The sequence below is a fragment of the Rheinheimera faecalis genome (assembly GCF_021290965.1).
GTDB classification, from domain to species: domain Bacteria; phylum Pseudomonadota; class Gammaproteobacteria; order Enterobacterales; family Alteromonadaceae; genus Pararheinheimera; species Pararheinheimera faecalis.
This window is the reverse complement of record NZ_JAJOYT010000003.1, coordinates 115,344-173,014: the sequence shown is the minus strand read 5'-3', so window position 1 is coordinate 173,014 and position 57,671 is coordinate 115,344. Positions and strand designations below refer to the sequence as shown.

53 protein-coding genes (2 of these 53 cut by a window edge) are annotated in these 57,671 nt (G+C 45.9%); 28 read left to right on the top strand and 25 right to left on the bottom strand.

Features of this window, described 5'->3' with window-relative positions; genetic code table 11:
- The 3 genes in view from LSG34_RS07100 to LSG34_RS07090 are tightly spaced (at most 42 nt apart) and all read left to right on the top strand, a layout consistent with a single transcriptional unit that may run on beyond the window.
- A protein-coding gene (locus LSG34_RS07100) for an efflux RND transporter permease subunit (RefSeq protein ID WP_233008130.1) crosses the window boundary here: on the top strand, positions 1-1,430 show its end. Its footprint begins 1,702 nt before the window's first position; 1,430 of the gene's 3,132 nt are visible here — the last part of the coding sequence; its start codon lies off the left edge, out of view; its stop codon occupies positions 1,428-1,430.
- Positions 1,427-2,842, top strand: a complete 1,416-nt coding sequence (locus LSG34_RS07095; protein WP_233008129.1) for an efflux transporter outer membrane subunit — start codon at positions 1,427-1,429, stop codon at positions 2,840-2,842. The genes LSG34_RS07100 and LSG34_RS07095 overlap by 4 nt, the downstream gene beginning before the upstream one ends.
- A 42-nt stretch (positions 2,843-2,884) precedes the next feature.
- Positions 2,885-3,505, top strand: a complete 621-nt coding sequence (locus tag LSG34_RS07090; protein ID WP_233008128.1) for a TetR/AcrR family transcriptional regulator — start codon at positions 2,885-2,887, stop codon at positions 3,503-3,505.
- A gap of 28 nt (positions 3,506-3,533) precedes the next feature.
- Here LSG34_RS07090 and LSG34_RS07085 read toward each other — a convergent pair whose 3' ends face one another.
- Complete coding sequence (locus LSG34_RS07085) at positions 3,534-3,986, bottom strand: hypothetical protein (RefSeq protein ID WP_233008127.1); 453 nt, start codon at positions 3,984-3,986, stop codon at positions 3,534-3,536.
- Positions 3,987-4,143: 157 nt separating this feature from the next.
- Here LSG34_RS07085 and LSG34_RS07080 point away from each other — a divergent pair, with 157 nt between their 5' ends.
- Both LSG34_RS07080 and LSG34_RS07075 read left to right on the top strand, forming a co-directional pair.
- Positions 4,144-4,965: an ion transporter gene (locus tag LSG34_RS07080; RefSeq protein WP_233008126.1), complete on the top strand. Its 822-nt coding sequence runs from the start codon at positions 4,144-4,146 to the stop codon at positions 4,963-4,965.
- 353 nt (positions 4,966-5,318) lie between these two features.
- Positions 5,319-5,852 carry a hypothetical protein gene (locus tag LSG34_RS07075; RefSeq protein WP_233008125.1) on the top strand — a complete coding sequence of 178 codons (534 nt, stop codon included), beginning with the start codon at positions 5,319-5,321 and terminating at the stop codon, positions 5,850-5,852.
- Positions 5,853-5,963: 111 nt separating this feature from the next.
- Here the strand turns inward: LSG34_RS07075 and LSG34_RS07070 are convergent, their stop codons facing one another.
- From LSG34_RS07070 to LSG34_RS07060, 3 genes are all read right to left on the bottom strand, one after another.
- Positions 5,964-7,040 (bottom strand): Ca2+-dependent phosphoinositide-specific phospholipase C, encoded by a 1,077-nt coding sequence (locus LSG34_RS07070; protein WP_233008124.1) that lies wholly within the window; start codon positions 7,038-7,040, stop codon positions 5,964-5,966.
- A 134-nt stretch (positions 7,041-7,174) separates the two neighbouring features.
- Positions 7,175-7,534, bottom strand: a complete 360-nt coding sequence (locus tag LSG34_RS07065; RefSeq protein WP_233008123.1) for a DUF4189 domain-containing protein — start codon at positions 7,532-7,534, stop codon at positions 7,175-7,177.
- Between the two features lie 143 nt (positions 7,535-7,677).
- Complete coding sequence (locus LSG34_RS07060) at positions 7,678-8,463, bottom strand: hypothetical protein (protein ID WP_233008122.1); 786 nt, start codon at positions 8,461-8,463, stop codon at positions 7,678-7,680.
- 282 nt (positions 8,464-8,745) lie between these two features.
- Between LSG34_RS07060 and LSG34_RS07055 the strand changes: the two genes are divergently transcribed.
- Positions 8,746-9,156, top strand: coding sequence for a DUF3429 domain-containing protein (locus LSG34_RS07055; RefSeq protein WP_233008121.1), 411 nt, complete (start codon positions 8,746-8,748; stop codon positions 9,154-9,156).
- Here the strand turns inward: LSG34_RS07055 and LSG34_RS07050 are convergent.
- Positions 9,153-9,545, bottom strand: a complete 393-nt coding sequence (locus LSG34_RS07050; RefSeq protein WP_233008120.1) for a rhodanese-like domain-containing protein — start codon at positions 9,543-9,545, stop codon at positions 9,153-9,155. The genes LSG34_RS07055 and LSG34_RS07050 overlap by 4 nt on opposite strands.
- Positions 9,546-9,697: 152 nt before the next feature.
- On the opposite strand from LSG34_RS07050, the gene LSG34_RS07045 reads away from it, so the two are divergent.
- Together LSG34_RS07045 and LSG34_RS07040 are read left to right on the top strand one after the other, a co-directional pair.
- Positions 9,698-10,645: a helix-turn-helix domain-containing protein gene (locus LSG34_RS07045; RefSeq protein ID WP_233008119.1), complete on the top strand. Its 948-nt coding sequence runs from the start codon at positions 9,698-9,700 to the stop codon at positions 10,643-10,645.
- A 186-nt stretch (positions 10,646-10,831) separates the two neighbouring features.
- Positions 10,832-11,290, top strand: coding sequence for a hypothetical protein (locus tag LSG34_RS07040; protein ID WP_233008118.1), 459 nt, complete (start codon positions 10,832-10,834; stop codon positions 11,288-11,290).
- On the opposite strand, the gene LSG34_RS07035 is transcribed toward LSG34_RS07040, so the two are convergent.
- Positions 11,287-12,024, bottom strand: coding sequence for a substrate-binding periplasmic protein (locus LSG34_RS07035; protein ID WP_233008117.1), 738 nt, complete (start codon positions 12,022-12,024; stop codon positions 11,287-11,289). The two genes, LSG34_RS07040 and LSG34_RS07035, sit on opposite strands and share 4 nt — an antisense overlap.
- 14 nt (positions 12,025-12,038) lie before the next feature.
- On the bottom strand, positions 12,039-14,315 hold the full coding sequence (locus LSG34_RS07030; RefSeq protein ID WP_233008116.1) for a patatin-like phospholipase family protein: 2,277 nt from the start codon (positions 14,313-14,315) through the stop codon (positions 12,039-12,041).
- Between the two features lie 362 nt (positions 14,316-14,677).
- Here LSG34_RS07030 and LSG34_RS07025 point away from each other — a divergent pair, with 362 nt between their 5' ends.
- The 4 genes from LSG34_RS07025 to LSG34_RS07010 are packed head-to-tail and all read left to right on the top strand — an operon-like array spanning position 14,678 to position 19,195.
- Positions 14,678-17,005 (top strand): bifunctional diguanylate cyclase/phosphodiesterase, encoded by a 2,328-nt coding sequence (locus LSG34_RS07025; protein ID WP_233008115.1) that lies wholly within the window; start codon positions 14,678-14,680, stop codon positions 17,003-17,005.
- Positions 17,005-17,832, top strand: a complete 828-nt coding sequence (locus tag LSG34_RS07020) for a DUF3034 family protein (RefSeq protein ID WP_233008114.1) — start codon at positions 17,005-17,007, stop codon at positions 17,830-17,832. Before LSG34_RS07025 ends, LSG34_RS07020 begins: the two co-directional genes overlap by 1 nt.
- Positions 17,826-18,242, top strand: a complete 417-nt coding sequence (locus tag LSG34_RS07015) for a group I truncated hemoglobin (RefSeq protein WP_233008113.1) — start codon at positions 17,826-17,828, stop codon at positions 18,240-18,242. The genes LSG34_RS07020 and LSG34_RS07015 overlap by 7 nt, the downstream gene beginning before the upstream one ends.
- Positions 18,242-19,195: a D-2-hydroxyacid dehydrogenase gene (locus LSG34_RS07010; RefSeq protein WP_233008112.1), complete on the top strand. Its 954-nt coding sequence runs from the start codon at positions 18,242-18,244 to the stop codon at positions 19,193-19,195. Before LSG34_RS07015 ends, LSG34_RS07010 begins: the two co-directional genes overlap by 1 nt.
- On the opposite strand, the gene LSG34_RS07005 is transcribed toward LSG34_RS07010, so the two are convergent.
- Complete coding sequence (locus LSG34_RS07005; RefSeq protein WP_233008111.1) at positions 19,179-20,027, bottom strand: kinase; 849 nt, start codon at positions 20,025-20,027, stop codon at positions 19,179-19,181. The genes LSG34_RS07010 and LSG34_RS07005 overlap by 17 nt on opposite strands.
- 79 nt (positions 20,028-20,106) lie before the next feature.
- On the opposite strand from LSG34_RS07005, the gene LSG34_RS07000 reads away from it, so the two are divergent.
- Complete coding sequence (locus tag LSG34_RS07000) at positions 20,107-22,086, top strand: tetratricopeptide repeat protein (RefSeq protein ID WP_233008110.1); 1,980 nt, start codon at positions 20,107-20,109, stop codon at positions 22,084-22,086.
- Here the strand turns inward: LSG34_RS07000 and LSG34_RS06995 are convergent.
- Positions 22,077-22,916 carry an RluA family pseudouridine synthase gene (locus LSG34_RS06995; RefSeq protein WP_233008109.1) on the bottom strand — a complete coding sequence of 280 codons (840 nt, stop codon included), beginning with the start codon at positions 22,914-22,916 and terminating at the stop codon, positions 22,077-22,079. The genes LSG34_RS07000 and LSG34_RS06995 overlap by 10 nt on opposite strands.
- 84 nt (positions 22,917-23,000) lie before the next feature.
- Between LSG34_RS06995 and LSG34_RS06990 the strand changes: the two genes are divergently transcribed.
- A complete protein-coding gene (locus LSG34_RS06990) occupies positions 23,001-23,669 on the top strand; it encodes a choice-of-anchor H family protein (protein ID WP_233008108.1) in 669 nt (222 codons plus the stop codon).
- Positions 23,670-23,709: 40 nt separating this feature from the next.
- Here the strand turns inward: LSG34_RS06990 and LSG34_RS06985 are convergent, their stop codons facing one another.
- On the bottom strand, positions 23,710-25,101 hold the full coding sequence (locus LSG34_RS06985) for a PhoH family protein (RefSeq protein WP_233008107.1): 1,392 nt from the start codon (positions 25,099-25,101) through the stop codon (positions 23,710-23,712).
- A gap of 278 nt (positions 25,102-25,379) precedes the next feature.
- Here LSG34_RS06985 and rapA point away from each other — a divergent pair, with 278 nt between their 5' ends.
- From rapA to LSG34_RS06960, 5 genes are all read left to right on the top strand, one after another.
- The gene (gene rapA / locus LSG34_RS06980) at positions 25,380-28,295 is read left to right on the top strand and encodes an RNA polymerase-associated protein RapA (protein ID WP_233008106.1); all 2,916 of its coding nucleotides are present in this window, start codon (positions 25,380-25,382) and stop codon (positions 28,293-28,295) included.
- 11 nt (positions 28,296-28,306) lie between these two features.
- Positions 28,307-28,960: a pseudouridine synthase gene (locus LSG34_RS06975; protein ID WP_233008105.1), complete on the top strand. Its 654-nt coding sequence runs from the start codon at positions 28,307-28,309 to the stop codon at positions 28,958-28,960.
- Between the two features lie 185 nt (positions 28,961-29,145).
- Positions 29,146-30,213 (top strand): OmpA family protein, encoded by a 1,068-nt coding sequence (locus LSG34_RS06970; RefSeq protein ID WP_233008104.1) that lies wholly within the window; start codon positions 29,146-29,148, stop codon positions 30,211-30,213.
- 134 nt (positions 30,214-30,347) lie between these two features.
- Positions 30,348-31,115, top strand: coding sequence for a DUF3530 family protein (locus LSG34_RS06965; RefSeq protein ID WP_233008103.1), 768 nt, complete (start codon positions 30,348-30,350; stop codon positions 31,113-31,115).
- 81 nt (positions 31,116-31,196) lie between these two features.
- A complete protein-coding gene (locus tag LSG34_RS06960) occupies positions 31,197-31,541 on the top strand; it encodes a DMT family protein (protein WP_233008102.1) in 345 nt (114 codons plus the stop codon).
- Here the strand turns inward: LSG34_RS06960 and djlA are convergent.
- From djlA to LSG34_RS06945, 3 genes are read right to left on the bottom strand one after another with little or no spacing between them, the layout of a single operon-like run.
- Positions 31,538-32,338 (bottom strand): co-chaperone DjlA, encoded by an 801-nt coding sequence (gene djlA / locus LSG34_RS06955; RefSeq protein ID WP_233008101.1) that lies wholly within the window; start codon positions 32,336-32,338, stop codon positions 31,538-31,540. The genes LSG34_RS06960 and djlA overlap by 4 nt on opposite strands.
- Positions 32,328-33,011 carry an N-acetylmuramate alpha-1-phosphate uridylyltransferase MurU gene (murU, locus tag LSG34_RS06950; RefSeq protein ID WP_233008100.1) on the bottom strand — a complete coding sequence of 228 codons (684 nt, stop codon included), beginning with the start codon at positions 33,009-33,011 and terminating at the stop codon, positions 32,328-32,330. Before murU ends, djlA begins: the two co-directional genes overlap by 11 nt.
- A 1-nt stretch (position 33,012) precedes the next feature.
- Positions 33,013-34,002, bottom strand: coding sequence for an aminoglycoside phosphotransferase family protein (locus tag LSG34_RS06945; protein ID WP_233008099.1), 990 nt, complete (start codon positions 34,000-34,002; stop codon positions 33,013-33,015).
- Between the two features lie 141 nt (positions 34,003-34,143).
- Between LSG34_RS06945 and LSG34_RS06940 the strand changes: the two genes are divergently transcribed.
- The 7 genes from LSG34_RS06940 to LSG34_RS06910 all read left to right on the top strand — a co-directional run bounded on the left by LSG34_RS06940 (position 34,144) and on the right by LSG34_RS06910 (position 42,819).
- Positions 34,144-36,417 (top strand): LPS-assembly protein LptD, encoded by a 2,274-nt coding sequence (locus LSG34_RS06940; protein WP_233008098.1) that lies wholly within the window; start codon positions 34,144-34,146, stop codon positions 36,415-36,417.
- A gap of 11 nt (positions 36,418-36,428) precedes the next feature.
- A complete protein-coding gene (gene surA, locus LSG34_RS06935) occupies positions 36,429-37,721 on the top strand; it encodes a peptidylprolyl isomerase SurA (RefSeq protein ID WP_233008097.1) in 1,293 nt (430 codons plus the stop codon).
- A complete protein-coding gene (gene pdxA, locus LSG34_RS06930; protein WP_233008096.1) occupies positions 37,718-38,716 on the top strand; it encodes a 4-hydroxythreonine-4-phosphate dehydrogenase PdxA in 999 nt (332 codons plus the stop codon). The genes surA and pdxA overlap by 4 nt, the downstream gene beginning before the upstream one ends.
- Positions 38,706-39,521, top strand: a complete 816-nt coding sequence (gene rsmA, locus LSG34_RS06925) for a 16S rRNA (adenine(1518)-N(6)/adenine(1519)-N(6))-dimethyltransferase RsmA (protein ID WP_233008095.1) — start codon at positions 38,706-38,708, stop codon at positions 39,519-39,521. Before pdxA ends, rsmA begins: the two co-directional genes overlap by 11 nt.
- Entirely contained in the window at positions 39,518-39,895 is a 378-nt protein-coding gene (apaG, locus tag LSG34_RS06920; protein ID WP_233008094.1) for a Co2+/Mg2+ efflux protein ApaG, read from the top strand. Before rsmA ends, apaG begins: the two co-directional genes overlap by 4 nt.
- 4 nt (positions 39,896-39,899) lie before the next feature.
- Positions 39,900-40,697, top strand: a complete 798-nt coding sequence (locus LSG34_RS06915) for a symmetrical bis(5'-nucleosyl)-tetraphosphatase (RefSeq protein WP_233008093.1) — start codon at positions 39,900-39,902, stop codon at positions 40,695-40,697.
- Between the two features lie 109 nt (positions 40,698-40,806).
- Positions 40,807-42,819: a HAMP domain-containing methyl-accepting chemotaxis protein gene (locus LSG34_RS06910; RefSeq protein WP_233008092.1), complete on the top strand. Its 2,013-nt coding sequence runs from the start codon at positions 40,807-40,809 to the stop codon at positions 42,817-42,819.
- Between the two features lie 65 nt (positions 42,820-42,884).
- On the opposite strand, the gene LSG34_RS06905 is transcribed toward LSG34_RS06910, so the two are convergent.
- From LSG34_RS06905 to rplU, 5 genes are all read right to left on the bottom strand, one after another.
- The gene (locus tag LSG34_RS06905) at positions 42,885-43,265 is read right to left on the bottom strand and encodes a DUF3718 domain-containing protein (protein ID WP_233008091.1); all 381 of its coding nucleotides are present in this window, start codon (positions 43,263-43,265) and stop codon (positions 42,885-42,887) included.
- A 77-nt stretch (positions 43,266-43,342) separates the two neighbouring features.
- Positions 43,343-43,831 carry a type 3 dihydrofolate reductase gene (folA, locus tag LSG34_RS06900; RefSeq protein WP_233008090.1) on the bottom strand — a complete coding sequence of 163 codons (489 nt, stop codon included), beginning with the start codon at positions 43,829-43,831 and terminating at the stop codon, positions 43,343-43,345.
- A 7-nt stretch (positions 43,832-43,838) separates the two neighbouring features.
- Complete coding sequence (gene cgtA, locus LSG34_RS06895; RefSeq protein ID WP_233008089.1) at positions 43,839-44,999, bottom strand: Obg family GTPase CgtA; 1,161 nt, start codon at positions 44,997-44,999, stop codon at positions 43,839-43,841.
- Between the two features lie 191 nt (positions 45,000-45,190).
- The gene (gene rpmA / locus LSG34_RS06890; protein ID WP_008899665.1) at positions 45,191-45,448 is read right to left on the bottom strand and encodes a 50S ribosomal protein L27; all 258 of its coding nucleotides are present in this window, start codon (positions 45,446-45,448) and stop codon (positions 45,191-45,193) included.
- A gap of 18 nt (positions 45,449-45,466) precedes the next feature.
- Positions 45,467-45,775 carry a 50S ribosomal protein L21 gene (gene rplU, locus LSG34_RS06885; protein WP_008899666.1) on the bottom strand — a complete coding sequence of 103 codons (309 nt, stop codon included), beginning with the start codon at positions 45,773-45,775 and terminating at the stop codon, positions 45,467-45,469.
- A gap of 207 nt (positions 45,776-45,982) precedes the next feature.
- Here rplU and ispB point away from each other — a divergent pair, with 207 nt between their 5' ends.
- Positions 45,983-46,954: an octaprenyl diphosphate synthase gene (gene ispB, locus LSG34_RS06880; RefSeq protein WP_233008088.1), complete on the top strand. Its 972-nt coding sequence runs from the start codon at positions 45,983-45,985 to the stop codon at positions 46,952-46,954.
- 115 nt (positions 46,955-47,069) lie between these two features.
- On the opposite strand, the gene mdh is transcribed toward ispB, so the two are convergent.
- Positions 47,070-48,011 (bottom strand): malate dehydrogenase, encoded by a 942-nt coding sequence (gene mdh, locus LSG34_RS06875; protein ID WP_233008087.1) that lies wholly within the window; start codon positions 48,009-48,011, stop codon positions 47,070-47,072.
- 185 nt (positions 48,012-48,196) lie between these two features.
- On the opposite strand from mdh, the gene argR reads away from it, so the two are divergent.
- A complete protein-coding gene (gene argR / locus LSG34_RS06870; RefSeq protein WP_008899669.1) occupies positions 48,197-48,667 on the top strand; it encodes a transcriptional regulator ArgR in 471 nt (156 codons plus the stop codon).
- Here argR and LSG34_RS06865 read toward each other — a convergent pair.
- From LSG34_RS06865 to LSG34_RS06840, 6 genes are all read right to left on the bottom strand, one after another.
- Positions 48,650-49,573: a Dyp-type peroxidase gene (locus LSG34_RS06865; protein WP_233008086.1), complete on the bottom strand. Its 924-nt coding sequence runs from the start codon at positions 49,571-49,573 to the stop codon at positions 48,650-48,652. The two genes, argR and LSG34_RS06865, sit on opposite strands and share 18 nt — an antisense overlap.
- Before the next feature lie 1,031 nt (positions 49,574-50,604).
- The gene (locus tag LSG34_RS06860) at positions 50,605-51,876 is read right to left on the bottom strand and encodes an ammonium transporter (protein ID WP_233008085.1); all 1,272 of its coding nucleotides are present in this window, start codon (positions 51,874-51,876) and stop codon (positions 50,605-50,607) included.
- Positions 51,877-51,887: 11 nt separating this feature from the next.
- On the bottom strand, positions 51,888-52,226 hold the full coding sequence (gene glnK, locus LSG34_RS06855; protein WP_008899672.1) for a P-II family nitrogen regulator: 339 nt from the start codon (positions 52,224-52,226) through the stop codon (positions 51,888-51,890).
- Between the two features lie 181 nt (positions 52,227-52,407).
- A complete protein-coding gene (locus LSG34_RS06850; protein WP_233008084.1) occupies positions 52,408-52,782 on the bottom strand; it encodes a YacL family protein in 375 nt (124 codons plus the stop codon).
- A gap of 64 nt (positions 52,783-52,846) precedes the next feature.
- Positions 52,847-55,444: a bifunctional aconitate hydratase 2/2-methylisocitrate dehydratase gene (gene acnB / locus LSG34_RS06845; RefSeq protein WP_233008083.1), complete on the bottom strand. Its 2,598-nt coding sequence runs from the start codon at positions 55,442-55,444 to the stop codon at positions 52,847-52,849.
- Positions 55,445-55,690: 246 nt separating this feature from the next.
- Positions 55,691-57,671: the 3' portion of a M13 family metallopeptidase gene (locus LSG34_RS06840; protein WP_233008082.1), read on the bottom strand. 110 nt of this gene lie beyond the right edge of the window; only the last 1,981 of its 2,091 coding nucleotides appear in the window; the start codon falls outside the window, past its right edge; the stop codon is at positions 55,691-55,693.

Genomic DNA, 57,671 nt, shown 5'->3' with positions numbered 1-57,671 from the left:
ATCAGGGTATTTTGTTTAACCAGGTGGTGCTGCCAGCAGGTTCAACCACAGAACAAACCCTGAAAGTTGTAGAGAAAATGGAACACCATTTCCTGCAAGAACAAGGTGAAGCCGTGAAATCTATTTTCACCGTCACTGGCTTTAGTTTTGCAGGTTCAGGCCAAAATGCAGCTTTAGGTTTTGTAAACTTAAAACACTGGGATGAGCGTCAGCGTGACGACTTATCTGTAGGAGCAGTAGCAGGCAAAGCCATGGGCTATTTCTCCACCATCAAAGAAGCTTTTGTGTTCGCCTTCCCGCCACCAGCAGTGGTAGAGCTGGGTACGGCCAACGGCTTTAACCTGCATTTACAGGACAGAGCTGGCTTAGGTCACGACCAGTTACTGGCTGCCCGTAACCAATTATTGGGGATGGCCGCTCAAAGCCCGGTACTAGCTGGTGTGCGTCCAAATGGTCAGGAAGATATGCCTGAGCTGAAACTGGACATCGACTTAGCCAAAGCTGAAGCTTTAAGCGTCAGCCAGGCCGATATCAACAGTACGCTGGCTACAGCCTGGGGTAGCAGTTACGTTAATGATTTTATTGACCGCGGCCGGGTGAAAAAAGTTTATCTGCAAGGTACTCCGGACAGCCGTATGGTGCCAGAGGACTTAACCAAATGGTATGTGCGCAATAGTCAGGGTGAGATGGTGCCATTCTCAGCCTTTGCCAGCTCACACTGGACCTACGGCTCTCCTCGCCTGGAGCGTTACAACGGCTTCTCCTCTATGGAAATTCAGGGCGCTGCAGCGCCTGGTTACAGTACTGGTCAGGCTATGGATGAAATGGAAAAACTGGCCAAACAGTTACCACCGGGTTTTGCTTATGAGTGGACAGGTATCTCTTACGAGGAGCGTTTAAGTGGTGGTCAGGCACCTTTACTCTACGCCTTATCTCTGCTGGTGGTGTTCCTGTGTTTAGCAGCCTTGTACGAAAGCTGGTCTGTACCTGCAGCTGTCATGATGATAGTACCACTGGGTGTATTTGGTGCTGCCCTGGCTGCTCTTGTTGCCAACCTGTCAAACGACATCTATCTGCAGGTGGGTTTATTAACCACCATAGGTTTAGCCTCTAAAAACGCCATTTTGATCGTGGAGTTTGCTATCCATCGCATGGAACAGGGCTTAGGTTTAGTGGAAGCAGCCATTGAAGCAGTGCGTTTGCGTCTGCGCCCTATCTTAATGACGTCCATGGCCTTTATTTGTGGCGTATTGCCGCTGGCTATAGCCTCCAGTGCAGGTTCAGGAGCTCAGAATGCTCTGGGCATTTCAGTGATAGGCGGTACTTTAGCTTCGTCTATTCTGGCCGTGATCTTTGTGCCGATGTTTTTTGTGCTGGTTCGCCGTGTATTCCCTGGCAAACATATAGCAGCACAGGAGAAAGCAGAATGAAATTAAAAACATTAAGTTTAAGCACTCTGGCCGTTTTGGTATTAAGTGCCTGTCAACTGGCGCCAGAACAACAAGCTATTGAACTGCCTGTACCTGATGCTTACGCATCAGCTGCACAAGGTTCTGGCACCAAAGCGGCAGAGCTGCATTGGCAACAGTTTTTCAGTAACCCTAAGCTGCAACAGCTGATAGAGCTCAGCCTTGCGAACAACAAAGACTTACAAATCGCTGCACTGAATGTGCAGCGGGTCCGAGCTTTGTATCAGATTGAAGACTCGGCCTTGTATCCGTCTTTGGATTTAAATGCGTCAGGCACACGCCAGCGTTTACCGGCCGACTTAACCGGCACTGGCAATGCGCAAATCAATCAGCAGTACAGCGCGACTGTGGGTATCACCTCGTACGAGCTGGATTTCTGGGGCAAAGTGCGCAATCAGTCAGAACAAGCCTTGCAGCAGCTGTATTCAACAGAGCAGGCGCAATTAAGCAGCCAGATAAGTCTGGTGGCCGAGCTCGCCAATGCCTGGCTCACTTATGCGGCCGATCAGCAGTTGCTGGAACTGGCAGCTCATACCTTGCACAGCCAGCAAAAAACGCTGGAACTGACCGAGCAGAGCTACAACTTAGGTGCTGCTTCAGCTTTAACACTGCAGCAAGTTAAAAGTACTGTAGCGACAGCCAAAGTGGATATAGCCCGCTATCAGCGTCTGCTGCAACGGGATAAAAATGCCTTGGATCTGTTAACTGGATCACAAGTATCAGACGATCTACTGCCAGATCAACCGCTAAGCAAACTGCTGCAGTTACCTGAATTACCAGCGGGTTTACCTTCTGATTTATTGCAACAACGACCAGATTTAAAAGCGGCAGAACATGACTTATTGGCCGCCAACGCCAATATAGGCATAGCCAAAGCGGCTTTTTTCCCCAGCATCAGCTTAACGGCCAATGCGGGCTCAGCCTCGGCTGAACTGGATAATCTGTTTAAAGGTGGCTCAGGCAGCTGGAGTTTTATTCCATCCATCAACCTGCCTATCTTTAATATGGGTCGTACTCAAGCCAATTTAGAGGTGGCCGAAGCACAGCAGCAAGTCGCACTGGTGACTTATCAGCAAAAAATCCAGCAAGCCTTTCGCGAAGTGTCTGATGGCTTAGCGGATCGTGAAGGTTATGCGGCGCAGTTGCAGGCTAAGCAGGATCTGGCTAACAGTAATCAGCAAAGCTTTCTGTTATCCGAAGCACGCTTTAAACAAGGTGCTGACAGTTATCTGCAGGTACTGGACGCTCAGCGTTCCTGGTACAGCGCACAACAACAATTAATCAGCGGTCAGCAAGCTTTACTTGCCAGCCAGATTAGTTTGTATAAAGTGCTCGGCGGTGGCTGGCAGAACAGTAACACGTCAGCCGATTAATGCGTGATCACCGGGTCGAAAGACCCGGTGTTGGAGTTCCCCATGACAGAAAAAACAGCAAAAAGACATACAGATCCGGCGTTAGCAGAAGCGCGGAGAAATCAGGTACTGACAGCGGCAGCGGATTGTTTCCGCCGCAAAGGTTACCATGGTGCTGGTATGGCTGAGATCTCAAAAACTGCAGGGATGAGCGCAGGCCATATTTACAACTATTTCGACAGCAAAGAAGCCATTATCGAAGCTATTATTCAGCGGGATATGGAGGAAATGTTTTCTATATTTCAGCAATTTGAAGACGATCCGGGCGATCTGCTGACTATTATGCTGGACGGTGCCGAACATGGTGTTGAACGTCACACTGACAAAGAAAAAAATGCATTAGAGCTGGAAATGCTGGCAGAAGCGGCCCGCAATCAGAAAATGGCATTTTTGATGCAACAATCCGATACCCATGCCAGAGCGCGGATGCGGCGCCTGTTAACAGGCGAGCGAAGTCTGGTGAAGGATTCAACAGACAAAGAACTGGATGCCCGTATCAATGTTATTTTTGCCATGATAGGAGGTTTGGCGATACGCCGGACTTTGTATCCTGAACTGCAAAAAGATACGATATTACTGGCGTTACGCCCTGCTCTGCGCACTTTATTGTCACCCTTTGAGTAACAATTTTGATAAGGCAGTATCCACTGCCTTATGCTGCTTTACCCTGAAATTGATTCATAGTTGCCATCGCATTGGCCCAAAACTGCACTGAGCTTTTATCATTGCGCTGCGCAGCACTCTTTATCGCGTCCTGAGCTTTTTCCATAAAATTGATAGCCGTTGTGTCTGAGTTGGCTTCGTCACCAGAACTTTCTGTTTTGCCTGAATACAACAAGACCCGAAACGCCTGCTCCTGATCTGCCGGAATTTTACCGCTTTCCAGCCCCTTAGTCAGCCAGTCGGATAATTGCTTGCGGCTCATAGTATCAAAGGTCAAGGTCTTGCCGTCGCCCACTTGCCCTGTGCCATTGTCCACAGGTTTATCTGCAGGATCAGTCACAGATGGAGATTCCTTCTTCGCAGCAGCCGCATATATAGCCGAATACTGACCAGAGCGGATTTGGCTTAATGTTTCAAAAAGATTGCTGTTATCCAGTTTCATAAAATGCGTCCTTTAGTCCTTGCCAACAGCAAAGCAAGATATAAGCCAGTAGTAGGGACATTATTTTGACAACACAGATCTTGGCCTGAACACCCGCTATCAAAGTCACAAAGCGGCAGATACAATGCGGCATATTTTTGAATATTCAGAGGGAAAAATGAAACAACAGCTGCAACACAAAGTGCAACAACTGGTAGAGAAAAACTGGTTTAGCAACGGCATCTTAGTGCTTATTTTAATCAACGCCATTCTGCTAGGGCTGGAAACCTCAGCCACGCTGATGCAAGACTTTGGTGTTGTGATCCTGCTTGCCGACAAGATATTACTGTCGGTTTTTGTGCTGGAACTGCTGCTGCGGATTTTTGCCTATCGTGTCAGCTTTTTTAAAGATCCATGGAGTTTGTTTGATTTTGCGGTTGTTGGTATAGCTCTAATGCCAGCCACAGGACAGTTTTCGGTGCTACGGGCTTTACGGGTACTGCGGGTGTTGCGTTTATTGTCGATCGTGCCTTCAATGCGCCGGGTGGTTTCAGCACTGCTGGGATCTTTACCTGGTTTAGGCTCTATCGCTATGGTGTTGCTGCTGATTTATTACGTTTTTGCTGTGATCGCTACTAAGTTGTTCGGCAGTGCTTTTCCTGAATGGTTTGGTTCTATTGGCGCCTCGTTTTATACCTTGTTTCAGGTGATGACGCTGGAAAGCTGGTCTATGGGCATTTCCCGCCCTGTGATGGAACAGTTCCCTTTTGCCTGGGCCTTTTTTGTGCCTTTTATCCTGATTGCCACTTTTACCATGCTGAACCTTTTTATCGCCATTATCGTCAACACCATGCAAACCTTTACCGATCAGGAGCATGCTGCAGAACGTGCTGAAGATAAAAAAGCAGAGCAGGCAGAACAGCAGCTAATGCATCAGCAACTGGCCGATATCAAGCAGGAACTGCAAGCTTTAAGAGCGCAACTGCACCAGCAGAAATAATAACAAGCACTGCTTTTATGCTACGAATAACGGCCTGAATCTCTCATTCAGGCCGTGCTCGTCTGCTCGCTCAATCTCAATATACAGCTTGCCTATTTACCCATTCATTTGAAACCCCGCCTGATGCCGCCCATCGTCTTCACTGCCCCGGCAAGACAGACTCTACTTTGATACAGATGTATCAACATCTCAGTACAAAAACATCAAAAAAAAAGACTAACCACTTGTTTTTCAACTCATTAAAAACATAATTGATGTTACTTATTTGAAACTTAATGTTACAAATATCAACTACACTGCCTCAGTTCTCTTGCTATTATCAGCTTAATTTAAATCAATGGATGGACTGAAAGATGAAAACATTACTGATCTCAATGCTCTTCGCAGCATTAGTGGTACCTGCTGTATCTGCAGCTGAAGAAGGGAAAAAAACCAGAATACGCTCCTACCTGTATTCGACAGATTATGACAACCTGATGCTTAAAATCCGGACCCAGCGTTTTGAAGAAGCGTTACCTGAGCTAAAGCGTTTTGCCTACTATGGTGAAAAACATCCTCAATACCTGCTAGGTATGATGATGATCTCTGGTGAAGGCGGACTTCCGGTGAATGTGGAAGAAGGTTTGTCATGGATGCGCTTGTCACTGGAACAGCGTAATAAAGACTGGGAAAAATCTTATAAGCAGGTCACTTCAAATCTGACCGAAGCGCAATTGGCCTCACTAGAGCCTATCTATCAGGAGCTGAAAAGTAAGTACGGCGTAGATGTTCAGAATATGCATTGCGGTATAGAGCGGATGAGAAGCTCCAACCTTAAAATCCATATCTGTCGTAAAAACATCCTGCAACAGGAATATTACGAAGTCACTGAGTACACTCAAGAATAGAAAGCCATCCGCTTTGAGGCTATCTTTGCACCAATCAGCAAAGATAGCCCTGTCCGCAGCAGCACTGAAAAACACATCAACCACACTTTTGCTTACCAGACTGCAGATCCGTTATTCTGAAATCACACAGTTGGCATAACTTAATTGGGGATGACAACGCCAAAGGCTGTGATCCGGAAATTGCACCGCTTTGCCATCAGGTGTTTGTTGTGGTGCCTGTGGATAAAAGTCAGTGGAGATAATCTGAGCAGCACTTTGTAAAGCCTTGTCACGTCGCGAAATGGAATAGGCTGTTGGATGAAATTCATCACTGCGGGTGCGCACTATGTAACCCAATTGCACCAGTTTAGCTATGGTATCAAACTGCTGCTCTGGCTGATTTTGCAGCACCATGGCAGCTTCTTCGCTGGCTGGTGGGTAATTACCAAACATCACCCGCCCTGCTAAAGATGGATGTTGCTTGCGATACAGCTCCAATTGTTCTGGCTGGCCATCAAACAAGAATACAAAACGACCGCGGGACGAAGCGACACTTGGCCAACCTTGGGTGACTATTGTTTGCTGTAAGCTAAAGCCAGGTTTTCGGACAAAATCAGGTGTCAGTAATTTATCTTCCGGTAATACAGCACGAATTTCCTGATCCAAGCGGGCATAATCTTCCACCGTCAGAATTCGGGGCTGAATCCCACCTACTACGCCGCTTTCTTTGACATTCAGTAAAATGATCACAGGTAAATGATTTTTGTGTTGTTTTGACCATGTAAGTAATTGGCGCAGACAATCCTGAAATAATGGGCAATGGGAGGCGAAATCCAAATCCGGTATATGAAAGGCTTTAAAGCCGGGTTGCCGTAACTTGGTTTTGTATTCCTCTGATAACAAGGACTTGCCCAACCATTGTTCGGCTGCTGGTTGGAGATACATACCTCCTTCAGGATCCGCCAGGACATCCAGCTCCAGATGACGTAAACCCAACTCCAACTGCTGCTGCAAAGGCAAATGCTGATACTGCAATGACGAAGTATCCTGGCCTTGTTGCTGCATATAGCTGCTAGCTCCATCAGGCAAGGCCTGCTTATAGCTGTTGTGTGAGCCTATCCACTGCAATTGATTTAATTTCAAAGGTGATGCGGCTTGTGCATCGCAACACAACCACAACACAGATAATAAGCAAACTCTGACAAGCATGTTTTGAACCTTTTTAAGCAAAACATCACTATAGAGTGGCAAGATGAATAAATAGAGACACTAAAACTAAATTCTTTAAATTACGCCAAACAGTAACAAGACCTGTCATGTCTGGCGCTAGTCCAGCCCATCATTTACTGAGAATTGCAGCCCCAGCTGCGCACCATACACTGACTGCCGCCATAACTTGAACAGTACTGCAACGCCTGAGATTGAGCATCGCCACCGTCACTGCTGGTTGCCCAACCATAAATGGTACTGCCTGCGGTCTGGTCAGCAGCATAAGCCGCACAACCCGATTCAAATACCTGCACTACACTGCAATTTCCACCACACTCTGATAAAGCTCTCTCTGAGGCTTCTGAAATTGAAGCATAGTCATAGGCAAAACCATATTGATCGCCCTGATTTTCATCAATAGCTAAAGCACCCGCGGCTTGGGCCAACGAGCTAAACATCATCACTACAAAAACAACCAACAGATTTTTATACATAGTCAGATTTCCCCTTAGTAGTTATACCTAGTAGCCCCACAACCCAATAACAGACACAGCGTATTGATTTAAAGCAAATTTAACCGGACCTTTGCTCTGCTGAACACTGTAGTTGCTTAGTTGGGATATCACCACTAAAGCTGTTATTTCTCTAACAGCACCTCTTGCTCCAAAAAGCAGCCTTTTTGCTGCAACGCATCCAACAAACCATAAAAGTGGTGCTTCTCTGCTAGTTCCAGAGCTTTTGCCAACTGATTAGGGTGTTTGGGTTTGTTGTTGAACAACGCCTGCCAGGGACTGAAATCTGCCGGTGTAACAAACTTGAGTTTGTCACCCAAGCGCTGCTTTAATAAATCAAACAGCTCCAACGCTGCCGCATCGAAATCAAAAGCGCAATAAATGTGCTGGTATTGCTGGTAAAAAGGCATCAGCAAAGCTGAACTGGCTTTACTACCCGAAGCGAAACCAATGTCAGTGTTGTGCAAAGAAAAATCCAGCGCCAGCATCTGACCACAGACTGGCAAGAGCTCCGGATAACGGAAAAAACATTCTTCATTTTCAATCAGCAACAAGGTAGGTTTCGCCTGATAACTCTGGAATTTATCGGTGCCATCCAACACCACGACTTCAGGTTGCCGGTTCTGGCATAACTCGTGATACACCAGTTGGTAACCAAAAGAGGTATTGACCTGATGCGAATCACCAATCTGAGCCGCCTCTTTGCGTGAGGCTGGCTGCAGCGCCTGCTGCTCAAGCTGGCTAAACAAAACTTCAGATAAAATACTGACCTGCCAGCGGCCCGAGCCCAACTGCCGCACTTTAAACATCTCGGACTTTTTCTGATAAAACAGCGGCGGCAACAACTCCAGCATACGACCGTAATGCACAGGCTTACCCTGACGGATTTGCTGCAGGTATTTTTTTAACATCCTTTGCTCCCAAAGTGACCCGATTCCTGCCAACCCACAGTCAACCTCAAAGCAACAGGCTTGGCAAGTGTCTCGAAAGCTTTATCAACTTGTCATAAATATGCCACGCAACGACCGGATAATGAGCATCAGTTAAGTGCGAACCCTGTCAATGTGTTGCTTTAACTCTCTGGATTGTCCTGGATTTTTATGAGGGAAACCCTTGTGGTTCTCCCTCTTTTTTTTCATCCATAATCTCATCCGCTACGTATAGTCTGTCATTACTCCTGATGATGTCATGTTATGCGCCTGATCCAGCTTTTAGGTTATGCCGGTTTACTACCTTTTATTGGCCTGACTATTTTACAACTATGGCCAGAGCTTCTCACTTTCACCCCACCATACTCGGCATTTCAAAGCTACAGCCAGATTATTCTGGCGTTTATGGCAGGAGTACTCTGGCCTGTTTTATATCAGCAGTCTGAACGTTTTCTCCCTGTATGGGTGGTGAGTTTTGCATTGATAGGCTGGTTTAGTAGCTTGCTTGTACCGCCGCAGCAACTTCTGGTTCTTGCTGCAGCTTTTGTTGCCCTGAGGTTGTTTGAAATCAGGCAAGGGAGTCGGTTAACTTACTCCCCCGCCTACAGCAGATTAAGAAATCACCTGACTACAGTGGTTGTGATCTGCCATTTGTTGTACTGGTCCTCACTTTAGCGCACTAACTCAAAACCTTCATCCAGCCAACCTGTCACTCCACCTATCATCTTCTTCACAGGCCTTTGTAACTGAGCCAGTTTCAGTGCCGCTTTATCAGCTCCGTTACAATGAGGCCCGGCGCAATACACCACAAATAAGGTATCAAGCGGATAAAGCGCCAGACTCTCTGCTGAAATTCTGCTGTGAGGAAAAAGTATCGCTTCAGGCAAATGGCCTTTTGCATAAGCAGCCTCTCCCCGCACATCCAGTAGCACAAAATCCTGCCGTTTATTGCTGATAGCATGATGCAGATCCCAGCAATCGGTTTCAAACTGCAATAAAGAACTAAAGTGTGCAATAGCTTGTTCTGAGCCCGCCGCTGAAGGCCTGGATACCATAGATGACATAAGTCTGCTCCTGTCTGAATGTGCTGTAGCATGATGTTAATAAAACTCAGCAGCACTGTACTTTGCTTCTACCCCCTTCACCATTGGCTTAAAAGACACAATATATTAGTATTAAGCCAATACTGACAGTCGGTAACACCCGGAGCAATCGCATGCATAAAATAGCCATTTTATTAGGCCCCACTGTGGCAACCTTTGAGCTGGGTTGTGCCTCAGAGTTATTTGCCTTAAGCCGGCCAGAATACCCGGACTGGTATCAGACCGATCTGATCAGTTTTCATCCAGGGCCTTTAACGGCAACAGGTGGCCTGCAATTACTGGTGCCACAGGTTCAGGATTTAACACCTTACGATACTATCCTGATCCCTAACTGGTCTGTATCAGAGCCAGAACCACCGGAAGAGCTGCGAGCACAACTGTTGGCCGCGTATCAACGTGGGGTGAGGCTTATTTCCTTTTGCTCAGGAGCCTTTTTACTGGCAGAACTTGGGGTACTCAGAGGTAAAGCTGCCACTACACATTGGCGTTATGCTGATGAGTTTCAACGGCGTTATCCGGACAGTCGTTATCAGCAAAATGTTCTGTATTGTTTCGATGGTCAGATTGGCTGCTCAGCAGGCAGTGCAGCAGCATTGGATTTAGGCTTAGCAGTTATCCGGCGGGATTTTGGCTTTGAAATTGCCAATCAGGTCGCCAAAAGAGCTGTTATTTCCGCTCACCGTGAAGGTGGACAAGCCCAGTTTGTCGCATTGCCTTTGCAGAAAAAAACCAATTTACTCAGTGCCACTATGGATTGGGCATTATTAAATCTAAATAAACCTTTAGCTATTGAACAACTGGCCGATAAAGCGGGTATGTCCAGACGAAGCTTTGACCGGCATTTTAAAGCCAGTACCGGGGTCAGCCCGCTACAGTGGCTGCTACAGCAGAGGTTGCAACTGGTACAGCACTATCTGGAACAAGGTCAGCATTCAATAGAACAAATTAGTGACCTGACAGGTTTTGGTTCATCCTTAAACTTGCGCCAGCAATTTCAGAAACAACTGGGGATCAGTCCGCGTCAGTACCAACGTCAGTTTAGTTGTAGTCAGCTGTCGTAACCCACCAGATGTAAAGCGGCAACTTTTATGTAAAAAGATGTAAAAAACGGCCGGCTTTTGCCGCACTCTTGCCGTTCTTTTGGCATTTTGCTGCGTTTTTAAGCGAAATAAGGTTGGCACCAAATTTGCTCCTCTTTAAGCAACAGGTCAGGTACATGACCACTGCATAAAGCTCAGGAGATTAATATGTTCAATATTTCTGGTGTCACCGCCTCCCTTGGACTGGATGGCCAGCTATTTAAACCTCCATCTTTTGACAAAGACAGAGGCTTTATTGATGATCCTTATGCAGACAAAGTCAGTTTATCCAGCGGCCAACAAGAGCCGGACCTGACCTATCAGCATTTAGCGAAAAACAATAACAGTTCTATGTCCAAATCGGAGGACAGGGCTGAACAAAACAAAGAAACAACGGACCAGTTAAAAGAGCCAGACCGTTTGGCAACATTGATGCAGCAAGTGCTGGATGCCAAGTTGGGTGTTGACAGGAAAAAGCTGGAAGAAATAGAAGAAAAAATTGAAGCCCTTGCCAATAAAAAAGGCGAGCTGACGGACGCGGATAAAGCTCAGTTGGAAATGTTACAAAAACAAAAAGAGCAGCTGATTAAAGAAGGCGCGAAAAAACTGAAAGAAGAAGAAAGTTAATTCAGTGACTGATTTAACTGCCGGGTTTGTTTTTGCAGTTGCGCAACCCGGCCAGAGTCCTGCCACTTTTGCAGCAGCTGACTCACCTGCTGTTGTAACTTCAGATCGGTAAAACCAATACGGTGCTGAGCTTTTGGAAATAGATCAAAAGAACGCACTTTATGTGCCGGCAAACTCTTTTCACTCCAGCGTCGATAAAAAGTGACCTTGTCTAGCACCAGCAACTGAGTACGTTGTTTTTGCAACATTTCAACAGCTTGATTGTGATCCACCACTTCACGGAATGAAGGCGATTTTTTCATTGCCTGAGTAAATTCAGCGCCGAGAATTTTAGTCGCATTCTGAAAGCTGGCAACAGAGTAGCGACTCATATCCTGCACACTGTGCAACTGATCCGGGAAATCAGACAAGGCAAATACCAAATTATGAAACTCAAGGTAAGGCTGGCTGTAAAACAGCCCTGCAACAGGTTCTCCACCTTGCCTGGCCGCCATATCCAGCTCTTTGTTTTGTAACATGCGTGTCAGCCTGGCATGAGGCGCAGCAACAAACTCAGCCTTATACCCGAGCTCACTCAATAGCTGACGGAATAATTCTGCTTCAAAATGAATGGTATTACCTTGCTTTTGCGGTGCAGCGTTCTGGCTTAGACCAACCCGTAACTCTGCAGGAAACTCATTCGCCTGAGCAGACAAAGCACACAACAGCAATAACCAGCTACTCCAGCTTTTCATCATTCGCCCCCTGATTAAAAACTTTGTCCAATGGACAGATAATACTGATAGGCCTTACCACTGAGATCGTCTTCAGCCCAACCATATCCCAGATACACAGGGCCAAAAGGACTATCCCAACCCGCAAACAGACTACTGGCCCAGATCCAGTCTGTCTCATTGGCCAGGCTTTCAACCCTGATCATGTTGCCGTGCACCTGACCTCTCTCTATTGAAGCTCCCAGATAAAAGGGGGAGTTAATCACACTAAATCTGTTTTCACTCATTTTGTACAAATACACCAGACTGCCAAACTTAATTTCGCTGCCAAACAGATAGTTTTTTGGATAACCAGATAAATTTAATAAACCACCCAATGAGAATTGCTCAACCGCAACATCCGGATCTCCGGGCGTATAATCTTCAAGACGCCAGCGAGCTCTCAATATATGACGTTCAAAAAAGCTACGGGCTGCCTGGACTTCAACAGCGTTGCTACGACTACGATGAGTCTGCCCCAGCGCTGTATCATCTAACCATTGCCAGTTGGCGCGTATACGAAAACCCCGGCTTGGAAAGGCTGGGTTGTCCAATCTGTCCCAAACAAAGTCCAATAATGGCCCCTCACGCTGATACCTCAACCGATCAAAGCCTAAATCGCCAATTCCAGAACCAGGTATGCGGAAATAACCATCCTTATCGGCCCAACCAGAGCTCAGTCTGGCATGATCGGATAAATTCCAGCCCACTTTTGCCGTCAGGGAGGTTTCTGTATTGGATAAATCACCTAAAGATAAGCCGTCGGTGTCCTCCAATACCAGCACCGTATTTTCTCTCTGAACCTGAGCGCTGACAAAAGTAGCAGGTGTATAAGCAGGCCAATACAACTCTGAACTAAGCAGCTTATCCGTGCCCAGCGCAAGTTCATTATGCAACTCCGCGCCAAGTTGTGTGATGTTGCTGTAGGTATAAGAGGCAGCCAATTGGTAATATCTGTTATTGCGAAAATCGTCTTCCATAGTAAAACGGAAATTTAAATAACCCGGCCCCCAGCTTTTCTCTACAGCCCGCACTTTTAAACGCGTATCTTCGTCTTGTTTATTTTGCTCTAACTGCAATGACACACGCTCAAGCGTGTCGACACCGTAAACCTGACGCAGACCTTCTTTGAGCTTTTTACTGTCATAACTTTTGCCTTCTTTTAGCGCCAGCCTGTGCAACAGTACCTCGTCAGATAATAAACTTTGGTTATCCAGCTCAATATGGTCCACTCTGACTGTCGGCTCTTGCTTTGCTCTGTGTGCGGCCAGCCAATCAGGATACTGCTTTGGATAAGCGAAGCTGGCCAATGCTTTGCTTTGTTGCTCTGCGCTGACGCGACCCGCTTCAATAGATGCCGGTAACTTATCAAAATCCAGAGTCCCTATCTGCGCCACATTCGGGCTAAGCAACAGATCATCAGGTCCTAACAGAGCAATTTGCTGATCCACCACCTGCCGGACTAAAAAATTAGTGAGTTGATCAGTGACCGCAAAAGCCGAATCTAGCTGCTCTTTATTTAACAAAGGCGCGTCAATCGCCACCGCAATAATCCGATCAGCGCCTAAGTCTTTGGCAATACTGACAGGCAAATTATTAGCCACTCCACCATCGACCAATACCCGGCCATTCAGTTCCATAGGCCTGACAACACCGGGAATAGACATAGAAGCCTGTACGGCTTGCAACAGACTGCCCTGGCTCATCACCACAGTTTCTCTGTTGGTTAAGTCAGCAGCAACGGCACGAAACGGGATGGGTAATTGATCAAAGTGGCTGTGATTTAACTGTGCGCCATAAGCCTCCAGAATCAACTCAGCCATCGCCTGGCCTAATAACACGCCTTTGGGGATTTTTATGCCTGAACTGTCTAAACCCAGGCCCAGTCGGATCGGATAATCATCCTGCTGCTGTTTACGTCGCACCGGCATTTCGTCCCGGTGAACTTTGTCACGAAAGCCTGTACTCCACTCCAAATGATCAAGAATAGTTTGAATGTCGTCAGGGCTATGGCCGGTTGCATACAAACCACCAATAAAAGCACCAATACTGGTGCCCACTATTAAATCAATCGGTATACCTTGTTGCTCTAACTGGCGGATCACGCCAAGATGCGCACCACCACGAGCTCCGCCGCCGCCCAAAACTAACGCAATACAAGGACGGTCTTTAACTCTGGCACAAGGCTGCTGCTCCTGAGTCATAGGCTCTGCTGCATACAAAACATCACTGAACAAGATTACAAAAAACAACAGTGCCCACTTTGCATTCATGCACAATCCCTCTGTTATACTTTTCCATACCCTTCGTACTTGAAGCTGCAGCTTTGTTGACTACGTGCTCTCGCCCCAGTCACATAGGACTACTATGCTCCTGGGGTCTCAGGCTCTTGTCGCCTCCCTGCAACTCCAATTACTTTGGGTATATATGAGAAATATGAATTTGAATAATCAGGTTTTTCTTTGGATCTAACGCTTTAGAGTTGAGTGCGCACTGACTTATTGCTAAGGTTTCAGCAGACATATCCAGACCTTTCATTTTCAATTATGCTGTTTGAGTGAGTGGTTTGATTACACTCATATTTTTCTTTGTCTACTATGACAGTATTCACAAGCTGCTGCCACAACGAGGTCAAATGTTCGATTCATTACGTAGTCGGTTGGTCGTTTCACTTATTAGTCTGTTGACCATTCTGGCCCTGGCCAGCGGCCTTGCTACTTTAAATACGATGAAAAAAGACAGTGAACAGCAAGCACAACAAGTACTGAAGGTTGCGGCCAACGTTTTTTTGCAGGCTCTGGACAATAGAGCCACTCAGTTAACGAATTCTGTCAGTATTCTGGCCAGCGACTTTGGGTTTCGCCGTGCCGTCGCTACTGCAGAGCAAGAGACAATATTGTCGGTATTAGAAAATCACGGCAGCAGAGTGCATGCTGATTTGGTGTTGTTATTATCCCCTGGCGGTGACCTGCTCGCCAGCACCAGCGCAGACTTGAATAATGACGATGTAAAACCTGTGTTTTTACAAAGCAAAGGCAATCAGTCAGGCACAGTGAATGATATTCTGGTACTGGCAGGCAATTCTTACCAATTGGTGTTGGTGCCGGTCAAAGCCCCCCAAACCATAGCCTGGGTAGGTATGGGATTTAGTTTAAATAAACAACTGGCTGAACAAATCAAAGGTATTACCGATCTGGATGTCAGTTTCACGACCAATAGTGAACGAAGCAATCAAACTCTGCACTCCACATTGCCCGCTGAAACGCAGCAAAGCTTATTACCTTTACTGCCGAATCTTGCCGACACTCAACAGCAGCCCTTTAGCAGTAATGAAGACCAATTTTTATCTCTGGCTTTAGCCCTGGATAAACAACAATTGCTCTGGGCAGTACTGCATTATCCAAGTTCACGCTGGCAGGAGAGTTATCAGCAAATCCGTCAGCAACTACTGCTCATTTTTGGTTTAAGTTTAACGCTGGCTTTGTTATTAGCTTTTGTGATTGCCCGCAGTATTACTCAACCTTTACGTTTATTATCCAACTTCGCCAGCCAGATAGGTCAGGGTCTGACAGCCGCAGATTTACCTGCAGCCAAAGGTGAGATTGGAGTCTTGGGCAATACATTACATAAGATGCAGTTGGATATACGCAGTCGGGAAGCAGAGCTGTTGTTTCAGGCCGAACATGATTCGCTGACAGGACTCAAAAACCGCGGAGCGGCTGAACGCAAATTGGCAGAACTCTTACCGTCACAGGATGTAGGTCTGTTGCTACTGAATATCAAAAACTTTCGTCATATTAACGATGCGCTGGGTTTTGCGAATGGTGACTCTTTATTGCAGCAAATGGCGCAGCGTTTACATCAGTTGCATCCGGCACCTTTGTTAGCCGCCCGTTTAGGGGGTGATGAATTTTTACTTTTATATAACCAACATTTTTCCGCTCTCCAGCTGGAGCAATTAAAGCAGCAACTGCATTCAGGCTACTTACTGGCTGATTCACCATTAAGCCTGAAGGTTTCCATTGGTGCATACAATATTGCTCCGGGCAGCGTGCATGCCACTGATGCAATAAGACGCCTGGATATAGCACTGAACCACGCCAAACAGCAACAGAGTTTAGTTGCGTTTTATCAGCAAGGTCAGGACGAAAGCCATCAGCGTGAACTGACTATTTTGCGTGACTTACCTGCTGCTCTGCAAAAGAACCAGTTATTTGTGGTCTACCAGCCTAAAGTGGAGTTGAGTAAACAATGCTGCCATTCAGCGGAAGCCTTAATCCGCTGGGTGCATCCTGAACTGGGTTTTGTGCCACCGGATGAGTTTATTAAATTAGCGGAACACGCAGGTAACATAGCTCTGGTGACAGAGTGGATGCTTAACACTGTGGCAGCACAGCTGGCACTTTGGCACCAGCAAGGCAAAACCATTAATGTGGCAGTAAATCTGTCGGCTCATGATTTAACCAATCCCGATTTGCCTGAAGATATTGCGGCCTTGCTAAAGCTGTATAGCCTTCCTTCGTCAGCTTTATCACTGGAAGTCACAGAAGGCGCTGTGATGCAGGATCCAAAACAGGTGATCCTGATATTAACCCAACTGCGTGATATGGGAATTGAGCTGGCGATTGATGACTTTGGCACAGGCCAATCGTCTTTAGCTTACTTAAAACAGCTGCCGGTACACGAAGTGAAAATTGACAGAGCCTTTATCAAAGACATTGAACACAATCAGGATGACGCTCTGATTGTCAGTGCCACCACTCAACTGGCCCATAGTTTAGGCTTAAAAGTCACAGCCGAAGGTCTGGAGAATTTGGCTGGCCTGGCAAAACTGCAGCAGTATAAGTGTGACAAGATACAAGGTTATTTTTTCTCAAAACCTTTAACAGCAGAACATTTCATCGAATGGCTGCAGAACTTTGAACAAAACAGCCCACAATGGTTTGAACAAGAAGTAAGTTAATGAAAAACATCTTAATTGGCCTGTGTTTATTAACGGCCAGTGGCAGTTTGATGGCAGGCTCAAAAGTTATAGCTACCGGAGGCGCTACCAACATCGAAGGTAACTCAGGCGGAGGCATAGTGCCATGGGCTACGATCAACGGCTACAGCAGTAGTGACGAGTGGTCGGTCAATACCTTTTCTGGCAGAGTTGGGGTTGACGATTTTACGCTGGACAGTTTTGGTGTGGGCACAAGTTTTAACAATCAGTGGGAGCTGTCCTACACCCGACAAAAATTCGCTCTGGATACTATAGGAGGCGAGCTACGTCAGGACATTCTGGGTATCAAATACAAAGTAGCGGGCGAGTTATTGTATACCTCTATGCCGCAGATCAGTGTTGGCGCACAGTTTAAGAAAAATCGCGATTTTGCATTACCCGCTGCTGTAGGGGCTGGTGATGATTCAGGCTATGAACTTTATGTCGCAGCCAGCAAAGTGTTTTTTGATGCGATAGCAGGACGTAACCTGCTGCTGAACGCCACTGTTCGCTCCACTGATGCCCATCAAACCGGTTTGTTAGGTTTTGGTGGTGAAGGTGTTGGACACAAACTGATGTTTGAAAGCTCAGCTGTATTACTGCTGAATTACAATCTGGCTGTAGGCGCTGAATTTAAACAAAAGCCGAATCAGCTTGGTTTTGCCGACGAGCAACACTGGCGCGACTTATTCGCGGCCTGGTTTATTAATAAAAATGCGTCTGTTGTACTGGGTTATGTCGACTTAGGCGATATCGCAGGTTTAACAGAACAAACCGGCTTTTATGTCTCAGTGGAGGGCACATGGTGAAGTACATTTTGCTGGCCGCAACCTTAGCCTTAACGGCATGCCAGCATAGCCCGGAATCCAGCTTATATCAGCGTTTAGGTGGTGAGTCCGGCGTAGAAAAAATTGTTGATGGCGTCTTGTATGGCATCGAACATGATCAGAGCATAGTTCATCATTTTGAGGACACTGATATACCAAGATTTCGCCGTTTGTTGATAGAGCAGTTTTGTGAACTTAGTGGTGGCCCATGCAAATACACAGGAGTCTCCATGCAGGAGAGCCACACAGGTTTTCAAATTACCCAAGCCCACTTTGACGCACTGGTGAATCATTTAATCACAGCTATGCAGCAGCAGAAGGTTGCTATCGAAGCACAAAATGAATTTCTGGCGATGTTAGCTCCTATGTATAAAGACGTGGTGTATCGCTGATGACAACACAAGTCGTTTTTCTTGATGCAGCCACTATGGCTGACACCGATCTGAGTCCATTGCAGTTAGCTGATATCCATTTAACCTTGTATCCACAAACTTCTGCTGAGCAACTACTGAATCACGCCAGCGGTGCACAAGTGCTGATCAGCAACAAAGTGCCACTGGATGCCAAAACCATAGCAGCCTTGCCAGAGCTGCGCTGTATTCTGGTGGCAGCCACTGGCGTGAATATAGTTGATATCGCAGCAGCTAAAGCCGCTGGTATAGTGGTCTGTAATGCGCAGGGGTATGCAGGTACTGCGGTTCCGCAGCAGGTGTTTGCCTTGTTGCTGCAACTGACCAACCATATTCAGTCTTATCATCAGGCCGTGCAGCAAGGCGTGTGGAGCCAAAGCCCACAGTTTTGCCTGCATTTGCAGCCTATAGAAGAGCTTGCAGGCAAAACTATGGCTTTGCTTGGTTATGGTGATTTAGGTCAGGCAACGGCTCGTCTGGCTGAAGCTTTTGGTATGAAGGTGCTGATTGCAGAACGCCCTGACGCCACAGAAACCCGCGCAGGCAGAACCGCCTTCGAAACCGCACTGCGTCAGGCGGATGTGTTGTCGCTGCATTGCCCTCTCACTGACAGCACAGCCAAACTCATTAATGCAAAAACCTTAAGCTGGATGAAACCCACTGCGCTGCTGATTAATACAGCCAGAGGTGGGCTGATTGATGAAACCGCACTGGCAGAAGCCTTAACTAGTGGTACTTTGGCTGGTGCGGCTTTGGATGTATTGAGTACTGAACCACCAGCTGTTGATCATCCTCTGCTTGATCCTGCCCTGCCTAACCTGATCATTACACCTCATGTAGCCTGGGCCAGTCGTCAGGCCATGCAACGTCTGGTACTGCAACTGTCAGAAAATCTGCAGGCTTTTATCTCACAAAAGCCTATTCGTCAGGTGTAAGGCTCAGCAGCTTATGGTCCTGCTCCAGGTTCAGAATAAAATCTGCGCGGTCAGGTAATTGCCGCCAACTCTCGCCAGTTAAACGTTCGAAATACAACATAAAGTGCTCAAGTTCAGCAGGGCTTTTGCCCAAGCCCCGCTGCTGTAAAGGCTGCTCCTGCCAGGCCCGCCAACGACACACTGCTTTCCAATCCGGCGCATTTAGCCAAATAAGGCGGTCTGATGCCTGCCAAATGCGCTGATAATCAGCACCAAGCTGTTGATTTACTTTGCGCCGCCAAATCGCATCAGGATCCTGTTGCTGCTCCAACACATTGCAATTCGAAAGCAAAGCTTGGTCTGCCAGAGGCTGCAGCCCCAGACACCAACCTTCGAGGATCAACAAACGCGCCTTTGTCTGCTCTGAAGGCTGAGCTATACAATCCAACCCTTTATCATAACGACGCCAGACCTGAGTTTCGCCGCGCCTGAAAGCCTGTAATTGTGAAAGCAACAATGCTGTGTCATGTGTTCCAGGCACTCCACGTTCAGCAAAAAGCGGATGCCAAAGCTGAGCTCTATTGAATCGTTCCGCGGGCTCAAGGTAATAATCATCCAGCGACACTACATCAGACAACACACCTTGTGTCGCCCATAACTGCTGCAATGACTTAGCCAGGCTACTTTTGCCGCTGCCCTGTGCCCCACTGATACCAATAATCAATGTCTGAGGTGGCTGAACCAGGCTTAATCGCCTTAATTGTTCATTCCATAAGCTTTGGTTGGACAACTGCAGTTTCAGGCTATACAAAAGCCACTGCCTCAGCCACAAATCACTAGTGTTTTCAATCACTAAGCACCTCATCGTTTTCATCTGGCTGTCTGATTTTCTTTCAGTTACACTGCGTTGTCTATTTTTGGAGAACTATTGCATGCGTCATGCTTTCTGCATTTTTTTGTTGCTGTTTACTTTTGCTATTCAGGCCGCAGATTTGACTCAATTAATGGAGCAAGTCAAAGCGGATCCACAAGGGCAACTCGACGCACAGCTAAAACAACCGGCCAAAACAGCACAAGACTATTTCTTGTTGGCTTACAGTCATTATGCACTGAGAAATAAAGAAGCTGCACTGGAGTTCAGCAATAAGGCCATGACCTTAGAGCCAGATACTGAACTCGCTGGCCGTATCTTATTGATGCAGGCTTTAACTTATGGCGTATTTTATCGCGATACTGCATTGGCGATTGAAAAACTAAAACTGGCTCAGGCGATTTTGCCGGATGAGGATAGTGCAGCCACGCTCAATCTGCGGATGGATATTCTGGAAAGTTTTGCTCAGGCGTACAATCAGTTGGGCAATGCAGAACTTGCGATGAAAGCAGCAACTGAAAGCCTGACTCTGGCTACACAAACGGCAGATAAACAGCGTCAATTGGACTCCATGATCACGTTGGGGCGTTTGCATTTAAACAACAACAATCTGACCAAAGCCTATCAACATTTTAGAGCAGCTTTACCGCTTGCCAGCGAAATGGGTGATCAACAAGCCATAGCGTCCATCAGCATGCGCCTGGGTATGGCCTATCAAAAACTGGAACAACACGAACTGGCGCTGCAACATTTTGAAGAGGCAGCACGGCTTTATCAGCAGTTGGATAGCTTGAGCGCTCAGGTAAATGCACTGATTAATATTGGTGACAGCCAACTGGTGCTGAAACAGCAGGAAAAAGCCAAAGACACCTATAACAAAGCACTGAAGTTAGCTGTGGATAGCGAGGATCCTTATATGCTGATCTCCGCTTACGTCAGCTTGTCGGAGCTGGCACTGGAACAAGGTGATCTGGATCAATCCGAACAATTGCTGATTAAAGCTCACCAGTTAGCAAGTCAGGTGTCAGCACAATCGATCAAATCGGAAACCGCTTTATTTCTGGCCACTGTATTTATCAAAAAACAAAACTATAGTGCGGCAAAAAATATGCTGGACGAGGCAGCACCAGAACCAGACAAGCTGGCGGCTTATCTGAAACGCAAACATTTAGCCTTAAGTGCAGAATTAGCGGCGCTTGAACAGGAATGGCAACGAGCCTATCAGCTGGAAAAAACAGCCAACCAGCTGGAAGTTGCACAATTGAACGACACCAGCAAAATACAACTGGATAGTCTGCAGACCAGTCTTGAATTACAACTGCAGCAAGAAAAACAACAACAGCAGCATCTGGATCAGCAAAACCAACTGAAACAATGGTTACTGATCACGTTAACCTTGTTAGCTCTTGCTGTTTTTATGCTGCTTTTGTTGCTCAGTAAGCAGAAAAAATCCCGCTACGGCTCCCTGATGCAGGTATCACAGTGGCGTAGTTTTACCGAATTATTACTGCACCATCATCAGGCTAAAATGCAAGGCCAGTTGCTGGTCATAGTGCTGGAGCAAACACCTGCATTGTTAAATAAAGGGATACGGCATACGAAGGCCGACCTGACACTATTCAGGGCTGGTTTGGATCAATCACTGTTTTGGGTTGAACAGGAGCAGGAGTTTTGGCTTTACTGTGCCTCAGAACAACAGGCAGCTGAGCTGCAACATCAACTGTTACTCGCTATACCGGCAGATTACCTGGTGCATAGTGCGGTGTTACCTTTGCATGCATTATTGTCCAAACGTATTTGTGAGCAGGATTTAGATGCATTACGTGAACTGCTTTGGTACAGCCTGTTTTTAGCGCAGCAGCAAGGCTTCAACGGAGCATTGGCATTTAACTATCAATGCCAACAGAACCGCCCCTGTTCCTGGCAGACAGATAACTTACGACAGGATTTATTCAACGCCATTAGCCTGGGTATATTAAAGGTTCAGGTCAATGGCGTTTCATTGAGTGATAAATTACAACAACAACTGGCTCAGATTTGAATCTGTAGCAGGTTGGCTGGTAACTCAAACTCCATAGCGGTTTTGCGGAAAGGACAAATAAACTTCAGCTTTACCGCTTGCAACATCAAGCCTTGTTCATTTTTATTGCCAGAACCATAGGCAGGGTCGCCCATCACAGGGTGTCCTGCTTGTGCAAAGTGACGGCGGATCTGATGTTTACGCCCGGTGATCAACTTTACCCTGACTATACTGGTACGTCGCTCCTCAGAGTAAGACTCCAGTTCAAATTCCGTCGTGCAGGCTTTATCGTCCAATGGCGTGCTCAAGGCAGCTTTTGTGATCAGCTCGTCTGACAGCTGGCCTTTGACTTCAATACGATAGTCTTTATCGATTTTGTGCTGCTGCAGCATCAGACTAAAAGCAGCTGCAGCTTGTTTAGTGTGAGCTATCAGCACCAGGCCACTGGCTTCACGGTCCAACCTGTGCAATAAAAATACCTGACGCTTCCCTTGCCAGTGCAGTTCTGCAAACCGCAGTAAAGACAGATGATCACCCCATTCATTGCCTTGCGACAACATACCTGCCGGTTTAAACCAGACGCTGTAGCCACGGGCTTCGTGAATAAGAACGGCGGGGTCACAGCTGCGTTGCAATAACTGCTCATCGTAATTCAGCTCCAGGCTATCGCCTGGCAATAAATCAGCCTGAGCACGGCGTAACCTTTTGTTTTGTTTGCCACGTCGCCACAACACTGCACCTTTGTTCATCGCGTCTTTCAGCCGGCCTTTGCTGAGCTGTGGTGCTGCCGCAACCAAAGCCTCAATAGCCTGCTGTGCTTCGGTGATCTGGAGTTTTTTAGTCAGTTTCAAATTATTTATTCACTTAAAATGAAGTTCAGCCAGTATTCATGGCGATTAGCCTGTAATGATACCAAAGCTAAGGAGGCTCTGTGTATGCGTAAATTTTGGTTGGTCAGTTTATTTGCCATAAGTTCTGGCATGGTACCCTTTTTCACTCTGGCCGCGCCTGCAGAAATTGCATCCACCAAAGAGTCATTTAAGTTGCAATCCGAAGTGGCGAAAACCGCTAAAGCTAAAACAACATTGCGTGCCAGTGGTGCGTTAATTCAAAGCGTCGAAAACAATGTATGGTTTGATACCATCGACATTTCATTTGATTCAGATTTAAATAAGAACGGCTTTTTCCACAGCTTGTATGTCCGTTTTGATGCGGATACTAACTACGAGTCCGTTCCTGTATACGTACATTTTGCACTAAAACGTGCGGGTGCCCCTGAAGTCATTATTCACACCAGTTCTGTGTTCACGCTCTATGGCACCAGTGCAGACGACTGGTTTGCGATAGAAAGTGAACTGCTGCATAGCTTACCGCCTGCTTATTACGACCTGGTGATCCGTGTCTATGATGCTGACTACAATGATTTACTGGCGGAAATCTCAGGCTTTGACGAACCTGCATTAGCAGAACTTCCACTGGAAGATTTCTCTTATGATGAACCACAAGTCATTATAGTGGAGGAAGACAGTGGCAGTGTGGGCTGGTTCAGTCTGCTTGGATTAGTGGCTGTCGCTCTGACCAGACGCAAATTTAAAGCCGCATAACAGATAAAAGCCCCGCTGACTGCGGGGCTTTTGTTTCCACTTATAAATTAGCCTCAGCAAAAGATGCCAACCTGCTACGTACTACCCCATTGAGATTGATGGTGGTACTGCCTTCAAAGTTTTTAAACCGTTCAACTATGTAAGTTAAACCAGAAGTTACGGCCGTCAGGTAGTTGCTGTCGATTTGCGACAAGTTACCCGAACAAATCAGCTTCGTCCCCTCACCACAACGGGTGATGATGGTTTTTAGCTGTGCAGCACTTAAATTCTGACATTCATCCAGCAGCACTATCGCGTTCTGGATACTGCGCCCACGCATAAAGTTGACCGATTTAAACTGAATATTGGCCTTGTCCATAATGTACTGCACGCTGGCATGCGGGTGTTCATCGGTTTTATGCAGAACTTCCAACGAGTCAGTAATAGCCGCCAGCCATGGCGCCATTTTTTCTTCTTCGGTGCCTGGTAAAAAGCCAATAGACTCCGCTATTTCTGGCGTGTTGCGGGTGACTATAACTTTGTCGTACATCCCCTTTTCAATCACCAGCTCCAGCGCAGCAGCTAAAGCAATTAAGGTTTTACCACAACCTGCTGGACCAGTCAGAATAACTAAATCCATATCCGGGTCGAGCAAAGCATTTAGCGCCATGGCCTGATAAATATTTTTCGGGTGAATACCCCAGGCATGTTTATGCATCAGACGTTCAAAACCCAAATCAAGAATTTTGATTTCCTGCTCATTGATGTCCAGCACACGGCCAGCAAAAGTTTCAGCTTCGTCAATCAGGTATTCGTTGATATACGCATTAGGTAAAACGGAACGTGGCACAAAATGGTAGGTTTCTCGGCCTTCGTTGTGAGTGCGGCAGTCTTTTACGACAGACCAGAAATCGCCTGAAAACTTGTAATAACCCTTGTATAAAAACCGTACATCATCAATCAACTGGTCGGTACGATAATCTTCTACCAGCTTCAGCCCTGCTCCTTTGGCTTTAAGGCGCATATTGATATCTTTGGTGACCAGTATCACTTTGGTCGGTGCTTTTTCCCGCTGTAAAAACAAAGCTGTATTAATAATTAAATGATCGTTTTCACCACCAGGTAATCCCGGAATTTGGTCGCTGATATGGTGGTCGTTGATAATAAATAAATGACCGGCATTTTTTTCTTCGATAGGGCTTGGTAAAGCCACCCCCTGCAACATCTCCTCTGGTGAAGCGTCTTTGAGTACATCCTCCAGCGCACGAATCGCAATACGGGCTTCACGGCTGACGTCTTTGTGTTTGTCTTTGATATGGTCTAACTCTTCGAGCACTGTCATCGGGATGACAACGTCGTGTTCCTGAAAGTTTAAGAAGGCGAAAGGTTCATGCAGTAGAATGTTGGTGTCCAGAACGTATATTTTTTTATCTTTAGCTCTTCTTCGCGCCATAAGCAGCTCCTTAGCGACAATAAAAACCATGAAAGTTCATGGCAAAAATACAACAATCCTTACTTCGACTCTGACTGGCTCCCTGATGTTTTGGTTCAGTGACAAGGAAGATGTCAGTGCTTTTATTCATTTGATCTAAGCTTAGAGCAAAAATGCACTGCCTGTATGACCAATAGATGACGATTTTTAATCTATGGAAAAAAATACGTCATGACAGCTGATGCGGTATCAGGCATTTCGCTGTACCATGGCGCGCCATTTTCTGCAGTGAGGACAAGATGATAAAATTTGCTTTGGGTCAACGTTGGATCAGCGACAGTGAGTCGGATTTAGGTTTGGGTACTGTGATTGGGCAGGAAGGCAGGATGCTGACTTTGCTGTTTCCGGCCAGTGGTGAAAACCGTCTGTACTCCATTTTGGAAGCGCCGCTGACCCGTGTTCAGTTCAACCCGGGCGATACAGTCAAAAGTGCCGAAGGTTTTTCTTTAGTCATCAGCGAAGTTGAAAGCAAAAACGACTGTTTTATTTATCATGGCACCCGCACTGATACCCATGAAACCGTGGCGTTGCGTGAGTTGTTTCTTGATCATTTTATAAGTTTCAGTCAGCCACAAGACCGTATGTTTGCAGGTCAGGTCGATCGTTTTGAAACCTTCCCTTTGCGTTATCAGAGTTGGCAACATTTACATCAGCAGCAACAAAGCCCGTTACAAGGTTTAGTCGGCGGCCGGATGAGCCTGATCCCACATCAGCTGTACATAGCGGAAGAAGTGGCAAAACGTCACGCCCCACGCGTATTGCTGGCCGATGAAGTAGGTTTGGGTAAAACCATCGAAGCAGGTTTAATTATTCACCAACAGGTACTGGCTGGTTTAGCTAAACGAGTGCTGGTGGTCGTGCCTGAATCGTTACAGCATCAGTGGCTGGTGGAGATGCTACGCCGCTTTAACCTGAAGTTTTCTATTTTTGATGACGAACGTTGTATTGAATCCTCACTGGATGGCGGTAATCCGTTTGAAACCGAACAGCTGGTTTTAACCAGCCTTGAGTTTCTGGTGAAAAAACGCAGTCATCACCAAAAAGCTGTGGATGCTGACTGGGATTTATTGGTCGTAGATGAAGCTCACCATTTGCACTGGAGCGAAGAAGCAGCCAGTACTGAATACCAACGCATTGAAGAGCTGGCAGAAGGCACTGCAGGTTTAATACTGCTGACCGCAACCCCTGATCAACTGGGCCATCAAAGCCATTTTGCCCGCTTACGTTTATTAGACCCAAACCGTTTTCACGACTATCAGGCTTTTATTGCAGAAGAGCAAAGCTACAAACAAATCGCCGATTTAGCGGCTGCTGTGCTGGATCAAACCCCATTAACATCAGCCTCAGCTCAAGCTTTAACAACACTGTTAGCCGAAAGCGAGAGCAAAGCAGCGCTGGCTACTTTGCAACAGACAGACAGCAGTGATGATGACCTTGCGCAGGCGAAGCAACAGTTATTAAATCAATTGCTGGATCGTCATGGCACAGGCCGGATTTTATTCCGTAACAGCCGTAGCGCTATTTCAGGTTTCCCACAACGTCAGCCACAGGCCGTTGCACTGGAATTGCCTGAGCAGTATAAAAACGCATTAAAAGTACAACAGGCTTTTAATAAACAACAAAGTCTGGAGCAAAAAGCCAAAGCCAGTTTGTTTCCTGAGCGTGTATTTCAGGAGTTTGAAGGTAAAGCCAGCAGTTGGTGGCAATTTGACCCTCGGGTTGATCATCTGATCGCCTTGCTGAAACAGCATAAACGCAGCAAGTTTTTACTGATCTGTGCTCATGCAGATACAGCTATCGCATTAGAAGAGGCGGTAAGGGTGCGCGAAGGCATCCGGGCTTCGGTATTCCATGAAGGCATGACTATTGTCGAGCGGGATATGGCCGCGGCTTATTTTGCTCAGGAAGATAACAGCGCTCAAATGCTGATCTGTTCAGAAATTGGCAGTGAAGGCCGAAACTTCCAGTTTGCTCATCATCTGGTGTTGTTTGATTTACCTCTGAACCCGGATTTACTGGAACAACGTATCGGCCGTCTGGACCGTATAGGTCAAACCCAGGATATTCAAATTCATATCCCATATTTTGCAGATCATCCACAGCAAGTGCTGCTGGATTGGTATCAACAGGGTTTACAGGCGCTCAGCCAGACCTGCCAAACCGGACGCTCTGTGTTTGAACAAGTTTCCACTGAGCTGTTTGAACTGCTTTGTGCCAACGTTATGGACCAGAACGCTGTGCAAGCATTGATCACAAAAAGCGCAGAACTGAACCAGCAACTGAAACAAAAACTGGAGCAAGGTCGGGATAAACTGCTGGAAATCAACAGCTCTGGCAGAGGCAAAGCCAGTGAGTTAGCGGAAGCCATAGCGGTTTTAGATGATGAAACGCGCCTGCCGATGTTTATGTTAAGAGCCTGGGATGTTTTAGGTGTGAATCAGGACGACCGTGGTGAAAACAGTATGGTGCTGACCATGTCAGAGCATCTGCATAGCCACTACCCTATGCTGGACGATGACGGCATCAGCGTGACCTTTGACCGGGCCACGGCTTTAGCTCAGGAAGACATTCAGTTTTTAAGCTGGGATCACCCTATGGTGCAAGGCACTCTGGATATTCTGACCAATGAGCAAATGGGTAACAGCTCTGTGGCTTTATTACCCAACAAAGCCCTGCCTGCCGGCACTTACTTTGTAGAATTTGTATTTATTGTTGAAGCCAGCGCACCAAAAGAGCTGCAACTGGGTCGCTATTTACCTGTGACTCCTGTGCGCTTGTTACTGGAAAAAAATGGGAAAAATCTGGCTGCAAATGTCGGCTTTGAACAGTTTAATAAGCAATTGAAGCCTGTAGGCAGGCAACCTGCGGCTAAAATGGTAAAAGCCTTACAAAGTTTTATCCACCCACTGATAGCTAAAGCACAGGAACTGGCTACTGCGCGTTTAATAGAAGTACAGCAGCAAGCACAGCAGTTAATGCAACAAAAGCTCAATGCGCAAATTGAACGCTTACAGGCACTACAGAAATTGAACCCATCAGTACGCCCTGAAGAAATAGTGCATTTACAACAACAGCAACAAGAATTAACAGATTACATCAGTAAAGCGCGGTTAAAATTTGATGCATTGCGAGTAGTTGTTGTCAGCCATGACTAAAAGTGAATACAATGTTACTTGAGTACAAGCCGCCAACAACGCCTTATCTCGATATCGTTTATCAGGATGAAGATATTCTAATCCTGAATAAACCCAGTGGTTTGTTGACTGTGCCAGGCAAAGCACCAGAACATAAAGACAGTCTGGAGTACAGAGTACGTCTGGTTTGGCCTTTGGCTCGTATTGTGCACAGGCTGGATATGGCGACTTCAGGGCTGGTGGTCATGGCCATGCATGCACAAAGTCAGCGGGATTTGAACAAACAGTTTGAATTACGCCAGACCAAAAAGCGCTATGTTGCTTTATTGGAAGGACAAGTGCTTGTTGACTATGGTGTTGTTGATGTACCTTTATTGTGTGATTGGCCGAACAGACCAAAACAAATGGTGCATTTTGGATCCGGTAAGCCGTCCCTTACGTATTTCAGGGTGCTTGAACGGAATAAGCATCAGACAAAAGTTGAGTTAACGCCTGTCACAGGACGTTCTCATCAATTGCGAGTGCATATGCTGTGGCTCGGGCATCCGATCCTCGGCGATAAATTTTATGGCACTGAATCTGGAAAAGGTTCAGTGTCTAGACTTCAGTTACATGCTTGCGTTTTGCAACTAAGGCATCCAACTTCAGGAACTGAGCTATATTTTGAAGTTGCTTGTCCTTTTTAACCAAAACGACGGCTGTAATTGATTGCTTTGTTAACCTAAGGTTCAGTTATTTAAGGTAAACTTGGCATCAGAGCAAAAAGTCAGATGGACATCTGGCTTAAATTTGTAATAACGAGCAGCTAGATTTGACTAAATTTTTTGGTTGAATAGAATAGCCGCCGCAATTTACCTCTTAGGAGATATGGATGAAACTAAGTACTAGCGCAATCGCCATTATGGCAACTTTACTTTCGACTGCTGCTTTAGCAGATAGTTCAAAACCTTTAGTCACTGACCGTGCTTACGGTTCTGTATTTGGCGAATACTACATGCCAGAAGGTGACAAAACTGAATCTGCAGAATGGAATTTTATTGATAAAGGTTTTGGCTACGGCTTTGAGCTTGGCTACAACATCAACGAAACTTGGGCTGTGCGTTTTGAATATGCAAGAGACCGTCTGGAACAATTAACATCTAACGCTAAGTTTGATGCTGACCGTTTCGGCGTTGACGCTCTGTATAATGTTGCGAACACTGGCATGTATATTGTTGGTGGTCTGAAGCATTTTGACGTGGAAGCTGGTCCAGATTCTGACGCAGTGAATTTAGGTGTTGGTTACCGTCATTATGTGAGCGAACGTGTTTCTTTGTTCGCCGAGATGAACCGCTTCCAGGGTCTGAACAGCGACTCCTATGCTGACGCAAACTTCAAACTTGGTGCATCTGTACTGTTCGGTTCAGCACCAGCAGTGTCAGAGCCGACTCCTGCTCCAGAGCCAGTAGCTGCTCCTGTGGTAGTAGTTGCTGATAGCGACAACGACGGTGTGCCAGATTCAAGCGACCTGTGCCCGGGCACTCCATCTACTGATAAAGTAGATGCAACTGGTTGTTCTATCTTCACTGAAAAAGAAGTGAACTTCACTTTAAAAGCTCAGTTTGCTAATGACTCAGCTGAAATCAAACCAGAATACAGAGCAGAAATCGCTGATTTAGCAGCATTCCTGAAACGTTTCCCTGGTACTGATGTTGAAATCGGTGGTCATGCTTCAAACGTAGGTACTGCTGCTTATAACCTGAAGTTATCTGAGCGTCGTGCAGATGCAGTAGCTAAAGTATTGTTAAACGAACATGGCATCAGTGCCAGTCGTGTAACAGTAAAGGGTTACGGCGTTACACGTCCTAAAGTTGAAGGTAATACTCCAGCTGCTCACGCTGCAAACCGCCGCATTGAAGCTGTTGTAACTGCAACTATCAAAGAAAAAGTAGAGCGTTAATCTCTACTGCCTGAAAAAAACCGCCGCAAGGCGGTTTTTTTATGACCCGGTTTTGTCTTATTCACCCTCTTTGATAAAGTTTTCCTGCCAGGTGCCGATAGCCTGTTCAGATTTCCATCTTTCTGAGCCAACTGATGCCACCAAAATTTTTAGTTATTCTGCTGCTACTGAGCTGCTGCACCCAGGCTTCAGAACCAGTCTCTATGGAAGAGTGGCATAAATCCGATTTGAACTGGCAGTTACCAGCAGATGAAATTACCGAATTAATGGCTGGAGAAAAAAGTTTTCTGGCGTTAAAAAGGGCCGCATTTACCGCAAAAGTAAAAGGCACCATTTTATTTATTCCCGACTGGTCACAACACGCCTCCAGCCCTAAATATCTGAATTTACTCCGTAAAGAATTTAACGACTATGGCTGGGATACCTTAGCTATTGCAGTACCAGATGCACCTTTCGAAAATGACATCTCCAGTTTAGATAGCTACAAAGAACAACTACAACAACGGATCACAGTCGCTATGACCAGCGTAATGACAGAAAACAGCACTGTTATTGTGGTCGCTCAGGGCAGCAGCGCAGCTTTGATTAGCCAGCTTTATGCAGATAAAAAACTACAGGAACCTCAATCTCTGATCCTGCTGGAAGCTTACTTACCCGCAGCAGATCAGCAGCGTAGTTTACCTTTAGCAATCGCCAAACAGCAGGTTCCTACTTTGGATTTGAGGCAAGAAAGAGGGAATCAACAAGTCGCAGCACAGTGGCAATTAAGAAAGCAGCTGGCACAGCAGCAACAAAAATTGTTGTATCGCCAGCGCGAAATCAGCGGACTGATTGCACAAGTAGAAACCCAACAGCGGGTGTTTAAAGAAATTCGTGGCTGGCTGAGCTATCAGGGCTACTAAAAATAGCTTTCCCGCAAATAAAAAACTATTACACTGTGCGACATCAATATCCCCGTCACTGATTGCTAAAGAGGCCGGACTATGTCGCCCTTAATCCAAACCGTATTACTGCTGACCGCCAGTAATATTTTTATGACTTTTGCCTGGTATGGACATTTAAAGCATTTTAAAAGCTCAGCGCTGTATATTGCTATTGCGGTGTCCTGGGGTATTGCTCTGTTTGAATATATGTTGATGGTACCGGCAAACCGGATTGGTCATCAGGTGCTGAGTCTGGCTCAGCTTAAAATCTTGCAGGAAGTGATTACCTTAAGCGTCTTTATTCCATTTGCGGTGTTCTATATGAGAGAACCCTTTAAATGGAATTATGTCTACGCTGGTTTGTGCCTGATGGGTGCAGTGTATTTTATGTTTTTCCGTGATTAACCTCTTTGTTTGCGTATCAATTCATAAGCAGCCTGAATATCCTGAGTTTTTTGCTTAGCAACATCCATCAGCTCTGGTGGCAGTCCTTGTGACATCAGCTTATCCGGATGGTGTTGCGACATCAGTTTTTTGTAGGCCTTTTTCAGTTCAGCTTCGGAGCTGTCTGCACTGATGCCTAAAATTTTATAAGCATCTTTTAAGCGGTTTCCGGCATCCGCAGGTCCGCCAGTACTACTTTTAGCAAAGCGTGCTTCGGCTTCATACCGACTTAACATTTGCTCCAGCTGAGCACCACTGATCCCTAAAGCAGAAGCAACCTGTGTCAGTATCTTCTGTTCTGCACTACTTAAATTTAAATCCACATAGGCCGTGCTGATTTGAATTTCCAAAAACATCAACAACATGTCAGGTCTGGTTCTGTAAGCAGATTTGAATTCCGCCAATTGTTCCAGCAGTGGAAAATCAGCTTGTTTGCCATGACGAAAGGCAGCTTGCGCCTCTTGTTTCTGTGCCGCAGTTAAGCCTAACTGCTCCATAAAAATTGTTGCTTGCTGAATATGAGATTTAGTCACCACACCGTTGGATTTAGCGATATGCCCCATCACAGCAAACGTGTTGTAACGGAAAATCCCCTGAGCCTCTGATTTATCCCTTGAAAAACCATTGAACCCGCCGCGGCTGGCAAAAGTTCCACCATAGGCCTTGTCGAACCAGTGTCCTATTAACAAACCTATAAACAAACCCGGAATTTTCAGCAGCGCCATGCCAAACAAGGCTCCCAGGATTTTACCCCACATGTCCAGACTCCAATTGTGCCGATAATTCAGTCAGTCGCTGCACTGTGCCTACATCGTGCCAGACCCCTTGATAAAGCTCTGCTGTCACTTTATTTTGCTGCATAGCCTGACGTAAATAAGGCGCTAATTTCTGCTTACCTTCCGCCACTGGATGAAAAAACTCTGGCCGATAAATAGCGATGCCACTGAAAGTAAAGCTCTGCTGAGCTTGTGCAATTGCATGACCCATTGCATTGATACCAAAATCGCCTTCCGGGTGCTGCGGCGGATTAGGCACCAGCACTAAATGAGCTAAGCAGTCTGCCAGCAGCTTTTCGCCCAGCTGCTGATAAGGGTAATCACAAAACACATCTCCATTCACCACAACAAAAGGCGAGTCTCCAAGCAGAGGCAACGCTTTTTTTATCCCACCGGCAGTTTCAAGACCTTCAGCCCCCTCATCTGAGTACTGAATGGTCACGCCAAACTGTTCGCCGGTGCCTAAGTGCTCAGGCAACAAATGCCCCAGCCAGGCATGATTAATCACAATATCTTGCAGACCTGCGGCAGAAAGAGCCTCAAGGTGATACTGGATGAGTGGCTTGCCTGCAACAGGCAACAGAGGTTTAGGCAACAGATCGGTGAGAGGACGCATACGTTCGCCACGACCAGCAGCCAGTATCATTGCTTTCATTTCAGGCCATCGCCTCCAGCGCTGGTTTAACTTTCTGTTTTAACCACAGATCAAGCTCCCGCAGCTGTGGGTAATGCGACGTCACCTCAAGAACATAGTCAAAGACCCGAGGTAAATCAGCAAGGTAGCCTGCTTTTCCGTCACGGTGGTATAAGCGGCAAAAAATACCGCAGACTTTAATATGCCGCTGTAACCCCATCCAATCAAACCATAACCGGAACTGCTCTGGGCTTACTTCTGATGATAACTCAGCCTGATGAACCAGGATTTGATAAAACTCCTGACTCAGAGTTTGTACCAGCTCAGTCGGCCACTTGATATAACAGTCTTTCAATAAAGATACAGCGTCGTAACTGACCGGGCCTGTCACCACATCCTGAAAATCGATCACTGCCAACTGGCCATCCGGCTGTAGCATCAAATTACGTGAGTGGTAATCCCTGTGCATACCTGCCTGAGGCTGCTGCAATGCAGCGTCAGCCAGTAACAAAAAATGTTGCTGCAGCATAGCTTGTTCTTGTTCATTGAGCGTCAACTTCAAGTGCTGGAGTACAAACCAATCGATGAAAATCTGCATTTCCCGCATTAAAAAAGCCTGGTCAAATAGAGGCAAAGGCCCTGCGGTCGTTGAATTGATGGTACGAACCTGAGTAAGTTGTGCCAAAGCCTGCCGATAAAAGTTGAGGGCTGTATCTTTGGTCAATCTGGACAGTAATAAAATGTCACCCAAATCACTTAACAGCAACAAACCTTGTTGAAGGTCCTGTGCAATAATCTGAGGAACCTGCAAACCTGCGGCAGCAAATGCCTGTTGTGTCGCAACAAAACGGCTGCAATCCTCTGCTGGTGTCGGAGCATCCATTAAAATGTAGCTGCGTTCTGCTCTGGAAAAACGGAAATAACGCCTGAAACTGGCATCACCTGTGATAGGTTCTAACCGAATTGCTTCACCCGGAAAACAAGTCGTTAAAAAACTTTGAATTAACTGCATTCGAGCCGGCACTTCATCCCCCTCATCAGGTCAAAGCCAGCACTATAACGGATTAGCAGGATCCGGAAAATTGATTTATTATAGTTGGCCCTGTGTTCTGGTCGTTTTCACCTGTTTCACGTATTGTACTAAGTAGGTTGCATGACTCATTCTTTGATCTATCGCCTTATTATTATGGCGCTTGGTATTCCTTATCTGGCCCACGCAGAAGAGCAAACACCTCAACCTATTGAGCAATGTTACAGTGCTATTGAGATGCCAGCCAAGCTGAGCACTCTGTCCGCAAAAGACAACAGACTACAAATTTTATCCGACCGTATCCAAATGATGCAGGATCAAACTGCATTATTTGATGGCAATATAGAAATTCTCTACCGCAATACCATGTTAAATGCAGCAAATGCCAGGGTAAGCCAAAAAGAGCAAACTTTGCTCGCAAGCGGCGGTATTCAATACTACAGCCCTGGTTTAAAAGTTAGTAGCAGCGAGTTCAGTGCCCAGTTAAAAGAAGATAAAGCCGTACTCACCGAAGCAGACTATCAGTTGGTGAGCCAGTCGGGGCGCGGCTATGCCAAAGAGATGAGTGCCTTGAAGCAGCAGATTAATTTATCTGAAGCAAGCTTCACCACCTGTCCGCAAGACGACAGCAGTTGGGCATTACACGCAGACAAAATTAATATTAATGCAGAGGATGGTTGGGGCGAAGCCTGGCATTCGGTCATTAGAATTCAGGACGTGCCCGTCTTTTATTTACCCTACATGACCTTCCCTGTCAGTGATAAACGTAAAAGCGGCTTGTTGTTTCCTAAGATTGGCAGCTCACAAAAGCTGGGCGTCGATTTTGAAGCTCCTTACTATCTGAATCTTGCCGAAAATTATGATGCGACTATCAGTCCACGTTTGATGAGTAAACGTGGTGCTCAGCTTAATACTGAGTTTCGTTATCTGACGGAAGAACATCAGGGGCAACTGCAACTTGAGATTTTACCAGATGACAATGACAAACCTGCTGGTTTTGGCAGCAGATATTTAGGCCACTTCAGCCATAGCGGTGAGTTATCAGACCGTTGGCGCGCCAGTGTTGATTTCACCGATGTCAGCGATGATGCCTATTTATCTGAACTAGGCTCAGATTACAGCAACCAAAGTGATACGCAGTTGTACCGGCAAGCCAGCCTGAATTATTTCGGTGATTACCTGAATTCTGAAATTCGTCTGCAAGGTTTTGAAATTCTCGGGAATTATATGCCCTCTTACGCCGCTTTACCTCAGATCGACTTGAGTTCGGCTGCACCTTTGGATTTAGCGGCAGGTTTTGAATTTAACTGGCACAGTCAGTATGCCCACTTTCGCAATGATGCTGCTGTAATTAACAACGCCGATCGTTTGCATCTTGAACCTAGTATCCGTTGGCCATTAATCACTCCAGCTATGGAGTTAATTGCAGAAACCAGCCTGTTACATACCCGTTATCAGCAAAACACCGATCAAAGTCTGCAGCTGATACAAGAAGAAACAAGCAGAACTGTGCCTAAAGTGCAGATTAATGCCAAATTGAATATGGAAAGGGAGCTGGAATGGCAAGACTCGGGTTCCTTGCAAACGTTCGAACCGCAGGTGCAGTATCTTTACATTCCTTATCGCGACCAATCAAAAATAGGTTTGTATGACACAGCAAGGCTACAAGACGATTATTATGGTTTGTTTCGCGAAAACAGATATTCAGGCTTAGACAGAATTGCGGATACCAACCAACTGACGATCGGCTGGACTACAAGGCTTTATGACTCAGAAGACACAGAGTTATTCCGTTTTAGCTTGGGTCAGATTGTATTTTTGGACGACCCTGAGCCGATAGATAACTCACTGCTGGACGCTGAACAGCCTGCGGATTCAGTACTGGCCTCTGAACTGTTATGGAACTGGAGCAAAGGCTGGTACTTAAATACCGCATTGCAGTATGATTCCAGCAATGAACGTATGGTTAAAAGCAATGTGACTTTAGATTACATCGCTGATGATAAAAGCCTGATCCAGTTGAACCATCGTTACAGTCGTGAAGTCTCAGACTACGAAATTGCACAGGTCGGTTTTTTGGCCACTACGCCGATAGACGATAAATGGAAACTGATTGCCAGTTATTATCGTGACATCAACAAGCATCATATGATAGAAGCTAACTTTGGTTTGCAATATGAATCCTGTTGCTGGGCAATACGCGTAGTTGCCAAGCGTCAAATCAACACCAACCTTGAGTTGGCACTGAATGATTTGTCACAACCTCCTACTTTTGATAACGGTATAGCCGTACAATTTGTATTAAAAGGTTTTGGTGAAGGAGCTGGCTTCTCAGTCAGTGACATGTTATCGAACGGAATTTTTGGTTATAGACGCCCATATTTACTAAATAATTAATGTAGGAACCTATGAAGTTACAACTTTTGATTGCCAGCTCTGTGGCCGCATTTCTGGCCTTTTCGAGCCAGGCGGCAGAACAAAAGATCGACGGTGTTGCAGCTATCGTTAACAACGGTGTCGTATTGGATAGCGAAGTGACAGATATGGTCGATAAGGTGAAGCGTAATGCGCAAAGCCAGGGTCAGACCTTACCTTCAGACCGTGCCTTACGCACTCAGGCGCTTGAGCGTTTAATCAGCAACAGTTTACAGATGCAGATGGCAAAACGTATGGGCCTGCAAATTACCGATCCACAACTGGATCAGGCGCTGGAAAACGTTGCACGGGGTGAAAACCTGACGATGGAACAATTTCGCCAGCGTATAGTGCAGGAAGAAGGTGACTACCAACAGTTCCGTGAACGCTTCCGTGAAGAAATCACCACAGGTGAAGTGTTACGTGCCAACGTGCAGCGTCGTATTTACATCAGCCCTCAGGAAATAGAAACCCTGATGAAAGTGATGGAAGAACAAGGTGCATCCAACGAGCAATACAATATTGGCCATATTCTGATTTCGATCCCAAGTCAGGGTACAACAGAAGAAATTAATGACGCTAAAGAACGTGCAGATAAAGTAATGGCATTACTGCGTGAAGGCAGTGATTTCAAAAAAATCGCTATCGCATCTTCATCTGACAGTACAGCTCTGGATGGTGGTGAGATGGGTTGGATGAATATCAACGAAATGCCAACGCTGTTCTCTGATGCTATTCGTGGTAAGAAAAAGACCGATATCATCGGGCCTTTGCGTTCAGGCGCTGGTTTCCATATTTTGACGATTTTTGATATTCGTGGCGCGAATGTTGCCGAACTGAACGAAGTGAAATCACGTCACGTATTAATTAAGCCGTCTATTATCATGAGCGAAGAAAAAGCCCGTGATACCTTAAAACAATTTGCTGCCGACTTTAAAGCAGGTAAAGCTGATTTCGCTGAATTTGCCAGCAAAAATTCAGAAGACCCGGGCTCTAAATTAAAAGGTGGTGATTTAGGCTGGGCTGATCCAGCTATGTATGTTCCCGCCTTCCGCGATACGTTAAATAACCTGCAAATCAATGAACTGAGCGAACCATTCCGCACTGAGCACGGCTGGCACATAGTGCAATTGCTGGACAAACGTGTTGTTGACATGACTGCAGAGAAAAAACAGGATCAAGTGTATCGTATGCTGTTTAACCGTCGCTTTAATGAAGAACAAGCCAACTTCCTGCGCGAGTTACGTGATCAGGCCTTTGTTGAAGTGCTGGCGGAAACTGAATGACATTAAAGATAGCAATCACCCCAGGTGAGCCGGCTGGTATAGGCCCTGATCTGGTGGTGATGTTGGCGCAAAAAGACTGGCCTGCCCAGTTGATTGTTTGCGCCAACACTGAAGTTTTAAAACAAAGAGCGGCAGCGTTAAACCTGCCGCTTCAGCTTTTACCTTATGACCCAGAGCAACCTGCACAACCGCAGCAAGCAGGTACTTTGACTTGTGTTGATTTTGCTTTAGAAGTGCCTGTCATTACCGGACAACTCAACGAAGCCAATGGCCGTTATGTAGTAGACACCTTGCGTTATGTCGGCGAGAAATCTATGTCAGGTGAGTTTGACGCTATAGTTACAGGTCCTGTGCATAAAGGTATTATTAATAAAGCTGGAATTCCTTTTAGTGGTCATACCGAATACTTTGCTCATTTGTCGAATACTCCTTATGTCGTAATGATGTTGGCAACTGAAGGTTTAAGAGTTGCGTTGGCCACCACTCATATTCCATTGGCTTACGTAGCCAAAGCCATCACCAAAGAACGACTGCGCAAAGTGATATCGGTGTTACATCATGATTTGCAACACAAGTTTGCTATTCCATCTCCTGTTATTTATGTCTGTGGCTTAAATCCTCATGCAGGTGAAGACGGGCATTTAGGACGTGAAGAAATTGATATCATCAGCCCCACCTTAGCTGAATTACGCTTGGAAGGCATGGATTTGGTGGGGCCTTTACCTGCCGATACTTTGTTTCAACCAAAATACCTGGAACACGCTGATGCGGTTTTAGCTATGTACCACGATCAAGGCTTGCCTGTTCTGAAATACAAAGGCTTTGGACGCTCAGTCAATATCAGTCTTGGTTTACCTTTAATCAGAACATCAGTCGACCATGGTACTGCGCTGGATTTAGCCGGCACAGGAAAGGCCGACCCCGGCAGTTTATTCCATGCCCTGGAACAAGCCATTTATTTAGCGCAAAGAGCCAAGTTATCACATGACAGATAAAGTACACCTGGGACACACAGCCCGAAAACGTTTTGGTCAGAACTTCTTACACGATCCTGTAGTGATTGAACGCATAGTCAAAGCCATTAACCCAAAACCAACGGACCTATTGGTAGAGATTGGGCCTGGTTTGGGGGCAATCACTGAGCCTGTGGTAGAAAAATCCGGCCATTTAACTGTTATTGAACTGGATAGAGATCTGGCACAACGTTTACAGGAACACCCTGTACTGGCTGACAAACTAACCATACATCAGGCGGATGCGATGAAATTCGACTTCCGTCAGTTGGTGCAACCAGGAAAGAAACTAAAAGTATTCGGAAATTTGCCTTATAACATCTCTACTCCACTGCTGTTCCATCTGTTCGATTACGCAGATGATATTGAGAACATGCACTTCATGCTGCAAAAAGAAGTAGTGGAGCGCATGACAGCAGGCCATGGTTCTAAAACTTATGGTCGTTTATCTGTCATGACTCAGTTTTTTTGCCATGCGATGCCAGTGGTTGAAGTTGGTCCCGGCGCCTTTAAGCCTGCACCTAAAGTACATTCAGCTGTTGTCCGTCTTATTCCTAAGTCGAGCTCAGAAAGACAAGACGTGCCTGTTGCTGTATTAAACAGAGTCTGCTTAGAAGCCTTTAACCAGCGTCGCAAAACTTTGCGTAACTGTTTCAGCAACTTTGCAACTGCAGAGCAGATTGTTGAAATGGGCATAGATCCAACGTTGCGCCCTGAACAATTAAGTGTGGAGCAATTCATAGGCATAGCCCGCTGGTTGCATCAACAAGAGCAACAACAATTATGAGCCTGAGTTTCGAGATTCCAGTCTCAGTTGAGACATTTTATGTGGCAGCACAATCCGATCCTGCGAATGACCGATATGTTTTTGCTTACACCATCACTATTAAGAACCATAGTGCGGAAACAGTGCAACTGCTTAAACGTTATTGGTTAATCACGGATGCCAATGGCAAAGAAACAGAAGTACATGGTGACGGAGTGGTTGGCGAGCAACCTCAACTTGCGCCAGGATCCAGTTACAGTTATACCAGTGGTGCTGTGCTGGAGACGCCGGTAGGCACTATGCAAGGTCATTATGAAATGACCAGTCAGAGCCAGCTGTCTTTTAAAGCAGCTATACCTCTGTTCCGTTTGGCTATCCCGAACATTCTGAATTAATTTGATGCCAAGCTATGTGATAGGTGATGTTCAGGGCTGCTTTACCCAACTGCAATCCTTGTTAACTAAAATCCAGTTTGATCCAAATCAGGATCAACTGTGGTTTTGTGGGGATTTAGTCGCCAGAGGCCCAGACTCATTAGCAACGCTGAGATTTATTCGCTCTTTAGGCGACAAAGCTCAAGTAGTTCTGGGTAATCATGATTTACATTTTCTGGCCTGTGTTTTTGGTTTTGCTCAAGTAGATGCCAAAGATCAACTTAACGAATTACTTCAAGCCCCCGACTTGCCTGAATTAGCACTTTGGCTACAACACCAACCTTTAATGCATTTTGACCCGAAACGACAAGTGTTATTAGTTCATGCTGGTTTAGCACCGGATTGGTCACTGGACGTCGCACTGCAAGCTGCAGCTGAAGTAAGTGAAGTACTGAAAGATAGTCCGGAAAAGCTATTTGCCGTGATGTATGGCAATACTCCTGCTTTATGGTCTGAAGCCCGGACTTTGGAAGAACGCTGGCGTTTTACCATCAACAGTTGCACCAGAATGCGATTTTGTCTGGCAAATGGCGCACTTGAACTCAAAGAAAAGCGCCATCCGGATAAAGTCAGTAATCTGACCCCGTGGTATCAATTTTGGCAACAAAAAGCTCACCCGCAGATATTTTTTGGACACTGGGCAGCATTGATGGGCTATAGCCCGGTTGCAGGCATACATGCACTGGATACCGGAGCTGTATGGGGAAATTATTTAACGGCCTATTGTATTGAGACGGCACAGCGTTATAGTGTTTCTGACTAAAAATAACGCTATAATGCGACGCTGTTTCAAAATAATGTATTTTGAATTGTTTATTGTGTGGTGACAGGGCCAATGAAGCCCTTTTAGCCTGGATACTGGGAGTAAGGTTATGAAGTTAACGGTAGCACTTCGGATTATTGGTGGTTTTGGTGTAATTTCACTCCTACTACTGGTAATCGGTATTACCTCGTACATGAGCTTGAATAGTATCAATGCCTCAACCACGCAAGTAAATGAAATCTCGATCCCTGCTTTAGAAAATAGTGCAGTGCTGCAAAGTGAATTTGTCAAAATGAGCAAAATCAGTCTGCAGGCGTTTTATGCCACTGAAGTAAAACAGGTCAAAGATTTAGAAACTCAGTTCGGTGCAGAGCAGGCGTTGTACGATACAGCGGCTAAAGCATTGCAAACTGTAGTGGCAGAAGAAGAAACTCTGGCGAATTCGTTTAAAGAAGTTTCAGCCGCTTATGCTGAATTCACCCCTGTCAGCAAAAAGCTATTCGCAGAGCTGAGCAAAAGCCTGACGTTACGTGACCAGATTGCCTCTCAGTTATCGGATGTAGAATTAAATTCCGATGACTCAGCTTCCTTATTATTAGATTTCAGTGACGTCAGAGATGTAGCCCGTCGTTTCCCACAAGCCAGCAAAGCAGCCACTGAACTGGAAACCGGATTAAATACCTTAGTCAGCGTAGTCGTTGACTTAACACGCACTACTTCAGCAACCACAGCAGATACTATTTCTAATGAAGTCACCTCACGTTTAGAAGGTGTAACTCAGCAAATGAATACCATCAAAACTGAGGCTGGAGCCAGTGTTGATATGGTGGCTGATTTAGAAGAAAAAATTACTGCGATTAATGATTTGTTAGCTGGTGATGAAGGCATTCTGACCTTAAAAGCACAAATGTTAGCAGCTTCAGCTGAAGCGCAAAAACAACTGACACAAGCGGAAGCACATAACAAAACTGCATTAGATGGTTTAAACCGCTTATTATCCCGAGCTCGTACTGTCGCTGGTGAAATTCAGGCTGAAGCTCAGTCCGATGTCACTGGAGCTATTACCACTATATTCCTGGTTGTGCTGATTTCTATTGGTTTAGCTGTAGGTATTGCCATGGTCACTGTGCGTAGCATTACTGTCCCATTAGCTAAAGTGAACGAAATTTTAGGTGTGGTCGCTTCTGGTGATTTAACCAAACGACTGGATGACAAGGCGCAGGACGAGTTTGGCGATCTGGCCCGTAACTGTAATCAGGTTATTACCAACTTACGCCAGCTGATCCAGGGCATTATTTCCCGTTCTACGCAGCTTGCCGCAGCCTCAGAGCAGACTTCAGCCATTACTGTGGAAACGACTACAGCTATTCGTGAACAGAAGTCTCAGGTGACTCAGGCCGCTACAGCCACTACAGAGATGAGCAGCACTTCACAAGGTGTAATGCAAAGCTCAAACGACGCCTTGGCCGAAATCAAAAATGCAGACAGTGAAGCTGAGCGTGTGAAAGTGATTTCTGAAAATAACAAGCAAACCATACTGCAGCTCTCTAAAGAAGTCGATCAAGCTTCTACTGTTATCAACAAACTGCATAAAGACAGCGCGTCAATCGGCAGCATCCTTGATGTGATCCGTGGTATAGCAGAGCAGACTAACCTGTTGGCATTAAACGCTGCTATCGAAGCAGCTCGTGCTGGTGAACAAGGTCGTGGTTTCGCAGTGGTAGCAGATGAAGTTCGTTCTCTGGCAAGCAAAACTCAGGCATCTACTCAGGAAATACAGGCGATGATTCAGGTTCTGCAAACCGGTGCTCATGCAGCTGTAGAAGCGATGAACAAAGGTAAGAAGCAGGCTGAAAATTGTGTGACTCAAACTGAAGTTGCTGCTCAGGCACTCGAATCTATCACCAACGCAGTGCACTTAGCGCACGATATGAGCGAACAAATCTCTCACGCTGCCAAAGAGCAGAATCAGGTGTCTAACGAAATCAGCCACTTGTTAGAATCCATTGTGACTATTGCTGAACAAACAGCTTCTGGCGCTGAACAAACCTCTCAGTCCAGCCATGAAGTAGCGCGTTTAGCTGAAGAGTTGCGCCAGTCCGTAGATCAGTTCAAAGTCTGAGCTGGTTAGTTAGTAAAAAAAATCCGCCATATGGCGGATTTTTTTATTCTGATCGTATTAGTGAATTACTCACCACCACCCGCACGTTCTTTTAATACAGCTAACAAAGGAGAAGCAGCAAAACCATTGCCCTCTGCCCATGCTACATCACCAGAAGCTGCAACCTGAGCTGCCGGTAACTGTTTCACAATAAATTCACCGACGTCCGCTGCATTATTCTTGATCGCAAACCGCACCAAGCTATCACCGTTACAGGTCACACCATCATAGATGTTACGTAAACGCAGGCGGTAATCACTTAATACTTTGCGTAATCTATTTTTATCGTCAGCCTTGACATAATCACACATAGAAGCAGCGAGCTGGTCGTCAGCATGCACCACTGGGGACACTAATACTGCACCGGCCACCACTACACCACAGAACACTGCTGGCAACAATTTCATACATTACTCCTGAAGCAGTCAAAAAACAGACAAATCCATAGTAACAACATGTAGCAACGGGTGCAATGCAGACCTGTTCATTCTCTGTTCAGGGTGCGGAAATGATAAGAATGGGGATTTTGTGGATCAGGCTCATGCCGTTCAGATGCAATCTCGCGCCAGGGGGCAACGGCTTGATAGTCTGGAAAGAAGGCATCGCCTTCTACGGTCAAATCAATATCAGTAATATAGAGTGTGTCAGCTAAAGGTAGCACCTGACGGTAAATTTCAGCACCGCCTATGATCATCACTTCAGCTTCGTGTTGTACTAAAGCCAGAGCCTGCTCAATGCTTTGCACCCAGTCAGCATCTGCACTGAGTGCTCCGCTTTGCCTGCTAATCACTATATTGCGGCGGCCTGGCAGCGCCTTACCTATAGACTGATAGGTTTTCCTGCCCATAATAACCGGCTTGCCTAAAGTCACTTTTTTAAAATGCTTTAGATCAGCCGGTAAATGCCAGGGCATCTGGTTATCTTTGCCAATTACTCTGTTATTGGCCATAGCCGCTATCATTGCAATCCGCATTGTCACCTCAGCGCTTGTAAATTACTTCAACGTCGTAATCATCTTCATCGAAATCATCATCTTCATCGTCAAGGTCGTCGGCAACAGCCAATACGTCCTGATGATAATCATCCCACTTGAAGTTCACAGCGTCTTCGATCTGCTCTCTTGGTTTTTCAACCGGCAGCAATTCAATATAATTCAGTATATCTGCAGCTAAACGCTCGGTATTAGTGCGACTGGCCGCAGCGATTCTATGAACCTCACCTTGCCAGTTGATGGCTTTGGTGACACGCTCAATCACGTCTTCCAGTTCATCTTCCAGCACTAAATCCAGTTTATTGAAGACTAACCAACGTGGTTTATTGGCCAACTTGTCACTGTATTTATCTAATTCATTTAAAATGGTCACAGCGTTTTCAGCCGGATCTGAGCCATCAGCAGGCAACACATCAACAACGTGCAATAACAAACGACAACGTTCTAAGTGTTTTAAGAACTGAATACCTAAACCGGCACCTTCAGCCGCACCTTCAATCAGACCAGGAATATCGGCTATGACGAAAGAACGGTGACTTTCAACCCGCACTACACCCAGGTTAGGAACCAGTGTAGTAAAAGGATAATCAGCTACTTTTGGCTTAGCAGAAGAGACAGCACGGATCAGAGTCGACTTACCAGCATTCGGCAGACCTAACAAACCTACATCAGCTAATAACAGCAACTCTAAGCGGATATTACGTACTTCACCTGGCGTACCATTGGTTTTCTTACGCGGCGCTCTGTTGGTGCTGCTGGTAAAACGGGCGTTACCCAAACCATGCCAGCCACCTTTAGCAATCATCAGCTTTTGACCATTTTTGGTCAAATCGCCAATAACTTCTGCGGTATCGATATCCACAGCACGTGTCCCAACTGGCACACGTAAAATCATGTCATCACCACGTTTACCGGTACAGTTGGTACTCATACCATTCTGACCACGTTCCGCCTGGTGATACTTTTCAAACTGATAGTCCACCAAAGTGTTCAGGTTGGTGTCAGCCATTAAATAAACATCACCACCATCACCACCGTCGCCACCATTTGGGCCACCTTTGGCGACAAACTTTTCGCGACGGAAACTGACAATACCGTTGCCGCCATCGCCGGCTTCAACCCGAATTTCCGCTTCATCTACGAATTTCATCTGGACTATCCTGATCTAAAAAAACTATGGGCTCATTATACTATCAATTCCACCCGCACATGAATGCATAGCAGGGCTCTGATGAATTGAAAGCAACAAAACTGACCTTCAGCATACTGAAGTATCAGCCTTTGATCGATTCTTAATAAAAAAGCCCCGCACTAGGCGGGGCTTTTCGAATCAATGCGTCGTTATTCGCTAACGATGCTTACGAACTTGCGATTGTGCTCGCCTTTCGTTTCGAATTGCACTTTACCGTCAGTTAAGGCGAATAATGTATGGTCTTTACCGATACCAACATTACTACCAGCGTGGAACTTAGTACCACGTTGACGAACGATGATGTTGCCAGCTAATACTGACTCACCACCAAAACGTTTCACACCTAAGCGTTTCGCTTCTGAATCGCGACCGTTACGAGTGCTACCTACACCTTTTTTACTTGCCATGAGTAGTTACTCCTTCGATTACGCGCTGATGCCGGTAATTTTCACTTCTGTAAACCACTGGCGGTGACCAGCTTGTTTACGGTAGTGCTTACGACGACGGAATTTGACGATTTTAACTTTATCGCCACGGCCATGGTTGACCACTTCCGCTGTTACTTTACTGCCTTCAACTAAAGGAGTACCGATCTTGATGTCTTCGCCGTTAGCGATCATCAGAGCTGAAAATTCAATAGTTGCGCCGGTTTCTAAGTCTAGTTTTTCTAGACGAAGGGTTTGCCCTTCCGTTACACGGTGCTGTTTACCACCACTTTGGAAAACCGCGTACATAGTTAACTCCGTACAAAGCACGCCGACTTTTAAGGGCGTGTTAATTATAATCACAGGGCGCGAATTGTACGCAATTTCCCCTACCCTCGCAAGCACAATTATTAAAAAGATCAGTGAGCAACAAAAAGGATCGGGTTTTACTTTAGCTGATCGGCTGCAATGGTGTAGAATCAGCCACATTCTATACCTAAGCAGTTGTTTTACCAGATGACGCTCGAAGAGATCCGCCAGCTCAGTCTTAACGACATGACGGCCGTGAACCAACATATATTCTCTCAGCTTAGTTCTGAGGTGGCGCTGATTAATCAGCTTGGCATCTATATAGTCAATAGTGGCGGCAAACGTTTGCGCCCATTGTTAGCTGTATTAGCTGCGCGCGCGCTGGGTTATGAAGGTCAACAACACATTACTCTGGCCACTATAGTGGAATTCATTCACACCGCGACTTTGCTGCACGATGATGTCGTCGATGAATCCATGCTGCGCCGAGGTAAAGAAACAGCCAATGCAGTTTTTGGTAACCAAGCCAGCGTATTAGTAGGCGACTTCCTTTATACAAGAGCGTTTCAGCTGATGGTGTCGCTGGATAAAATGCAGATCATGCAAATCCTCGCCGACGCCACCAATATCATTGCTGAAGGCGAAGTATTGCAGTTGATGAACGTCAACGACCCGGAAACGTCCGAACAAAACTACATGCAGGTGATTTACTGCAAAACCGCTAAATTATTTGAAGCTGCCACCCAGCTTGCCGCTATTCTGGCAAATCAGCCTGAATCTGTGGTGAATGCGATGAAGCTCTATGGCATGCATCTGGGCACTGCTTTCCAACTGATTGACGATGTATTGGATTATCAGGCAGATGCTGACGAGCTGGGTAAAAACATCGGTGATGATTTAGCCGAAGGTAAACCGACGCTGCCACTGATTTATGCGCTGCGTCATACCAGTGGTGATGATCAGCAACTGCTCAAAGATGCGATTGAACATGCTAATGGAATGCAGCATCTGGACCGTATCATGGCGATTTTAGAACAAACCAAAGCCTTTGATTACACTCGTGCTATGGCCGATCAGGAAGCTGAAAAAGCCCGTCAGGCGATCGCCTTTTTACCAGAATCTGGTTACAAAGATGCTTTATTGACGTTAGCCGATATCGCAGTGCAGCGAAATCACTAAAAACTACGGCTCACGCCAAAGCTGGTCGCAACAACGTTCCTGACAGTTGCGACCTACCGTCCCTCCATGGACATAAAAAAGCCAGCTGATGCTGGCTTTTCCTATTCAAAGCGTCTTAGTTTGCGTTAGCAACAAACTCTTCGCCTAAGGTGATGTCAGCTTTTAAAGTGCCTAACATGTCGTTCATGGCTTTTTGCTCGTACGCACTTAACTCGCCGATAGGTAACAGTGCTTCAACACCATTTTTGCCTAATACGATTGGTTGTGCGAAGAAACGGGCATGTTCACCCTGACCTTCAACATAAGCGTATTCAGTCACTTTTTCGCCTTGTAAGCCTTTCACTAAAGACACACAGAAACGTGCAGCAGCCTGACCCATAGACAGAGTTGCAGATCCGCCACCGGCTTTAGCTTCAACTACTTCAGTTCCGGCATTCTGGATACGGTAAGTTAATGAAGACACTTCTTCATCTGTGAAAGTGACATCTTTGACTTGAGACAGCAGAGGCAGAATAGTAGTACCGCTGTGACCACCGATCACTGGAACTAAGATTTCAGCAGGGTTTTTACCTTTTAATTCAGCAACAAAAGTCTCAGCACGGATCACATCCAGTGTAGTGACACCGAATAAACGCTTAGGATCGTAAGTACCGGCTTTTTTGAACACTTCAGCGGCGATAGCTACAGTGGTATTCACAGGGTTAGTGATCACACCCACTAAAGCTTTAGGGCAATTCACAACAATAGCTTCAGCCAAAGTCTTCACTACACCAGCGTTAATGTTGAATAAATCAGAGCGATCCATACCTGGCTTGCGTGGCATACCAGCAGGGATCATCACGATATCAGCACCAATCAGCGCTTTATTCAGGTCTTCTTTACCAAAACCTGTAATTTTTACCGCTGTAGGGATATGACTTAAATCAACAGCTACACCTGGTGTGACAGGGGCTAAATCGTACAAAGCTAAATCAGTACCAGCTGGTAAGTTTAACTTTAATAATAAAGACAGCGCCTGACCTATACCACCAGCAGCACCTAATACGGCAACTTTCATGCTATTCTCCCAATTTACGGTTCAAAAGAAACGCGCCAACAATACTGAAATGTGGCACAAAATACAAATCACTTACGCCTAAAGTCTAAGCATTTTATCCGATTTTGGTGTAATTTACTTGCTGAACCACAGTATTAGTCCAAGTTCGGTCAAGACGACCGAAAAAACAAAAAGTTTAAACAAAAATGATGACTAAACAATCGAAACAAGAAGCTTTGATCCAAGCCTTTAAATCCTTATTAAAAGAAGAGCGTTTTGGTTCCCAAAGCGATATTGTTGATGCGCTGAAAGCGGAAGGATTTGACAATATAAGTCAATCAAAAGTATCCCGCATGTTAAGCAAATACGGCGCAGTGCGTACCCGTAATGCCAAGCAAGAAATGGTGTATTGTTTGCCACCAGAACTGGGTGTTCCCACCACCAAAAGTCCGCTGCGTCAATTAGTGCTGGATATTGAACACAACGATGTGATGATTATTATCCGTACCAGCCCTGGTGCAGCTCAGCTGATTGCGCGCTTACTGGATTCTGTGGGTAAAGCTGAAGGCGTATTGGGCACTATAGCGGGTGATGACACCATTTTTATCGCCCCTACCAGCGTGAAAAATATTAACTTCACCTTAAACAAGGTGACTGAGTTATTTGAAAAGGTCTGATCCAGCCTGCTCTTCCAGAAAATTAATAGAGGGGGCAAAAAAAGCAGCCCCCGCTTCAATTTGGCAATAATCCAGCAATAAATCTGCATCTTCGGTGTTACCACCCAAACGGGTTGACAGCCATAAAGGTACATCTGTTGCGTTGGCTGAAAAACCAATAGAAATCATACCTTGTGAGCGAATATCTGCCACAGGCATGTTTTGCCAGAGAATTTGTTTACGGCCAGCTTGGTTTTCTAATGCCGTTTTATCTGCATGAGAGTTTAACTGGCGCTGCGCTGACGGCACTAATTGACCATCCAGCTTATTACGTCCCATTACAGCTTCCTGCTCTGGCATCGTCAGTTGCTGCCAACGCTGTAAATCATATTGATAGCGCAGCATATAGACATAACTGCCGGCACTCATCGGGCTTTTTGGCTCATTGCTGATCAAAGCGCAGGAGCGTCGTTGCTTCCCCTTAGGGTTATCAGGGCTGTCATGAAAGCCTGTCAGATTACGGCCATCCAGATAACGGAATGCATGCAATTGCTCATACAGATCCACATGCTGATGCAGCAAAGAATAAATTTGTTGAGTGGCAATATGGATGACATCAAAACGGTCTGCCCGGATCTGAATCAACAAATCGGGTGACACAACAGATAAATCTGCCAGATTATCCGTAAAATCAGGCCAGGGTTCTGGTTGATGCTCCGGATACAAATGACGCCAGTAGTTTTGGCCTACTGCAACAACAACATTAAGCATCGCCTCAGAAAACTGATCAGATAAACGTTCAGCTAACATAGGTACTTTGGCTAACTGCAGGCGTACATAATGCTCATGGCCATCTAAGGCATTCAGCAATACATAACAACAATGCAAATTTGCTTCGGCACAAATGCCTGATTGTTCCCGGGCCATAACTATCTCATCAGAATCAAGGGTGGCCGATCATACCAATTTGGCTGGTATTGGTCAGTAGTTTTCACGTCTGTCAGAAACAGACAGACAATTGCCCTGTTTCTTTGTGAGATATATCTCACAAATCAGTAAGCCAATGCAGCTTTTACTGCAAGCAACACTCCAATAACATTTAGTTAAGACAATGATAAATAAAGAAATACATGGGAAAATACGAAAATTACAATAATGTTTCACTACAAGTATTTAACAAATGGGGTCCTTTTCCAGCGATAAATGTACGATAATTACTTCGTCGCTGGATGCGGCAGCTAAACAAGATGTTTAGCAGGACAAGCTACAAGAGGTAGCAGCAGGAAGCAAGGATATCAAAGGATTGTGCAGGGCAGCACAAGGATGAACAGGACAGGCTCCGGAGTGAGCATACATCTTCAGGATGAAGATAAAAGGATAAGGACTCTGCCGGAGGCAGAAGGTACTCTCAGGATGAGGGTTACATGGAGAGGGATGCTGCAAGAATGCAGTTGGAATGTTCAGGACGAGCACAGGGATGATCCATCAGGGATAGTGGTTGGAAGGACGCCACCAAGTTTTAGGGGCCGCGAAGTTCGCGGCCCGTCTTATTTTCAGCATACCGCTTTTTATTTCCTCAAGATCCCAATCAGTAGCATCAAAAATGCACCAAATTAATGCACCCTTTGCGCCACTCTGACGCATTTTAGAGTTTTCGCACTAACAATAATGTTGTTTTTTCACCAGGGCTCTTTTCCTGTTTGAAAACAGCTGTTAGATTACATGCGTTCTTTGCAAAATGATTTGGCGACTGCACTAAAACAGCGCACAGGTCCGTGGCTAAGACCACAAGAAAAAACCCCGGAAGCTCGCGCCGCCGGGGTTGTCTGATAAAGACAAAGGACAAGGATAGACGAATTTGGTGGTACGGGTTTAGTTGCCAAGACCAACTGCTACTTGCGTAGCGGCTGGCTTGGCAACCAGCTCCTGAGAAGCCCCACCGGCTCTTCCCAGGCTGCCTACTTTACTGTCGATACAAATTCAGGATAAGCTTCTACACCACACTCTGAACGATCAACACCTTCATATTCTTCCTGCTCTGTGACACGGATACCCACTGTCATTTTCAAAGCAAACCACACTATTAAACTCGCCACAAAAACCCAGACGAAAATAGTAGCAGCACCAGCTAGTTGACCCATTAATGAGGCCGACTCTTTGGTCAGAGGAACAATCAATAATCCGAATAAACCTACAGTACCGTGCACAGAAATCGCACCTACAGGGTCATCAATTTTTAACTTGTCTAAGGCCAGGATAGAACCCACCACTAACACACCGGCGATAGCACCAAAGATAGAAGCTTCTAAAGGTGTTGGTGTTGAAGGTTCTGCGGTAATAGCCACCAGACCAGCTAAAGCACCGTTTAACGCCATGGTTAAATCAGCCTTTTTAAACAACAACATAGACAAGCCTATTGCAGCAATAGTTCCGGCAGCAGCAGCAGCATTGGTATTTAAGAACACTACAGCCACAGCATTAGCGTTAGCAATATCGCCTAATTTCAATACTGAGCCACCGTTAAAGCCAAACCAGCCTAACCACAGAATTAAAGTACCTAAAGCCGCCAGTGGCATATTGGAACCAGGGAATGCATGAGCTTTGCCGTCTTTACCGTATTTGCCTTTACGGGCGCCTAACAGCAGAACGCCAGCTAGAGCAGCAGCAGCACCGGCCAAATGCACTATGCCTGAACCTGCGAAGTCAGAGAAACCTAAATCACCTAAGCTGTATAAACCAAACACAGACTGACCACCCCAGGTCCACGAACCTTCCATTGGGTAAATAACACCTGTCATCACCACTGCAAAGGTCAGGAAAGCCCACAACTTCATACGCTCAGCTACAGCACCAGATACGATAGACATAGCAGTTGCTACAAACACCACCTGGAAGAAGAAATCAGAAGCTTTAGAGTAAATCGCTTTACCTTCAAAACCGTTTTCACGTTCAGCAAAACTAGTTAAAGTTTGTGCTACATCCACTTCACCAATACCAGTTAAGAAGTAGCCACCGCCATACATTAGCTGGTAACCACAGATCAGATACATCACACATGATACTGAGTACAACACCACGTTTTTGGTCAAAATTTCAGTCGTATTTTTCGCACGTACCAAGCCAGCTTCCAGCATTGAAAAGCCAGCGGCCATCCACATCACTAAAGCGCCACACACCAAAAAATAAAAGGTGTCCATCGCAAACTGTAAATGATAAATTTGTTCCTGCATGATTTACCCCTTTAGATGGCTTCTGAGTCCATTTCACCTGTGCGGATACGCACTACTTGTTCCAGATCATAAACGAAGATTTTTCCGTCACCGATACGGCCTGTGTGTGCAGCTTTTTGGATCACTTCCAATAAACGCTCGACGTTTTCATCCAATACCGCGATCTCCAATTTTACTTTAGGTAAAAAATCGACCTGGTATTCCGCTCCCCGGTAAAGTTCTGTATGACCTTTCTGACGACCGAAGCCTTTCACTTCTGTCACAGTAAGACCTTCAATACCGATGTCCGCAATCGCTTCACGGACATCGTCAAGCTTAAATGGCTTGATGATGGCACATACGAGTTTCATGGTTATTATCCTTATGGTGTCTTGTTGCATTTGCCAATAAGACAAGAAAACCTTGTGCCAAGATTTATAATTGTTATTTTTCAATAAGTTACTAAATTAATTTTCAAATGCTCAAAAAAAACGCACCAATAAGGTGCATTTATTCACTGCCAGAGTGCAGCTGATGGGTGAAAAAACTGAATCAGGCGGGTAAAAATTGCTGCCATTGCTGTACTAAATGCAGCAGATCTTCCAGGCCACATTCGGCATAAAGCTGACTTTGATCCAACTCCAAATCCTGCTCTGGATCCAACTCCATTTGAGGACTTCCTTCCTGCAACAATGCGTAATGACAAATGACCACTTCAGAAGCCTGTACCGTCAGGCGATACTCTTTGCCATCCCATTGATACTGACTCTGAGCATTCAGCTGTTGTAGCTGCTCCAGCAGCGGCTGATACGCACTTGCCTTAGGTTCAAACTCGTCCAGTAAAAAACACTGCAACGCCAGCTGCTCAGAACTTAACTTCAGGCTATAGCGTTTCGCATCAGTGTTGTAGATAAAATCGAATTCCATCACTGTTCCAAATAGAAAGGCCCGCTAAGCGGGCCTTTTCTTAAAACTCTCGCACCCTAAATAATTATACAGCTTGCTGGATAATCACGTTGGCCGCTTTGCTGGTGTACTGGCTCATCTGATGGAAATTCAGGTAGCGGTAAGTATCCGCTGCTGTAGTTTCGATCTGTTTAGCGTACTCCAGGTACTCTGGCACTGTTGGCAGACGGCCGATAATAGATGCAACAGCAGCTAATTCAGCAGAAGCCAGATAAACGTTAGCGCCCTGACCTAAACGGTTAGGGAAGTTACGGGTAGAAGTAGAGACCACAGTGGTATTGTCGCCTACACGAGCCTGGTTACCCATACATAATGAGCAACCTGGGATCTCAATACGGGCGCCAACACGGCCGTAAATACCGTAATAACCTTCTTCGGTCAGCTGATCTTTATCCATCTTGGTTGGTGGAGCAATCCACAGACGGGTTGGGATCTGGCCTTTGAACTTGTCCAACAGTTTACCAGCAGCACGGAAGTGGCCGATGTTAGTCATACAAGAACCGATAAAGACTTCATCAATTTTGTCGCCTGCAACTTGCGACAATAAACGGGCATCATCCGGGTCGTTTGGTGCACACAGTATTGGCTCTTTAATGTCAGCCAGATCGATGTCGATGATGGCCGCATATTCAGCGTCAGCATCAGCACGTTCCAGTTTTGGATCCGCTAACCAGGCTTGCATCGCTTGAATACGACGTTCAATAGTACGTACGTCGCCATAACCTTCGCTCAGCATCCACTTTAACATCACGATATTGGATTCTAAGTACTCTGCCACTGAAGCTTCAGACAAAGTGATAGTACAACCTGCAGCTGAACGTTCGGCTGAAGCGTCAGACAATTCAAAAGCCTGTTCAGCCGTTAAATGCTCCAGACCTTCAATTTCTAACACACGGCCAGAGAAAATATTGACCTTGCCTTTCTTCTCAACAGTCAGCAAGCCCTGCTTGATACCGTAGTAAGGAATAGCATGCACTAAATCGCGTAACGTAATACCAGGCTGCATTTCGCCTTTAAAACGCACCAACACAGACTCAGGCATATCCAGTGGCATTACACCAGTAGCAGCAGCAAAAGCTACTAAACCAGAACCTGCAGGGAAAGAGATACCAATAGGGAAACGGGTGTGAGAGTCACCACCAGTACCTACAGTGTCTGGTAACAACATACGGTTTAACCAGCTGTGGATAACACCATCACCTGGACGCAAAGAGATACCACCACGGTTCATGATGAAATCTGGCAGTGTGTGGTGCGTGTTCACGTCAACCGGCTTAGGATAAGCAGCAGTGTGACAGAAGGACTGCATCACTAAATCAGCAGAGAAACCTAAACAGGCTAAGTCTTTTAACTCATCACGAGTCATAGGACCTGTAGTGTCTTGCGAGCCAACTGTGGTCATTTTTGGTTCACAGTATTGGCCAGGTCTAATACCTTTGACGCCACAAGCTTTACCAACCAACTTCTGCGCTAAAGTGAAACCTTTGTTGGTCACTTCAGTGACAGCAGGACGTTCGAACACTGTAGAGTGGGCTAAACCTAAAGCTTCACGGGCTTTGTCTGTTAAACCACGACCTATGATCAGTGGAATACGGCCACCGGCACGTACTTCATCAAGCAACACGTTAGAACGCAGTTCAAAAGTAGAAACTACTTCATCTGTGCCGTGGCGTTTCACTACGCCCTGATGTGGGAAAATGTCGATCACATCACCCATGTTCATGTTCGACACATCTAATTCAATAGGTAATGAACCTGAGTCTTCCATAGTGTTGAAGAAAATAGGTGCAATTTTGCTACCTAAACACACACCACCAGTACGCTTGTTTGGTACGAATGGAATGTCGTCACCCATAAACCACAGCACTGAGTTAGTGGCTGATTTACGGCTTGAACCAGTACCGACCACATCACCCACATAAGCCAGTGGGAAACCTTTGGCGATTAATGCTTCGATTTGTTTCACAGGGCCTTTTGAACCAGGTGCATCAGGCTCGATACCATCACGCACGTTTTTCAGCATAGCTAAAGCGTGCAGAGGAATATCAGGGCGTGACCATGCATCCGGAGCTGGCGATAAATCGTCAGTGTTCGTCTCGCCTGTCACTTTAAATACAGTGACAGTGATTTTTTCAGGGATAGCAGGCTTACTGGTATACCACTCGGCATCAGCCCAGCTTTGTAATACAGCTTTGGCGTGCACATTACCTGCGTCTGCTTTTTCTTTCACGTCATGGAAAGAATCAAACATCAGTAAGGTATGAGATAAACCTTTGGCTGCTAAAGCCGCTAATTTTGGGTTATCCAGCAAGTCGATCATCGGCTGGATATTGTAGCCACCAAACATGGTGCCTAATAATTCAGTCGCACGCTCTGGTGTCACTAACGGGCTTGTTACTTCGCCTTTAGCGACAGCAGTTAAAAAACCAGCTTTGACATAAGCAGCTTCATCCACACCAGGTGGAATACGGTTTTCTAACAAATCAACTAAGAATTCACCTTCACCTGCTGGTGGGTTTTTCAATAAATCAGTTAAAGACGCCACTTGTTGCGCATTAAGTGGTAATGGAGGAATGCCTTGAGCCGCACGTTCGGCTACATGTTCACGGTATTGTTGAAGCACAGTAATGTCCTCTGGTTAGGTCGCCACAGAGTACTGCAGCGATAGACAGGAATCTCGAACAGGCTGGATTATAAGAAAAAACCGCCTGAATTGACACCTGAGTATAAGCAAGCAAGCTTATAGTCGCTATAACTTTCGTGAATACCACTCCCAGTTGAGAATCATTCTCAAGAATAATGCTAAAACTGGTCGTGCAGATAACCAAATGGCCGCATTAAGCGGCCATTTGTCAGTAATAAAAACGAATTACCAAATCTTCACGCGCTTTTCCGGCGCTATATACAGCTTGTCACCTTCTTTCACATCAAAAGCTGTGTAGAAGACTGGCAGGCTGGAAACAATACCGTTGACGCGGTAATGTGGCGGTGAATGTGGGTCAGTCGCTAATTGCTCTTTCATCACTTCATCGCGGTATTTAGAACGCCATACCTGAGCCCAGCTTAATAACACACGCTGATCACCGGTAAAACCATCCATCACAGGAGCTTCTTTGCCTTCCAGTGAGATATGGTAGGCTTTCAGAGCTACAGTTAAACCACCTAAATCACCGATGTTTTCACCTAAGGTCAAATCACCATTAACGAAATGACCCGGTACCGGCTCATATTTGCTGTACTGTGCGCTTAAAGCTTTGCCCAAAGCCTGGAATTTAGTTTCGTCCTGCTCTGTCCACCAGTTGCGTAAGTTGCCTTCGCCATCATACTTGGCGCCCTGGTCGTCAAACCCATGGCCAATTTCGTGGCCAATGACAGCGCCAATACCACCGTAGTTCACCGCATCTTCAGCCGCCATATTAAAGAATGGAGGTTGCAAAATAGCAGCAGGGAACACAATTTCGTTGTTCGCAGGGTTGTAGTACGCATTCACCGTTTGAGGTGTCATGTACCACTCGTCTTTATCAATTGGCTTACCTAATTTAGCCAGCATCTGGTCGTAACCCCAATGGGTTGAACGCACAAAGTTACCTACTAAATCATCGGCTTTAATCTCCAGGCTGGAGTAATCTTTCCACTTGTTCGGGTAACCGATTTTTGGTGTAAAAGTACCCAATTTAACCAATGCAGCTTTTTTGGTATCTTCTGACATCCATTCCAGATCTTTAATCGACTGCTCGTAAGCTTTGATTAAGTTCGCCACCAGCTTTTCCATATGAGCTTTGGCTTCTGGTTTGAAGTGACGTTCCACATACAGCTTGCCTGTTAACTCACCTAATACAGAGTCACTGGCATCCACTGCTTTTTTCCAGCGTGGTTTTTGCTCTTTTACGCCACGTAAAGTAGTGGAATAAAACTGGAACTGACGGTCTTCAAAAGCTTTATTCAGCTTGTCCGCGTAAGCATTGACCGTGTGGAAAGTCAGGTAGTCCTGCCAGCTTTGTATATCTGTAGCGGCAACAATTTTACCTAGCGCTTCAAAGTAGCTTGGCTGACCAATAATGATTTCATTCACATTGTTCAGTTTGGAGCCAGCAGCAAAGTCGCTCCAGCTTAACTCACCCAGAGTTTTGGCTAAATCAGCAGTGGATACTTTGTTATAGGTTTTATCCGCGTCGCGGTTTTGTACACGGGTCCACTGGTTTTTCGCCAGTTCAGTTTCCAGTGCATACACACGTTTAGCCGCAGCTGCAGGGTCTGCATGCTTAGCTAAAGTAAATAAATCCAACAGGTAAGTCTGATATTCAGACTGAATTTTTTTCGAAGCTTCGTCATCTTTGGTGTAGTAATCACGGTCTGGTAAACCTAAACCGCTTTGATCCGCATAAACAGCGTATTCAGTCGATTTTTTCGCATCGTTGTTAACATACCAACCTAATGGAATAGTTACGCCATCACGTTGCAAAGAGGCAAAAGTGCTGGCCAGTTGCTTTTTATCTTTTAAGCCCTGGATCAGTTCTAACTGAGGCTGTAAGGCGGTTAAACCCAGCTCTTCCAGTTTGGCTTCATTCATATAACTGTTGTAGAAGCTACCTAACTTATGGCCATCTGAACCAGGCGCTAAATCAGTGCGGCTGGCGACTTCATCAATAATGGCTTTAACGGCCAATTGAGAATTATCTGCCAATACATGGAAAGAGCCGTACGAAGATTTTTCCGCAGGGATTTCAGTTTTATTGAGCCAGCCGCCGTTCACAGCTAAAAAGAAGTCATCCTGAAAACGTACTGCTGAATCAAAGTTTTCTTTGTCCACACCAGAAACTAAGGCTGCTACAGCGGCTGTAGCTTGTTGT

Coding starts and splice junctions, on each gene's coding strand:
- LSG34_RS07030 (WP_233008116.1), bottom strand. CDS start 14,315: ATGAATGCAAAGTGGGCACTGTTGTTTTTTGTAATCTTGTTCAGTGAT.
- LSG34_RS06975 (WP_233008105.1), top strand. CDS start 28,307: ATGTTACTTGAGTACAAGCCGCCAACAACGCCTTATCTCGATATCGTT.
- pdxA (WP_233008096.1), top strand. CDS start 37,718: ATGACATTAAAGATAGCAATCACCCCAGGTGAGCCGGCTGGTATAGGC.
- djlA (WP_233008101.1), bottom strand. CDS start 32,338: ATGTGGGGTAAAATCCTGGGAGCCTTGTTTGGCATGGCGCTGCTGAAA.
- LSG34_RS07025 (WP_233008115.1), top strand. CDS start 14,678: ATGTTCGATTCATTACGTAGTCGGTTGGTCGTTTCACTTATTAGTCTG.
- rpmA (WP_008899665.1), bottom strand. CDS start 45,448: ATGGCAAGTAAAAAAGGTGTAGGTAGCACTCGTAACGGTCGCGATTCA.
- mdh (WP_233008087.1), bottom strand. CDS start 48,011: ATGAAAGTTGCCGTATTAGGTGCTGCTGGTGGTATAGGTCAGGCGCTG.
- LSG34_RS07050 (WP_233008120.1), bottom strand. CDS start 9,545: ATGTCATCTATGGTATCCAGGCCTTCAGCGGCGGGCTCAGAACAAGCT.
- LSG34_RS06850 (WP_233008084.1), bottom strand. CDS start 52,782: ATGGAATTCGATTTTATCTACAACACTGATGCGAAACGCTATAGCCTG.
- LSG34_RS07015 (WP_233008113.1), top strand. CDS start 17,826: ATGGTGAAGTACATTTTGCTGGCCGCAACCTTAGCCTTAACGGCATGC.
- LSG34_RS06970 (WP_233008104.1), top strand. CDS start 29,146: ATGAAACTAAGTACTAGCGCAATCGCCATTATGGCAACTTTACTTTCG.
- LSG34_RS07020 (WP_233008114.1), top strand. CDS start 17,005: ATGAAAAACATCTTAATTGGCCTGTGTTTATTAACGGCCAGTGGCAGT.
- LSG34_RS07070 (WP_233008124.1), bottom strand. CDS start 7,040: ATGCTTGTCAGAGTTTGCTTATTATCTGTGTTGTGGTTGTGTTGCGAT.
- LSG34_RS07040 (WP_233008118.1), top strand. CDS start 10,832: ATGTTCAATATTTCTGGTGTCACCGCCTCCCTTGGACTGGATGGCCAG.
- LSG34_RS06945 (WP_233008099.1), bottom strand. CDS start 34,002: ATGCAGTTAATTCAAAGTTTTTTAACGACTTGTTTTCCGGGTGAAGCA.
- apaG (WP_233008094.1), top strand. CDS start 39,518: ATGAGCCTGAGTTTCGAGATTCCAGTCTCAGTTGAGACATTTTATGTG.
- LSG34_RS07065 (WP_233008123.1), bottom strand. CDS start 7,534: ATGTATAAAAATCTGTTGGTTGTTTTTGTAGTGATGATGTTTAGCTCG.
- LSG34_RS06905 (WP_233008091.1), bottom strand. CDS start 43,265: ATGAAATTGTTGCCAGCAGTGTTCTGTGGTGTAGTGGTGGCCGGTGCA.
- LSG34_RS07060 (WP_233008122.1), bottom strand. CDS start 8,463: ATGTTAAAAAAATACCTGCAGCAAATCCGTCAGGGTAAGCCTGTGCAT.
- LSG34_RS06985 (WP_233008107.1), bottom strand. CDS start 25,101: ATGGCGCGAAGAAGAGCTAAAGATAAAAAAATATACGTTCTGGACACC.
- LSG34_RS07095 (WP_233008129.1), top strand. CDS start 1,427: ATGAAATTAAAAACATTAAGTTTAAGCACTCTGGCCGTTTTGGTATTA.
- LSG34_RS07090 (WP_233008128.1), top strand. CDS start 2,885: ATGACAGAAAAAACAGCAAAAAGACATACAGATCCGGCGTTAGCAGAA.
- LSG34_RS06860 (WP_233008085.1), bottom strand. CDS start 51,876: ATGCAGGAACAAATTTATCATTTACAGTTTGCGATGGACACCTTTTAT.
- LSG34_RS07045 (WP_233008119.1), top strand. CDS start 9,698: ATGCATAAAATAGCCATTTTATTAGGCCCCACTGTGGCAACCTTTGAG.
- LSG34_RS06990 (WP_233008108.1), top strand. CDS start 23,001: ATGCGTAAATTTTGGTTGGTCAGTTTATTTGCCATAAGTTCTGGCATG.
- ispB (WP_233008088.1), top strand. CDS start 45,983: ATGACGCTCGAAGAGATCCGCCAGCTCAGTCTTAACGACATGACGGCC.
- LSG34_RS06910 (WP_233008092.1), top strand. CDS start 40,807: ATGAAGTTAACGGTAGCACTTCGGATTATTGGTGGTTTTGGTGTAATT.
- surA (WP_233008097.1), top strand. CDS start 36,429: ATGAAGTTACAACTTTTGATTGCCAGCTCTGTGGCCGCATTTCTGGCC.
- folA (WP_233008090.1), bottom strand. CDS start 43,831: ATGCGGATTGCAATGATAGCGGCTATGGCCAATAACAGAGTAATTGGC.
- LSG34_RS07085 (WP_233008127.1), bottom strand. CDS start 3,986: ATGAAACTGGATAACAGCAATCTTTTTGAAACATTAAGCCAAATCCGC.
- cgtA (WP_233008089.1), bottom strand. CDS start 44,999: ATGAAATTCGTAGATGAAGCGGAAATTCGGGTTGAAGCCGGCGATGGC.
- LSG34_RS07035 (WP_233008117.1), bottom strand. CDS start 12,024: ATGAAAAGCTGGAGTAGCTGGTTATTGCTGTTGTGTGCTTTGTCTGCT.
- glnK (WP_008899672.1), bottom strand. CDS start 52,226: ATGAAACTCGTATGTGCCATCATCAAGCCATTTAAGCTTGACGATGTC.
- LSG34_RS07075 (WP_233008125.1), top strand. CDS start 5,319: ATGAAAACATTACTGATCTCAATGCTCTTCGCAGCATTAGTGGTACCT.
- LSG34_RS06965 (WP_233008103.1), top strand. CDS start 30,348: ATGCCACCAAAATTTTTAGTTATTCTGCTGCTACTGAGCTGCTGCACC.
- murU (WP_233008100.1), bottom strand. CDS start 33,011: ATGAAAGCAATGATACTGGCTGCTGGTCGTGGCGAACGTATGCGTCCT.
- LSG34_RS06940 (WP_233008098.1), top strand. CDS start 34,144: ATGACTCATTCTTTGATCTATCGCCTTATTATTATGGCGCTTGGTATT.
- LSG34_RS06960 (WP_233008102.1), top strand. CDS start 31,197: ATGTCGCCCTTAATCCAAACCGTATTACTGCTGACCGCCAGTAATATT.
- LSG34_RS07010 (WP_233008112.1), top strand. CDS start 18,242: ATGACAACACAAGTCGTTTTTCTTGATGCAGCCACTATGGCTGACACC.
- LSG34_RS07055 (WP_233008121.1), top strand. CDS start 8,746: ATGCGCCTGATCCAGCTTTTAGGTTATGCCGGTTTACTACCTTTTATT.
- rapA (WP_233008106.1), top strand. CDS start 25,380: ATGATAAAATTTGCTTTGGGTCAACGTTGGATCAGCGACAGTGAGTCG.
- LSG34_RS07080 (WP_233008126.1), top strand. CDS start 4,144: ATGAAACAACAGCTGCAACACAAAGTGCAACAACTGGTAGAGAAAAAC.
- LSG34_RS06915 (WP_233008093.1), top strand. CDS start 39,900: ATGCCAAGCTATGTGATAGGTGATGTTCAGGGCTGCTTTACCCAACTG.
- argR (WP_008899669.1), top strand. CDS start 48,197: ATGATGACTAAACAATCGAAACAAGAAGCTTTGATCCAAGCCTTTAAA.
- rplU (WP_008899666.1), bottom strand. CDS start 45,775: ATGTACGCGGTTTTCCAAAGTGGTGGTAAACAGCACCGTGTAACGGAA.
- rsmA (WP_233008095.1), top strand. CDS start 38,706: ATGACAGATAAAGTACACCTGGGACACACAGCCCGAAAACGTTTTGGT.
- LSG34_RS06865 (WP_233008086.1), bottom strand. CDS start 49,573: ATGGCCCGGGAACAATCAGGCATTTGTGCCGAAGCAAATTTGCATTGT.
- LSG34_RS07000 (WP_233008110.1), top strand. CDS start 20,107: ATGCGTCATGCTTTCTGCATTTTTTTGTTGCTGTTTACTTTTGCTATT.